This window comes from Paracoccus sediminicola (assembly GCF_027912835.1).
Taxonomy (GTDB): Bacteria; Pseudomonadota; Alphaproteobacteria; order Rhodobacterales; family Rhodobacteraceae; genus Paracoccus; species Paracoccus sediminicola.
This window is the reverse complement of sequence record NZ_CP115768.1, coordinates 166615-223809: the sequence shown is the minus strand read 5'-3', so window position 1 is coordinate 223809 and position 57195 is coordinate 166615. Positions and strand designations below refer to the sequence as shown.

General features: G+C 64.3%; 55 protein-coding genes (2 of these 55 cut by a window edge). 11 read left to right on the top strand and 44 right to left on the bottom strand.

The window, feature by feature from the left end; genetic code table 11:
- Positions 1-844: the beginning of a DNA topoisomerase IV subunit A gene (gene parC / locus PAF18_RS01125; protein ID WP_271116815.1), read on the bottom strand. The gene continues 1412 nt to the left of window position 1, outside the view; the window shows 844 of its 2256 coding nt (coding positions 1-844); its start codon is at positions 842-844; its stop codon lies off the left edge, out of view.
- A 154-nt stretch (positions 845-998) separates the two neighbouring features.
- On the opposite strand from parC, the gene PAF18_RS01120 reads away from it, so the two are divergent.
- Entirely contained in the window at positions 999-1502 is a 504-nt protein-coding gene (locus PAF18_RS01120) for an SH3 domain-containing protein (protein ID WP_271116814.1), read from the top strand.
- A 5-nt stretch (positions 1503-1507) separates the two neighbouring features.
- On the opposite strand, the gene murD is transcribed toward PAF18_RS01120, so the two are convergent.
- From murD to mraZ, 8 genes are all read right to left on the bottom strand, one after another.
- Entirely contained in the window at positions 1508-2902 is a 1395-nt protein-coding gene (gene murD, locus PAF18_RS01115; RefSeq protein WP_271116813.1) for a UDP-N-acetylmuramoyl-L-alanine--D-glutamate ligase, read from the bottom strand.
- An 87-nt stretch (positions 2903-2989) separates the two neighbouring features.
- Positions 2990-4072, bottom strand: coding sequence for a phospho-N-acetylmuramoyl-pentapeptide-transferase (gene mraY / locus PAF18_RS01110; protein WP_271116812.1), 1083 nt, complete (start codon positions 4070-4072; stop codon positions 2990-2992).
- A gap of 3 nt (positions 4073-4075) precedes the next feature.
- Positions 4076-5455, bottom strand: coding sequence for a UDP-N-acetylmuramoyl-tripeptide--D-alanyl-D-alanine ligase (locus tag PAF18_RS01105; RefSeq protein ID WP_271116811.1), 1380 nt, complete (start codon positions 5453-5455; stop codon positions 4076-4078).
- A complete protein-coding gene (locus PAF18_RS01100; protein ID WP_271116810.1) occupies positions 5455-6939 on the bottom strand; it encodes a UDP-N-acetylmuramoyl-L-alanyl-D-glutamate--2,6-diaminopimelate ligase in 1485 nt (494 codons plus the stop codon). The genes PAF18_RS01105 and PAF18_RS01100 overlap by 1 nt, the downstream gene beginning before the upstream one ends.
- Before the next feature lie 10 nt (positions 6940-6949).
- Positions 6950-8758, bottom strand: a complete 1809-nt coding sequence (locus PAF18_RS01095) for a peptidoglycan D,D-transpeptidase FtsI family protein (protein ID WP_271116809.1) — start codon at positions 8756-8758, stop codon at positions 6950-6952.
- A complete protein-coding gene (ftsL, locus tag PAF18_RS01090) occupies positions 8758-9147 on the bottom strand; it encodes a cell division protein FtsL (RefSeq protein WP_271116808.1) in 390 nt (129 codons plus the stop codon). Before ftsL ends, PAF18_RS01095 begins: the two co-directional genes overlap by 1 nt.
- A complete protein-coding gene (gene rsmH / locus PAF18_RS01085) occupies positions 9144-10136 on the bottom strand; it encodes a 16S rRNA (cytosine(1402)-N(4))-methyltransferase RsmH (RefSeq protein ID WP_271116807.1) in 993 nt (330 codons plus the stop codon). The genes ftsL and rsmH overlap by 4 nt, the downstream gene beginning before the upstream one ends.
- Before the next feature lie 3 nt (positions 10137-10139).
- Positions 10140-10655: a division/cell wall cluster transcriptional repressor MraZ gene (mraZ, locus tag PAF18_RS01080; RefSeq protein ID WP_271116806.1), complete on the bottom strand. Its 516-nt coding sequence runs from the start codon at positions 10653-10655 to the stop codon at positions 10140-10142.
- A gap of 1229 nt (positions 10656-11884) precedes the next feature.
- Between mraZ and PAF18_RS01075 the strand changes: the two genes are divergently transcribed.
- The 3 genes from PAF18_RS01075 to PAF18_RS01065 all read left to right on the top strand — a co-directional run bounded on the left by PAF18_RS01075 (position 11885) and on the right by PAF18_RS01065 (position 15097).
- Positions 11885-12046: a DUF1127 domain-containing protein gene (locus PAF18_RS01075; protein ID WP_434802266.1), complete on the top strand. Its 162-nt coding sequence runs from the start codon at positions 11885-11887 to the stop codon at positions 12044-12046.
- A 439-nt stretch (positions 12047-12485) separates the two neighbouring features.
- Entirely contained in the window at positions 12486-13259 is a 774-nt protein-coding gene (locus PAF18_RS01070) for a 23S rRNA (adenine(2030)-N(6))-methyltransferase RlmJ (protein ID WP_271116804.1), read from the top strand.
- A 221-nt stretch (positions 13260-13480) separates the two neighbouring features.
- Positions 13481-15097, top strand: coding sequence for an acyl-CoA dehydrogenase family protein (locus PAF18_RS01065; protein WP_271116803.1), 1617 nt, complete (start codon positions 13481-13483; stop codon positions 15095-15097).
- Positions 15098-15119: 22 nt separating this feature from the next.
- Here the strand turns inward: PAF18_RS01065 and PAF18_RS01060 are convergent, their stop codons facing one another.
- The 4 genes from PAF18_RS01060 to acnA form a co-directional block, all read right to left on the bottom strand.
- Positions 15120-16286 (bottom strand): MFS transporter, encoded by a 1167-nt coding sequence (locus PAF18_RS01060; RefSeq protein WP_271116802.1) that lies wholly within the window; start codon positions 16284-16286, stop codon positions 15120-15122.
- A 142-nt stretch (positions 16287-16428) separates the two neighbouring features.
- Positions 16429-17787, bottom strand: a complete 1359-nt coding sequence (locus PAF18_RS01055) for a cyclopropane fatty acid synthase (protein WP_271116801.1) — start codon at positions 17785-17787, stop codon at positions 16429-16431.
- Between the two features lie 168 nt (positions 17788-17955).
- Positions 17956-18378 carry an arsenate reductase (glutaredoxin) gene (gene arsC / locus PAF18_RS01050; protein WP_271116800.1) on the bottom strand — a complete coding sequence of 141 codons (423 nt, stop codon included), beginning with the start codon at positions 18376-18378 and terminating at the stop codon, positions 17956-17958.
- 160 nt (positions 18379-18538) lie between these two features.
- Entirely contained in the window at positions 18539-21307 is a 2769-nt protein-coding gene (gene acnA / locus PAF18_RS01045; protein ID WP_271116799.1) for an aconitate hydratase AcnA, read from the bottom strand.
- 229 nt (positions 21308-21536) lie between these two features.
- Here acnA and PAF18_RS01040 point away from each other — a divergent pair, with 229 nt between their 5' ends.
- Genes PAF18_RS01040 through PAF18_RS01030 form a run of 3 tightly spaced genes read left to right on the top strand, consistent with a single transcriptional unit; the run spans position 21537 to position 24164 of the window.
- Positions 21537-22580 (top strand): DUF1223 domain-containing protein, encoded by a 1044-nt coding sequence (locus tag PAF18_RS01040; RefSeq protein ID WP_271116798.1) that lies wholly within the window; start codon positions 21537-21539, stop codon positions 22578-22580.
- A gap of 48 nt (positions 22581-22628) precedes the next feature.
- Positions 22629-23531, top strand: coding sequence for an EamA family transporter (locus tag PAF18_RS01035; RefSeq protein WP_271116797.1), 903 nt, complete (start codon positions 22629-22631; stop codon positions 23529-23531).
- A 24-nt stretch (positions 23532-23555) separates the two neighbouring features.
- Complete coding sequence (locus PAF18_RS01030; RefSeq protein WP_271116796.1) at positions 23556-24164, top strand: inner membrane-spanning protein YciB; 609 nt, start codon at positions 23556-23558, stop codon at positions 24162-24164.
- Here PAF18_RS01030 and PAF18_RS01025 read toward each other — a convergent pair.
- Positions 24140-25042: a DUF726 domain-containing protein gene (locus PAF18_RS01025; protein ID WP_271116795.1), complete on the bottom strand. Its 903-nt coding sequence runs from the start codon at positions 25040-25042 to the stop codon at positions 24140-24142. The genes PAF18_RS01030 and PAF18_RS01025 overlap by 25 nt on opposite strands.
- Positions 25043-25297: 255 nt before the next feature.
- Between PAF18_RS01025 and metZ the strand changes: the two genes are divergently transcribed.
- The 3 genes from metZ (at position 25298) to PAF18_RS01010 (ending at position 30057) form a co-directional block, all read left to right on the top strand.
- Positions 25298-26473 carry an O-succinylhomoserine sulfhydrylase gene (metZ, locus tag PAF18_RS01020; RefSeq protein ID WP_271116794.1) on the top strand — a complete coding sequence of 392 codons (1176 nt, stop codon included), beginning with the start codon at positions 25298-25300 and terminating at the stop codon, positions 26471-26473.
- Between the two features lie 112 nt (positions 26474-26585).
- Positions 26586-27551 (top strand): GTP cyclohydrolase FolE2, encoded by a 966-nt coding sequence (folE2, locus tag PAF18_RS01015; protein ID WP_271116793.1) that lies wholly within the window; start codon positions 26586-26588, stop codon positions 27549-27551.
- Positions 27552-27672: 121 nt separating this feature from the next.
- A complete protein-coding gene (locus tag PAF18_RS01010; RefSeq protein WP_271116792.1) occupies positions 27673-30057 on the top strand; it encodes an ATP-dependent helicase in 2385 nt (794 codons plus the stop codon).
- Between the two features lie 75 nt (positions 30058-30132).
- Here PAF18_RS01010 and gnd read toward each other — a convergent pair whose 3' ends face one another.
- From gnd to yajC, 10 genes are all read right to left on the bottom strand, one after another.
- Complete coding sequence (gene gnd / locus PAF18_RS01005) at positions 30133-31557, bottom strand: NADP-dependent phosphogluconate dehydrogenase (protein WP_271116791.1); 1425 nt, start codon at positions 31555-31557, stop codon at positions 30133-30135.
- A 117-nt stretch (positions 31558-31674) separates the two neighbouring features.
- Entirely contained in the window at positions 31675-32214 is a 540-nt protein-coding gene (locus tag PAF18_RS01000) for a DsbE family thiol:disulfide interchange protein (RefSeq protein ID WP_271116790.1), read from the bottom strand.
- Positions 32204-32356, bottom strand: coding sequence for a heme exporter protein CcmD (ccmD, locus tag PAF18_RS00995; RefSeq protein ID WP_271116789.1), 153 nt, complete (start codon positions 32354-32356; stop codon positions 32204-32206). The genes PAF18_RS01000 and ccmD overlap by 11 nt, the downstream gene beginning before the upstream one ends.
- Entirely contained in the window at positions 32353-33078 is a 726-nt protein-coding gene (locus PAF18_RS00990; protein WP_271116788.1) for a heme ABC transporter permease, read from the bottom strand. The genes ccmD and PAF18_RS00990 overlap by 4 nt, the downstream gene beginning before the upstream one ends.
- A gap of 39 nt (positions 33079-33117) precedes the next feature.
- Positions 33118-33774: a heme exporter protein CcmB gene (gene ccmB / locus PAF18_RS00985; RefSeq protein WP_271116787.1), complete on the bottom strand. Its 657-nt coding sequence runs from the start codon at positions 33772-33774 to the stop codon at positions 33118-33120.
- The gene (gene ccmA, locus PAF18_RS00980) at positions 33771-34403 is read right to left on the bottom strand and encodes a heme ABC exporter ATP-binding protein CcmA (protein WP_271116786.1); all 633 of its coding nucleotides are present in this window, start codon (positions 34401-34403) and stop codon (positions 33771-33773) included. The genes ccmB and ccmA overlap by 4 nt, the downstream gene beginning before the upstream one ends.
- A complete protein-coding gene (locus PAF18_RS00975; RefSeq protein ID WP_271116785.1) occupies positions 34400-34759 on the bottom strand; it encodes an Mth938-like domain-containing protein in 360 nt (119 codons plus the stop codon). Before PAF18_RS00975 ends, ccmA begins: the two co-directional genes overlap by 4 nt.
- Positions 34759-35733, bottom strand: coding sequence for a protein translocase subunit SecF (gene secF, locus PAF18_RS00970; protein ID WP_271116784.1), 975 nt, complete (start codon positions 35731-35733; stop codon positions 34759-34761). The genes PAF18_RS00975 and secF overlap by 1 nt, the downstream gene beginning before the upstream one ends.
- 10 nt (positions 35734-35743) lie before the next feature.
- Complete coding sequence (gene secD, locus PAF18_RS00965) at positions 35744-37408, bottom strand: protein translocase subunit SecD (RefSeq protein ID WP_271116783.1); 1665 nt, start codon at positions 37406-37408, stop codon at positions 35744-35746.
- Positions 37409-37420: 12 nt separating this feature from the next.
- Positions 37421-37747, bottom strand: a complete 327-nt coding sequence (gene yajC, locus PAF18_RS00960) for a preprotein translocase subunit YajC (protein ID WP_271116782.1) — start codon at positions 37745-37747, stop codon at positions 37421-37423.
- A gap of 143 nt (positions 37748-37890) precedes the next feature.
- Here yajC and mazG point away from each other — a divergent pair, with 143 nt between their 5' ends.
- The gene (mazG, locus tag PAF18_RS00955) at positions 37891-38703 is read left to right on the top strand and encodes a nucleoside triphosphate pyrophosphohydrolase (RefSeq protein WP_271116781.1); all 813 of its coding nucleotides are present in this window, start codon (positions 37891-37893) and stop codon (positions 38701-38703) included.
- Between the two features lie 197 nt (positions 38704-38900).
- On the opposite strand, the gene trmB is transcribed toward mazG, so the two are convergent.
- The 20 genes from trmB to PAF18_RS00855 form a co-directional block, all read right to left on the bottom strand.
- Positions 38901-39605 carry a tRNA (guanine(46)-N(7))-methyltransferase TrmB gene (gene trmB, locus PAF18_RS00950; protein ID WP_271116780.1) on the bottom strand — a complete coding sequence of 235 codons (705 nt, stop codon included), beginning with the start codon at positions 39603-39605 and terminating at the stop codon, positions 38901-38903.
- Between the two features lie 41 nt (positions 39606-39646).
- Positions 39647-40417 (bottom strand): bile acid:sodium symporter family protein, encoded by a 771-nt coding sequence (locus PAF18_RS00945; RefSeq protein ID WP_271116779.1) that lies wholly within the window; start codon positions 40415-40417, stop codon positions 39647-39649.
- A gap of 58 nt (positions 40418-40475) precedes the next feature.
- Positions 40476-42149 carry a ribonuclease J gene (locus tag PAF18_RS00940; RefSeq protein WP_271116778.1) on the bottom strand — a complete coding sequence of 558 codons (1674 nt, stop codon included), beginning with the start codon at positions 42147-42149 and terminating at the stop codon, positions 40476-40478.
- A complete protein-coding gene (locus tag PAF18_RS00935; RefSeq protein WP_271116777.1) occupies positions 42142-42921 on the bottom strand; it encodes a type III pantothenate kinase in 780 nt (259 codons plus the stop codon). The genes PAF18_RS00940 and PAF18_RS00935 overlap by 8 nt, the downstream gene beginning before the upstream one ends.
- Positions 42921-43673 (bottom strand): biotin--[acetyl-CoA-carboxylase] ligase, encoded by a 753-nt coding sequence (locus tag PAF18_RS00930; RefSeq protein WP_271116776.1) that lies wholly within the window; start codon positions 43671-43673, stop codon positions 42921-42923. Before PAF18_RS00930 ends, PAF18_RS00935 begins: the two co-directional genes overlap by 1 nt.
- Positions 43666-45159, bottom strand: coding sequence for an NADH-quinone oxidoreductase subunit NuoN (gene nuoN, locus PAF18_RS00925; RefSeq protein ID WP_271116775.1), 1494 nt, complete (start codon positions 45157-45159; stop codon positions 43666-43668). The genes PAF18_RS00930 and nuoN overlap by 8 nt, the downstream gene beginning before the upstream one ends.
- A gap of 10 nt (positions 45160-45169) precedes the next feature.
- Positions 45170-46753, bottom strand: coding sequence for an NADH-quinone oxidoreductase subunit M (locus PAF18_RS00920; protein ID WP_271116774.1), 1584 nt, complete (start codon positions 46751-46753; stop codon positions 45170-45172).
- Position 46754: 1 nt separating this feature from the next.
- Complete coding sequence (gene nuoL, locus PAF18_RS00915; RefSeq protein WP_271116773.1) at positions 46755-48932, bottom strand: NADH-quinone oxidoreductase subunit L; 2178 nt, start codon at positions 48930-48932, stop codon at positions 46755-46757.
- Between the two features lie 3 nt (positions 48933-48935).
- Positions 48936-49241: an NADH-quinone oxidoreductase subunit NuoK gene (gene nuoK, locus PAF18_RS00910; protein WP_271116772.1), complete on the bottom strand. Its 306-nt coding sequence runs from the start codon at positions 49239-49241 to the stop codon at positions 48936-48938.
- A 103-nt stretch (positions 49242-49344) separates the two neighbouring features.
- On the bottom strand, positions 49345-49947 hold the full coding sequence (locus PAF18_RS00905; protein WP_271116771.1) for an NADH-quinone oxidoreductase subunit J: 603 nt from the start codon (positions 49945-49947) through the stop codon (positions 49345-49347).
- Positions 49944-50351, bottom strand: a complete 408-nt coding sequence (locus PAF18_RS00900) for a carboxymuconolactone decarboxylase family protein (RefSeq protein ID WP_271116770.1) — start codon at positions 50349-50351, stop codon at positions 49944-49946. Before PAF18_RS00900 ends, PAF18_RS00905 begins: the two co-directional genes overlap by 4 nt.
- Positions 50348-50839 carry an NADH-quinone oxidoreductase subunit NuoI gene (nuoI, locus tag PAF18_RS00895; protein ID WP_271116769.1) on the bottom strand — a complete coding sequence of 164 codons (492 nt, stop codon included), beginning with the start codon at positions 50837-50839 and terminating at the stop codon, positions 50348-50350. The genes PAF18_RS00900 and nuoI overlap by 4 nt, the downstream gene beginning before the upstream one ends.
- A gap of 2 nt (positions 50840-50841) precedes the next feature.
- Complete coding sequence (locus PAF18_RS00890) at positions 50842-51012, bottom strand: hypothetical protein (RefSeq protein WP_271116768.1); 171 nt, start codon at positions 51010-51012, stop codon at positions 50842-50844.
- Positions 51013-51017: 5 nt separating this feature from the next.
- The gene (nuoH, locus tag PAF18_RS00885; protein ID WP_271116767.1) at positions 51018-52079 is read right to left on the bottom strand and encodes an NADH-quinone oxidoreductase subunit NuoH; all 1062 of its coding nucleotides are present in this window, start codon (positions 52077-52079) and stop codon (positions 51018-51020) included.
- Positions 52072-52869, bottom strand: coding sequence for a YNQ4 family lipoprotein (locus PAF18_RS00880; RefSeq protein WP_271116766.1), 798 nt, complete (start codon positions 52867-52869; stop codon positions 52072-52074). The genes nuoH and PAF18_RS00880 overlap by 8 nt, the downstream gene beginning before the upstream one ends.
- Positions 52870-52878: 9 nt before the next feature.
- Positions 52879-54903, bottom strand: coding sequence for an NADH-quinone oxidoreductase subunit NuoG (nuoG, locus tag PAF18_RS00875; RefSeq protein ID WP_271116765.1), 2025 nt, complete (start codon positions 54901-54903; stop codon positions 52879-52881).
- A 10-nt stretch (positions 54904-54913) separates the two neighbouring features.
- A complete protein-coding gene (locus tag PAF18_RS00870) occupies positions 54914-55321 on the bottom strand; it encodes a DUF5333 domain-containing protein (protein ID WP_271116764.1) in 408 nt (135 codons plus the stop codon).
- Positions 55322-55445: 124 nt separating this feature from the next.
- Positions 55446-55859: an MAPEG family protein gene (locus PAF18_RS00865; RefSeq protein ID WP_271116763.1), complete on the bottom strand. Its 414-nt coding sequence runs from the start codon at positions 55857-55859 to the stop codon at positions 55446-55448.
- Positions 55859-57154 carry an NADH-quinone oxidoreductase subunit NuoF gene (gene nuoF, locus PAF18_RS00860; RefSeq protein ID WP_271116762.1) on the bottom strand — a complete coding sequence of 432 codons (1296 nt, stop codon included), beginning with the start codon at positions 57152-57154 and terminating at the stop codon, positions 55859-55861. The genes PAF18_RS00865 and nuoF overlap by 1 nt, the downstream gene beginning before the upstream one ends.
- A gap of 7 nt (positions 57155-57161) precedes the next feature.
- Positions 57162-57195, bottom strand: the end of a protein-coding gene (locus tag PAF18_RS00855) for a DUF5337 domain-containing protein (RefSeq protein WP_271116761.1). Its footprint extends 194 nt past the window's final position; 34 of the gene's 228 nt are visible here — the last part of the coding sequence; its start codon lies beyond the right edge, outside the window; its stop codon occupies positions 57162-57164.

Sequence of the window (57195 nt, the reverse complement as noted above, 5' to 3'; positions counted from 1 at the left end):
GACGCTCGATCAGCTTGGATTTCTGGACCTGATAAGGGATCTCGGTCACCACGATCTGCCAGGTGCCCCGGCCCAGATCCTCCTGCTCCCACCTCGCGCGCAGGCGCAGGCTGCCCCGGCCGGTGCGATAGGCCTCGCGGATCGTCTCGGCATCCTCGACCAGAACGCCACCGGTCGGGAAATCCGGCCCCTGGACGAAGTTCAGCAGCGTGTCGTCCCGCGCGTCGGGCGATTTGATGAGATGCAGGCAGGCGTCGACGACCTCATGCAGGTTGTGCGGCGGGATATTCGTGGCCATGCCGACCGCGATGCCGGACGCGCCGTTGCACAAAAGATTCGGATAGGCGGCGGGCAGGACGACCGGCTCGGTCAGCGTGCCGTCGTAATTGGGGCGGAACTCGACCGCATCCTCGGCCAGCCCTTCCATCAGCGCGCTGCCGGGTTCGGCCAGCCGCGCCTCGGTATAGCGCGATGCGGCCGGGCTGTCGCCGTCGATATTGCCGAAATTCCCCTGACCGTCGACAAGCGGGTAGCGCATGGCGAAATCCTGTGCCAGCCGCGCCATCGCGTCATAGATCGCAGCATCGCCATGCGGGTGGTAATTGCCCATCACGTCGCCGGCGATCTTGGCCGATTTGCGGAACGCCCCGTTCGGCGCCAGCCGCAGCTCGCGCATGGCATAGAGGATCCGGCGATGCACCGGCTTCAGCCCGTCCCGCGCATCGGGCAGCGCCCGGTTCATGATCGTGGACAGCGCATAGGTCAGATAGCGCTCGCCAATGGCCCGCGATAACGGTTCGGCGCTGAGATTTTCCGGCTCTTCGGGGATGAGATCGTCAGACATGGCACCGGATTTAGGCTGCGAAGCCGAACGGGTCCAGTCGGAAATTGCCCGGACGGCCCATCTTGGCGGGGAACGCCCCTGCCCCTAAAGGCGTTCGCAATGCATATCACGGCGCGCAAAGATGTCGTATAGTTGCATTGACGGGTGAGGGTGCATGTTCAAACTGATTTTCCTGACGCTTCTGGCGTTTGTGACGGTGCTTGTGGTGTTCGGTGACGGCGAGGGTCGCAGGGTCGAGGCACGCGCCCCGGAACCCGCCGCAGCCACTGCGGAGGAAGCCGAGAGCGAGGCCGAGGCCGAAGAGCGCGCGCAGGAAGAGGCCGAGGAAGCCGCCGAGGAAAGCGCCGCCGCCGTCGAGCAGACACCCGAACAACAACCGCAATTCGCCGGGCCCGATCTGCGCCCCTCGCCCGAATTCGCAGGGCAGGAGCCGGAAGAGGATCTGGCCAGCGCGCCCACCGACACGCTTTACGTCACCGGCAATTCAGTGAATTTCCGCGCCGGGCCGTCAACCTCGAACGAGGTCGTGGGACGGCTGACACGCGGGCAGATGGTGACAGCCATCGGCGACAGGACCGGTGACTGGATCGAGCTGCGTGACGGTCAGGGCCGCACCGGCTTCATGTCCGCGCAATTCCTTTCTGCCGAACGTCCCTGAAACCGCTACAGCGCGTTCACGAGCGCGGTGAAATGCTCGCCGCGTTTCTCGAAATTCGGGTATTGGTCGAAACTCGCCGCGGCGGGGGCGAGAAGTACGGTTTCTCCGCTTGTCGCCTCGGCATGGGCGCGGGAGACGGCCTCGTCCATCGTCTCGACCACCTCATGCGGGGTCGCGCCGAGTTGCAAGGCAAAGTCGCGTGCCGAATGGCCGATCAGATAGGCTTTCACGACATTGCCGAAATGCGGCTGCAAACCGGAGATCCCGCCATCCTTGCCGAGCCCGCCCGCAATCCATCGGATCCGCTTAAAGGCCTGCAATGCCTGCCCGGCGGCGTCGATATTCGTCGCCTTCGAATCGTTGACATAGCGCACCCCGTCCAGTTCGCGGATGGTCTGGCTGCGATGCGGAAGGCCGCCAAAGCTGTGAAACGCTGCTTCGATCTCGCGCGGGGCGAGGCCGACCGCGCGGCAGGCGGCATAGGCGGCGCAGGCGTTCTGATGGTTATGCGCGCCGGGCAACCCGGTGATCGCCCGCAGATCGACCGAGGCGACCTGCCGCCCCTTGCGGTATTCGCTGAGAAAGCCTTTGCGCGCAAAGACGCCCCAGGCGAAATTTTCCAGCTTCTGGCCGGATGACACCCGGATCACCCGGTCATCGCCCGGTCCCTGCCCCATCTGGTTGGCCAGATAGCGGCCCTCGACCTCGTCCACGCCGATCACGCAGCGATCCGGTCCGCCTTCGGCAAACAGCCGCCGCTTGGCCGCGAAATACCCGCCCGGGCCGCCATGCCGGTCCAGATGATCGGGCGAGAGATTGGTGAAGACCGCCACATCCGGTGTGAGCGCGCGGGCCAGATCGGTCTGATAGGATGACAGCTCCAGCACCACCACCTCGCAGTCATGCGCCGGTTCCAGCGAGAGCACTCCGGTCCCGATATTGCCGCCAATCTGACTCGGGCGGCCCGACGATGTCAGGATATGATGGATCAGCGCCGCAGTGGTGGATTTCCCGTTCGAGCCCGTCACGGTGACGATTTTTGGCGTGGTGGCAAAGCGATCCCAGTCCGGCGCGGCGAAGCTGCGAAAGAAAAGTCCAATATCGTTATCCACTGGGATCCCGAGCGCAAGCGCCTTGGCGATCACCGGATGCGGATCGGGATAGAGATGCGGGATACCGGGCGAGGTGATCAGCGCCGAAATACCGTTCCACTCCGCCTCGCGGGTCAGGTCGCGCAGCTCCAGCCCCTCGGCCTCGGCCTGCGCGCGTGCCTCTTGCCCGTCATCCCAAACCACGACCCGAGCCTCGCCGGCCGTGAGCGCAGCGGCGGTCGCCCTGCCCGAGCGGCCAAGCCCGAGAACGGCGATGGTCTGCCCTGAAACGCCTTTGACGGGGATCATGTTTCACCTCATGGATGATGCGCCGAAGCGCAGCTTACGATAACTCGGTGTCCGGATGTAGCACGCGCTTCGGCGCAGCTTGCCGCCCTATCGCAGCTTCAGCGTCGCCAGCCCGATCAGCGCCAGCACGAGCGCGATGATCCAGAAGCGGATCACGATCTGGCTTTCCTTCCAGCCCATCTTCTCGAAATGGTGGTGGATCGGAGCCATCAGAAAGACACGCTTGCCGGTTTTCTTGAAATACAGCACCTGGATGATGACCGAAAGCGCCTCGACGACGAACAGCCCGCCGACGATGGCCAGAACGATCTCGTGCTTGGTCACCACGGCAATCGCGCCCAAGGCACCTCCCAGCGCCAGCGATCCGGTGTCGCCCATGAAGACAGCCGCCGGCGGGGCGTTATACCACAGAAAGCCCAGCCCGCCGCCGATCAGCGCGGCGACGAAGATCACCAGATCGCCCGAGCCGGGCACGCCGTGCAGCCCCAGATAATCGGCGAAGTTCGCGTTGCCGACCATATAGGCGATGACCCCGAACGTGGCGGCGGCGATCATCACCGGCATAATGGCAAGCCCGTCCAGACCATCGGTGAGGTTTACTGCGTTGGCCGCACCGACGATCACGATCATGGCGAAAGGGATGAACAGGATCGACAGGTTCAGCAGCGCATCCTTGAAGAAGGGAAAGGCCAGCTGCCCGGTCAGACCTTCTGGATGCAGGAACATCGTCCAGACGGCGGCGAGAAATGCCAGCCCGAAGCCGAGCGCCATGCGGATGCGCCCCGGCACGCCGTGGGTGTTATGCTTGCTGACCTTGGCGAAATCATCGGCAAAGCCGATCGCGGCATAGCCATAGGTGACGATCAGCACGATCCAGATATAGCCATTGGACAGCCGCGCCCACATCAGCGTGCCGACAAGAAGCGCCGAAAGAATCAGGATCCCGCCCATGGTCGGGGTGCCCGCCTTCACGAAATGCCCCTCGGGGCCGTCATCGCGGATCGGCTGGCCCTTTTTCTGAACTCGGCGCAGATATTCGATCAGCGGCTTGCCGAACAGGAAGGCGAAGATCAGCGCCGTAAAGAACGCGCCGCCCGCGCGGAAGGTGATGTAGCGGAAAAGGTTGAAGATCCCCTCTCCGCCATTGAGTTCGGAAAGCCAGTACAGCATGCGTTATGTCCCCGTTGCGGTGGCCGTGTTCCCGGCCTTGCGCATCGCCTCGACGACGCGGCTGATATAAGAACCTTTCGAGCCCTTGACGATCACCGTATCGCCGGGCTGGATCAGCTCGTCCAGCCTCGCGGCGAGATCGTCGGCGCTTTCCGACCAGATGCCGCGCTTGGCCTCGGGCAGCGCATCGAAGAGATGGCGCATCAGCGGCCCGGCGGCGTGCACCAGATCGACGGCATTCATGGCGGGGTCGCTGGCCAGCGCGCGGTGCTGATCGGCCTCATCGGGGCCCAGTTCCAGCATGTCGCCCAATATTGCGACGCGCCGTTCGCCGGGCAGCCGGGCGAGCGTGCCAAGCCCGGCGCGCATCGAGCTGGGATTGGCGTTGAACGCATCATCGATGATGCGGAGCTGACCCAGCGCCTCGACCCGGCCCCGCCCCATGGGTGGCACCCAGTCGCCCAGGGATTTCGCCGCCTCGATCACATCCGCGCCGATTGCGCTGACCGTCGCCAGCACGCCGATGGCGTTGGCGGCGAAATGCGGACCGACCGATTTCAGGGTGAAACTGATCGGCTTGCCCGATAGCGCCGCGCGGATCTGGAGGCTCTCTCCCTCGGGGGTTGAGGAAATCAGCCGCGCCTCGCCCTCATCCCCAAAGGACAGGATCGGCGCGCCGGCCGCGTCGGCGGCATCGCGCAGGATATCGGTGGTCGACAGCCCCGTCGGGATGATCGCGGCGCCTGCGGGAACCAGCCCCTCGAAGATCGCCGCCTTTTCCCGCGCGATCCCGTCAAGGCTCCCGAAGGCCCCGATATGAGCAGCGGCGATGGTGGTAATCAGCGCCGCATGGGGCCGCGCCAGATGCGCCAGCGGCGCGATCTCGCCGGGATTGCTCATCCCGATCTCGATTATGGCGAAGTCGCTGTCTTCCGGCATCCGCGCCAGTGTCAGCGGCACGCCCCAATGATTATTATAGGAGGCCTCGGCAGCATGGACTTTGCCCTGCCCGGCCAGAGCGGCGCGCAGCATCTCTTTCGTGGAGGTCTTGCCGACCGATCCGGTCACGCCGATCACCTTGCCCCGCATCCGCGCGCGCCCTGCCCGGCCGAGATCTTCTAGCGCGCCCAGCACGTCATCCACGATCAGCAGCGGCGCGTCCCGTGCGACGCCGTCGGGGATTCGGCTGACAAGCGCAGCACCCGCCCCTTTTTCCAAAGCCTGCGCAACGTAATCGTGACCGTCCCGCTGATCCTTCAGCGCCACGAACAGATCGCCCGCCACGATGGAACGGGTGTCGATGCTGACCCCGTCCACCTGCCAGTCGCCGGAGATGCGGCCTCCGGTCGCCAGGGCGGCATCCTGCGCGTTCCACAACGCCATCAGATCTTCCCGTCCAGAGCCGCCACGGCGACCGAGGCCTGTTCGGCATCGTCGAAGGGAAACACGTCGCTTCCGACAATCTGACCGGTCTCGTGCCCCTTGCCCGCGATCAGCAGAGCATCGCCCGGTTGTAGCGCATCGACGCCGCGGAGAATCGCCTCGGCCCGATCGCCGACCTCGATGGCATCGGGTCCGGCGCCTGCCATCACCTCGGCCCGGATCGCCGACGGGTCCTCGCTGCGAGGGTTATCGTCGGTCACGATGACCAGATCGGCATGATCCCGCGCCGCCTCGCCCATCAGCGGGCGTTTACCGCGATCGCGGTCGCCACCGGCGCCGATCACCGCGATGATCCGGCCCATGACATGCGGGCGCAGAGATTGCAGCGCCGCGATCACCGCGCCTGGCTTATGCGCGTAATCGACAAATACCGCCGCCCCATTGCCCCGCTGTGCGACGAGCTGCATCCGCCCGCGCACCGTCTCCAGACCCGGCAGCGCCTCAAGCACCGATGCGGGTTCGTCGCCCGAGGCAATCGCCAGACCCGCCGCGGCAAGCACGTTCTCGGCCTGAAAGCCGCCGATCAGGTTGAGCCGGACCATATGCGGCTGCCCTTGCCAGGCAAAACGCAGCTCCTGCCCGGTGGCATCGTAGCGCTGGCCGAGGATCTGGAAATCGCAGCCCTCGGCGCGCCCGATGGTCAACGCCAGAAGCTCGTTATCGCGCGCTATGCCCAGCATCTGCTGGCCACGCTCGCCGTCGGTGTTGATGACCGCCGCCTCGCCGGCTTCGAGAATATGGTTGAACAGCAAGGCCTTGGCGGCGAAATACTCGTCGAACCCGGCATGATAGTCGAGATGGTCCTGGCTGAAATTCGTGAACGCCCCGGCCTTCAGACTGACCCCGTCAAGCCGCCGCTGATCCAGCCCATGCGAAGACGCCTCCATCGCGACATGGGTGACCCCGGCCGCCGCGGCCTCGGAGAGGACGCGGTGCAGCGTCACCGGCTCGGGCGTGGTATGGGCGAGCTTGGCCTCGTAATCGCCCTGCACGCCCATCGTGCCGAAGCTGACCGCCTTATATCCGAGAATCTGCCAGATCTGGCGAGTGAAATTCGCCACCGAGGTCTTGCCCGAAGTGCCGGTGACCGCGACCACATTGTCCGGCTGAGCGCCGAAATACAGCGCTGCCGCACCGGCCAGTGCGGCGCGCGGATCCTCTGCCACGACAAGCGCACCGTCCCAGCCCCGCAACTCCTGCGCCGCGAGCGCCGCGCCAGCCGCGTCGGTCAGCACCGCGGCGGCGTCCATACGGAGCGCATACTGGATGAATTCGCCGCCATGCAGCGTCGAGCCGGGCAGCGCCGCAAAAAGATGCCCTGGCTTTACCGTCCGGCTGTCCACCGAGATCCCGGTGATCTCGGGATCGCGCCCCCCGGTTGCGCTCAGCCCCAGCCGGGACAGCCGCTTGACGACCTCGGTCATGTTGTCTCCGTCACTCGTTCGCGGCGACCTTTAGCCCAGTTTCCGGTGGCGCTTCAATGTCGGGCAGCGTCCTGGTGCCGGCAGGACGCAGACCCAGCACCGGGGCCAGCCTGCGAATGACATCCGCAGCGACCGGCACGGCGGTCGCCCCGGCCACCCGGCTTTCGCCGCCGCCGAGCACGGTGCTCGGCTCGTCCAGCGTCACCACCAGAACATATTTGGGATCGTCATAGGGGAAGGCCGCGGCGAAGTTGGCCACCACGCGATTGTCGTAATAGCCACCGCCCGGGCGCGGCTTGTCGGCGGTGCCGGTCTTCCCGGCGACCTCATAGCCCTCGACATCGCCGCTGCGCGCCGTGCCGCGCTCGACCACCTGCCGCAGCAGGCCCAGCGACAGCTTCGCCGCCTGTTCCGACACCACCTGCGTCCCCGGCGCCCGCTTCTTGCCATGCACCAAGGTCGGCGTCACCTTGCGTCCGCCATTGGCCAGCGTGGCATAGGCCGAGGCGAGATGCAGGGGGCTCGCCGCCAGACCATGACCGAAGCTGACCGTGGCCGCCGTCACGGCGGGCCAGCGGCTCGGCACGATGGGCTTGCCGGTCGGCGCCTCGACCATCTCGAGCGATGTCGGCTCGAAAAAGCCGAGCTCGTCCAGAAACTCCTTCTGACGATCGACGCCGATCATCTGAGCGATGCGCACCGTGCCGACATTCGAGGATTTGACGATGATATCCGCGACCGAGAGGCTCGGGCCGTAATTGTGGTAATCGTCGATCTTGTATTTCCCGATCTTCATCGGGCTGCGCGAGTTGATATGCGTGTTCGGATTGACCAGCTTGAGATCCATCGCCTGCGCGACGGGGAAGATCTTGAAGGTCGATCCAAGCTCATACTGGCCCTGCACCGCGCGATTGAACAGCGGGCTGTCCGATGGATCGCCCTCAAGCGCCGGTCGGGGGCGGTCATTCGGGTTGAAGTCGGGCAGGCTCGCCATGGCCAGGATCTCGCCGGTCTCGACCTCCATCAGGATGCCCGCTGCGCCCTTTGCGTTCATCCGTCGCATCCCCGAATCGAGCACCTCCTCCATCGCCGACTGCGCGGTCAGGTCGATGGACAGCGTCAGCGGCGCGCCCTCATTGCCGGGATTGCGCAGCCAGCCGTCGAACGCCTTTTCGACGCCCGCAGTGCCGATCACCTCGGCGCTGTTCACCCCTTCCGCGCCGAAACCGGAACCGCCGAGGATATGGCTCGCGATCCGGCCGTTGGGGTAAAGCCGCATCTCGCGCGGACCGAACAACAGCCCCGGCTCGCCGATATCATGCACCGCCTGCATCTGCTCGGGGCTGATCTTCTTCTTGATCCACATGAATTTCCGCTTGGGATTGGTGAAATCCTTCGTCAGCCGCTCGGGGTCGAGATCGGGAAAGATTTTCGCCAACGCCGCCGCCGCGCGCTTGCCGTCGACCATGCTGTTGGGCTGCGCGTAAAGGCTGTGGGTCAGCATATTGGTCGCCAGCACACGGCCCTTCCGGTCGGTGATGTCCGCCCTCTGGCTGAGAATCTGCGTGCCGGTCGCCTGCGCCCGCGGCTCGGACGGATCAGAGGCGGCAAGCGCGCCCATCCGGAACCCCACCGTGCCGAAGGCCACCAGAAAACCGAGCGCCATCAGAACCAGCCGACCCTCGGCGCGCTTGCGGGCGCGATCCTGAATCTCGGCATGGCGGCGGGCACGGTTCTCGGCCTCGATGGCATCGGGGTCCTGCCCTGTCTCACGGGCGCGGAGAATGCGGGCCAGCGGGCGCAGCGGTATGCGGATCATCACTGAGGCTCCTGTTCGGACGGGGTTGGATCGGCATCGGTGATCGCGCCGTCGGTGGGCGGCACGAAATTCTCGGGACGGCGCGGCGGGTATTTCACCGGCGGGGGCGGCACGTCGATCTTGCTGGTATCGACGAACTGATCGGCAGTGATGGGCGCGAGGTCCAGCTTGCCTGCGTTCAGCGCAACCAGCTCGCGCAGCCGTTCCGGGCGGTTGAGATAGGCCCATTCCGCGCGGAGCACGACCAGCTGCTCGCGCAGCCCGGCGATGTCGCGCTGCACCGACTCCATCTCGTTCAGCGCATCCTGCGTACGGTAATTCTCGCGATACGCCCAGAAAGCCAGCGACATCACCACCATCGCCACCAGAAGATACAGAACCGGCCTCATTTCCGCCCCCGTCTTTCTGGCAGGCGCGGCAATGCGATGGCGGCCGCGTCCAGGTCGCGGGCGGGTGCATCGGTGCGGATTCCCACGCGCAGAAAGGCGCTGCGCGCGCGCGGATTGGCGGAAAGCTCTTGCGCATCGGCGCCGATGGCGCGGCGAGTCGGCAGGGTGAATGTCGGCGTGTCGAGCTGCTCGACCGGCGCATGGCGCGAACCGCCACCCGAGGTCGCCGCGCGCGACTGAAGGAAGCGCTTGACCACCCGGTCCTCCAGCGAGTGAAAGCTGACCACCGCGAGCGCCCCGCCGGGTTTCAGCGCCCTCTCGGCAGCAGCCAGCCCTTCCGCAAGCTGGCCGAATTCGTCATTCACCCAGATCCGAATGGCCTGAAAGCTGCGCGTTGCAGGATGGCTCTGGCCCGGCTTGGCGCGCGGCAGCTGACCGGCGACAATCTCGGAGAGCTGCGATGTCGTGCTGAGCGGACGCGCCGCCACGATGGCACGGGCGATGCGGCGCGAGGCGCGCTCTTCGCCGTAATGGTAAAGAACATCCGCGATTTCGGCCTCGTCGGCATCGTTTAGCAGATCGGCGGCGCTCGGCCCGTGGCCGCCCATGCGCATGTCCAGCGGACCGTCGCGCAGAAAGGAAAAGCCGCGCTCCGCCTGATCGAGCTGCATCGAGCTGACGCCGAGATCCAGCACCACCCCGTCGACGGCGCCGCCCGCCAGCCGGTCAAGATCAGAGAAAGTGCCCTCGACCAGCTTCAGCCTTTCGCCATACGCCCCAGCCCATTCTGACGCCATGTCGAAGACGCGCGGATCGCGGTCGATGCCGATCACCTGCTCCGCGCCGGCCTTTAGCAATTGCCGCGCATAGCCGCCCGCGCCGAAGGTTCCGTCCACCCAGACCCCGCGCACCGGCTCGACAGCGCGAATCAGCGGCTCGATCAACACAGGGATATGAGGATCTTTGCGGGCGGGATCGGGCGCGGGCATGGCCTAGGCCTCGCGCGGTTCTGCGGCCTGCGCGCCGTTCAGGAAGCTGCGCGGATCGAAATCGGCGGGATACTGCGCCATGAACTCCTGAAGCGTGCCGCTGGCTTCGGAATAATTCGCCGGGCTCCACACCTCGATGAAGTCGCCTTTCGAGGTGAAGAACGCCTCATTCTCCAGCCCGGCCTTGTCACGCAGCTTCTGCGGCAGGACGAGTCGTCCATCCGTATCGATCTCGGCCTCGGTGGCGGTGCCGTTCATCAACGTCTCCAGCCACAGCCGTTCCTGAGAGCCACGCGGGAGGGCATCGATTTCCTCGTCGATGCGGTCGGCGGCTTCGATGGTATAGAATTCCAGCTTTTTCCAGGTTTCGGGACCATAGACCACAATCAGTCGGGTCCGGTCCGAGGGCTTCCAGTCGGGATCGCCGGCTTCGAAGATACGGCGGAAACGGGCCGGGATCGACATGCGACCCTTGCCGTCCACCTTGACCTCTTCCGAGCCTCTGAACTTGCGCGCCACCGGCGAGCCTTTCCTTGCGATCCGTGATCCTTCCCGGCAGGCCGGAAAAGAAAGGCGGACCGGGCCGCTGCCACTGCCCGATCCGCCGCCCTCGTTCCCATCTCTGGGTCCCGCTCTTTGGCGGGTCGGTCCCTGGTGCCACCTTGGGGGAGGTGCTGCTCGCACGCTCGGGACCTGTCGTCGGAAGCGGGTGCCTGTATGAAGCCTGTTATCGCCTTCGGGGTCTTGATCGCCCCTTTAGCCCGTCTCCGTGAATTCGTGATGCCACGGGAATTCATGGGAAGCAATGGAAAATAACGGGCGGATATGGTGTGAGCGGATGTGAGGCCACGTGAACGAAAAGGTAACATCAGTGATGATTAAACACGCTCAGCGCAAGTTTAGACAAATTTTAGCGGACAGATACCATATATTGTGCTCGGGAAGACCCCTCCACAATATCCCTGAAATTCCCAAAAAATGCAGAGCGGGGTTGGTTTGGTGCGGAAATGAGCCCTGACCTGACCCGAATCGAGCCTAATCACACCGCCTCACGCCGTGGTGATTCGGATTTCCATACGCATTCCCATGCGTTCCCAGAAGCGAAGCTTATTGTCCGCGCCCATGAGCTCCCGCTCACCGGGCTTCAGGCGATGTGCAACTGTTGGATCGCGCGCGCCGAGGATACGACGCCGCTCAGGCGCATATAAAGAAGTGCGGCCTCCGCTTAGCGATCGGGTAGCTGCGGCGGCTCGACCCGTGATCGCGGCCACGCCTTCGGTGCCTTCGAAACCGACCCTGACACCGCCCACCCTCTCGCGAGAGGTTTCGAAGAAAGCAGCGCTCCGATTAGCCCCGGATAGACGCTTTTTCGCCGCCCCTCAGGGTCTGGTTTCGACGTAGCGTCACGAGGAACCTGTGACAGCAAACATGCACTCAGCGCGGCCAAGATGTTTCCACAAGGCGGAGGACCTGTCCAAATGGTCAGTTTCCGGCTCAGTCGGTAACGGAACTGTAAAAGATCTTGGCGATAAGAGCCTCAAATCGCAGAGAGGATCCGTGGCGGGTTGCACTTGCTGCATGGCAGCATTGAGTCTTTTTCCATTGTGCAAGCGCAGCATTGGGGCCATCTTCTTCCCAACGGCGCGGATAGGCCGAGCCGTCGAAAAGATACGAGCGATAGAACAATGGCTGCTACGAACACTCTGACCCACACTGCCCGCACCGAGCGCGCTGCCGGCGCCGGATTAATGGGCATGATTGCGCGTCTGCAAGAGGCCCGCGCACGTCGTGCCGTCTATCGTCAGACCGTTGCCGAGCTGAACAGTCTGTCCAATCGCGAGCTGGACGATCTGGGGCTGAACCGCAGCATGATCACCCGGATCGCCACCGAGGCGGCCTGGGGCAAGTAAGAATTCTCATACCCGACCCTTCCTCCTCCCTGGGTCCGGGTTGCGGCGGCACCTCCCCTCCTCCTCCCTGGAGGTGCCGCCAACCAGATACAACGGGACCTTACTCCTCCTCCCGAGGTTCTGTTGAAAGCGCGGCGGCCCTGCCTCCTCCTCCCTGTGGGGCCGCCGCGATCCGAGACAGGCCGACCCTCTCCTCCTCCCTTGGGTCTGGTCTTTGCGATGCGGGCGTCTCCTCCCTGTCCCGCGTCGCAGCTTTTAGCCGGCCTTTCTCCTCCTCCCGGGCCGGTGAATGCGATGCGGGCACTCTCCTCCCGGCCTGTATCGCAACCTATACGCGGCCCTCTCCTCCTCCCTGGGCCAGCGTTGATGCGGCGGCGCCCCTCCTCCTCCCTGGGCGCCGCCGCTTTTCATTTCCGGGCAGGCGCGGGATAACGGGCGGATGTTGTCATATCAGCACATCTATCATGCCGGGAACGCGGCGGATCTGCACAAGCATGCGCTGCTGGCGTGGATGCTGGACTACCTGACCGGCAAGGATAAACCGCTGAGCTATATCGAAACCCATGCCGGGCGCGGGCTGTATGATCTGGGCTCGGACGCGGCGCGACGCACGGGCGAGGCGCAAGCGGGAATCGGGCGGGCCGAGGCGGCGGGCTGGCTGGATACGGGTCACCCGCTGATGCAGGCGCTCGCCGCAATTCGCGCGCGGCACGGCGCCAGCTTCTATGCCGGATCGCCACTGATCGCCCGGCATTTCCTGCGCCCCGAAGACAGCGCCCATCTGGCCGAATTGCATCCAGCGGAATATGCCGCACTGGCCGAAGCCAAGCCCGGCGCGACGCTGCACCGGCGCGACGGGTTCGAGTTGGCGCGCGCGCTGACCCCGCCCACGCCACGACGCGGGCTGATGCTGGTCGATCCAAGCTATGAGGTGAAAGCCGACTATGCGGCGATTCCCGGTTTCCTGCGCGAGATTGCCCGCAAATGGAATGTCGGCGTGCTGGTGCTGTGGTATCCGAAGCTGGCAGACGGGCGTCAGGCCGGGATGATTGACAAGCTGACAAGTGATTTCGCCGATGCGCTCGTATCAGAGGTTGATTTCCCGCCTGCGCGGCCCGGTCACGGGATGGTTGGCTCGGGAATGTTCGTGATCAATCCGCCATGGGGACTGGCCGATGAGGCGGCGCGGCTGTCGGCGCTCTACGTGACCTGAAGCTGTCAAACCGGGGCGCGCAGCGCGAACACCGCTTGTCATGTCGAACGCGTGGGACAGGGCGGGTCAGCAATCCGATTCGACCGGCAGACCCCTTTCCCAGCGATGCGATACCGTCCGGTCGTCAGCGGCAGACCGTGCCCGACTCTGCGGAAAACCTGTCGCGAGCGCGGATTCCTGTCATAGTTGCGGAAGCCTGACTCATCCGCCCGGAGGGCAAGATGCAGAAGCCGCGAATCGCTCTGGACACGCATGAGGTGCTGAACCAGCCGCCAGAGGCCGGGGACCGCGACCTTTGGGCCGATGACCGGCTGCTAAGGCAGCTGATAGGAGAGGACATCGCGGCTCGGGCGCGGCTCTCCGATTATGGGCGCGAGTTGGGACAGGCGGATCTGCGCGCGGCGGCGCGTGACGCGAACCGGTTTCCGCCAGAGCTGCATCTGTTCGATGCGGGCGGGCGGCGCCTCGATGAGCTGCGCTTTCATCCCTCTTATCACCGCTTCATGCAGCTTTCGGTGGCGGCAGGCTATGTTGGGGCCGCGTGGGAGCCGGGCTGCGGCGGCCATGCCGGCCATGCCGCGATGGTCTATCTGGCGAGCCAGGTCGAGCCGGGCCATTGCTGCCCCCTGACCATGAGCTATGCCGCATCCGCCGTGCTGCGCGAGGCGGAGGGGTTCGACATCTGGCGCGACGGGCTGAAAAGCCGCGATTACGATCCGTCGATCCGGCCTGCGGGCGAGAAAACCGGGGTCACGCTGGGCATGGCGATGACCGAGAAACAGGGCGGATCGGATGTGCGGCGCAACACCACGCGGGCGGTGCGCGACGTCGATGGCTGGCGGCTGACCGGGCATAAATGGTTCTGCTCGGCGCCGATGTCGGACGGGTTTCTGACGCTGGCACAGGCGCCGGGCGGGTTAAGCTGTTTTCTGGTGCCGCGCTGGCTGGAGGGCGGGCGCAACACGCTGCGGATCATGCGGCTGAAGGACAAGCTGGGCAATCGCTCGAACGGCTCGGCCGAGATCGAATACGACCGGACCTTCGCCCATCTGATCGGCGGTGAGGGCGACGGCGTGCGGGTGATCCTGAGGATGGTGCATCACACACGGCTGGATACTTCTGTCGCGCCTGCCGGGCTGATGCGGGCGGCCCTGCGCGAGGCGCATCACTGGGCCACGCATCGGAACGTGTTCGGGAAGCCCTTGGCGGATCAGCCGCTGATGCGCGCGGTGCTGGGCGATCTGGCGCTGGACTGGGCGGGCGCGCTGGCGCTGTCGCTGCACGTGGCGCGGCATTTCGACGGCACGGAGCCCGAGCATCGCAGCTTTGCGCGGATCGGCGTGGCGATGGCGAAATATCTGGCGAACAAGCTGTGTCCTCTGGTCGTTGCCGAGGCGATGGAGGCGCTGGGCGGCATGGGCTATGTCGAAGACACGCTGCTGCCGATGCTGTATCGCGAGGCGCCTTTGAACGGGATCTGGGAAGGTTCGGGCAATGTGATCTGCCTCGACGCGCTGCGCAGTCTTGCGAAGGACCCGCTCAGCGCCGAAGTGCTCCGGGACGAGATCTTGGCAGCGCGGGGGCTGGACCGGCATTTCGACGCCGCTCTGCGCGCCTATGACCGGCGCTGGCGGGTCGCGCATTTGGCCGAGGCCGAAGCGCGCTGGTTCGTCGAGGACAGCGCGGTGATGCTGGCGGCCTCGGCCCTGCTCCGGGTCGGGGTCGAGGATGTGGCACCGGCCTATGCGGCGACGCGGCTTGGCGCGCCGCGCGGTCGGCTGGCCGGGGCACTGCCGCAGGGGGCGGCGGATGCGGTGCTGGCGCGTTGTTTCGGCTGAGGCAGGCGCGCGGATCTCCGGCCTAGCCAGAGGCGTCGCCGGCGGTGCTGCGCCCGGACTGCGCGAGGATCGGGGCGAGAGCCACCACCATCGCGGCAAAGACCGACAGCAGCGCGAAGGACAGCCTGAGCGAGAAGATCTCGGCAATGAAGCCGATGGCGGGCGGGCCGAGCAGCATGGCGCCGTAACCCAGCGTGGCAACGGCGGCGATGGCCTGGCCCGGCGGCACGTCGGGATCGGCGGCGGCGCGGCTGAAGGCGAGCGGGATCAGCGCCGCGCAGCCCAGCCCCATCAGCACAAAACCGATCAGCGCCGCGGTCATGGTGGCCGGGATCACCAGCAATGCCAGGCCGCACAGCACCGCCGCACCGCTGATCCGGGCCATGCGGACCGGGCCGAAGCGCAGCACCAGCCTGTCGACGCAAAGCCGCATCGCCACCATCGTGACCGAGAACACCGCATAGCCCAGCGTGGCGCGGGCCTCTCCGGCACCGATCACGTCGCGCAGATAGACCGCGCTCCAATCCGCCATGGCGCCCTCGCTGAGCCCGGCCGACAGGGCCAGCACGCCGACCAGCACCAGCTGGCCGCGCGGCAGGGCAAAGACCGGGCCGGGGGCGCCGCGGCCGCGGCGGCGTGATTCCCAGGGGATCAGGGTGAAGGGGCCGAGGATCAGCGCCGCCGCCAGCGCCGCCAGCAGAAAATGCAGCCCAACCGGCAGCCCGATGCTGGCCGCGACATAACCAGAGCCTGCGCCGAGCGCAGTGCCGAGGCTCCACATCGCGTGGAAGGACGACATGACCGGGCGGCCAAGTGTCTTTTCGACCTCGGTCGCCCAGCTGTTCATGGTCACATCCATCGCCCCGAAGCCCATGCCGAAGACCAGCAGCGCCGCGCCGAGCAGGATGGGCGTCGGGGCAAGCCCGATCATCACCAGCATCACGAGAGAGATCACCGCGAGCAGCCGCGTCAGCCGGACCGCGCCGAAATCATCGGACAGCCGTCCGGCGACCGGGAAGGACACCACCGCGCCAAGCCCGAGCACCAGAAGCAGGATGCCGAGCGTTGCCTCGCTGAGCGAATGCCGCTCCATGATGGCGGGAATGCGCGAGGCCCATGCGCCGAGCAGGAGACCGTTCAGCATGAAGGCGGCGGCGACGCCGCGCCATGGGGTTCGGAGCGAGGACATTTGCGGGATCCGTGGATGAAACTGTCGTGAATGCGGCACGACTAGCAAAGACTGCGGCGATGTCCAGACCATGCGGACGGCATTTCGCGCAACGGAATGCGCGATCCGGGTCCCGAGGCAGAGACCTGCCGGGCGGGGCGGCTCAGTTCGGATGCGGTGCCCCGCCTGGCGGAGAAGGCGGGAATGGTGGCGGGCGCGGGGCTGCATCGCGCGAGGTATGCGACAGCCAGTCCTGCGGCCAGTCTTCGGGCCATGCCGGGCCGGGGATGCCGCGTTGCCGTTCCAGCCGGGCCAGACGGTCTTCGGCCGCCGCGATATAGTCGCGGGTCACCGGCACCGCATCGACGCGATGGGCGAGCTGAAGCTGGAACACCACCATCCCGCCCTCGCGGAAAGCGGCCTCGCTTCCGGCGAGATAGAATTCCCACATCCGGCAGAAGGCGGCATCGTAAAGCGCCTCGGCCTCGTCGCGCCTTGCCATGAAGGCCATGCGCCACGCCCGCAAGGTCTCGGCGTAATGCAGGCGCAGCACCTCGATATCGGTGACCGTCAGCCCCGAGCGTTCGACCGATTGCATCACCTCCGAAAGCGCCGGGATATACCCGCCGGGGAAGATATATTTGCGCAGGAACGGGTTCGTCGCGCCGGGCGGATTGGCGCGGCCGATGGTGTGCAGCAGCATCGCGCCATCGGGGCGCAGAAGCGTCGCGCATTGGCCGAAAAATGCGTTGAAATGATTGATGCCGACATGCTCGAACATGCCGACCGAGACGATGCGGTCATAGCTGGCAGCGATCTCGCGGTAATCTTGCAGGCGGAAATCGACCCTGCCCGCCAGCCCCTCGCGCTCGGCCCGCCGCTGCGCCACGGCAAGCTGTTCGTCAGAGAGGGTGACACCATCGACACGCGCCCCGGCGACGCGAGCCAGATAAAGCCCCATCCCACCCCAGCCGCAGCCGATATCGAGCAGATCCATCCCCTCTTCGATCAGCAGCTTGGCGGCGATATGGCGCTTTTTCAGCAGCTGCGCCTGCGGCAGCGTCGTGTCAGGCCCGGGAAACCAGCCGCAGGAATATTGCATGTCCGGGTCGAGAAACAGCCTGTAAAGATCCGCCGAAAGATCGTAATGGCGCTGGACATTGCCGCGCGATTGCAGCCGCGTGTTGATCTGATGCAGGCGGCGCGAGGCGATGCGCATCTTCTCGAAAGCCTTCATCCAGAAAGCGGGCATCAATTCGCGCCCCGCATTGGCATAGCCGAGCATGATGAAATCATAAATGCCGCCGCGGACGATCTCGATCTCGCCCTCCATATAAGCCTCTCCGATCCCAAGAGCGGGGTTGGTCACGGCGCGGCGCTCGGCGGCGGCGCTGTGGAAGCGGATCACGAGACGCGGGCCGCTGCCATCGCCGACGCGCCGCATCTGCCCGGCGCTGTCGATCACGGTCAGATCGCCGGTGGTGATGTAATTCTCAAGAAAGGCGCGCAGCAGCGTGTTCATCTTCTCTTCCTTGGCCGGACGAGCGGATCTGTCACGCAACTGTCACTGACCAACCCGGTTCCGGGCAAGTGGGCACGCAGGGTCCGGGGCCGGAAAGACAGTGAACGCGATGGATTTGGGCAAAGATTGCACGGGAATCGGCAGATTTCAGCGCATAGCGGGCCGCGATCAGGCGGGCGGCTGGCCGCTGTCGTCGAGGATCAGCTCGCCATCTTCCTTGTAGACCGCGCCCTCGGGGCGGCGGTCGAGCAGCGGCAGAACGGTTTCCGAGGGGCGGCACAGACGGACGCCTTTCGGGCTGCACACGATGGGGCGGTTGACGAGGATCGGATGGGCGATCATCGCATCCAGCAGAGCGTCGTCGCTGGTCGCGGGATCGGTGAGGCCGAGCTTTTCCGCCGGGGATTTCGAGACGCGCAGCGCCTCGCGCGGGGTCAGACCGGCGGCGGCGAAGAGCGCCAGAAGCTGCGGGCGCGTCCAGCCGGTTTGCAGATATTCGATCACCACCGGCTCGATCCCCGCAGCGCGGATGACGGTCAGCACATTGCGCGAGGTTCCGCAATCGGGATTGTGATGGATGACGACGGTCATGCGGGTCTCCGTTCGGTGGCGGGTGACGATATTTCTATATATCGCGATTAGTTGATTTATATAGCCCAGTAAAGATATAGCCCAGTAAAGATCGCGCCACGGCGCATGAAAAAACCCCCGGCGCGGTGGCCGGGGGTGTCGTCATGCAATGCCGGGACGATCAGGCCGCGGCGAGGTTGCGCAGCACGTAATGCAGCACGCCGCCATTCTTGAGATACTCGATCTCGACCTCGGTATCGATCCGGGCCTTGATCTTGATCGTTTTCCCGGTGCCGTCGGCATATTTCACCTGCGCATCCACCACTTCGAGCGGCTTCACATCGCCGAGACCTTCGATGGTGATTTCTTCTTCGCCGGTGAGGTTAAGCGATTTGCGGGTGTCGCCCTCGGTGAACTCGAACGGGATAACGCCCATGCCGATCAGGTTCGAGCGGTGAATACGTTCGAAGCTTTCGGCGATGACGGCCTTGACGCCCAGCAGGTTGGTGCCCTTGGCCGCCCAGTCGCGGGACGAACCGGCGCCGTATTGCTCGCCGCCGATCACGACCAGAGGGGTGCCCTGCTTTTCATATTGCATGGCCGCATCGTAGATCGCCGCCTGCTCGCCATCGGGGCCCTTGGTATAGCCACCCTCAACGCCGTCCAGCATCTCGTTCTTGATGCGGATATTGGCGAATGTGCCGCGCATCATCACCTCGTGATTGCCGCGGCGCGAGCCGTAGGAGTTGAACTCACGCGGGGGGACCTGACGCTCGGTCAGATACTGGCCGGCAGGGGTGGATTCCTTGAAGGAACCGGCGGGCGAGATGTGGTCGGTTGTGATCATGTCGCCCAGCAGGGCGAGAACGCGGGCGCCCTTGATGTCCTCGATCTCGCCCGGTTCCTGTGACATGCCCTGGAAATAGGGCGGGTTCTGGATATAGGTCGAGGTCGAGGGCCAGTCATAGGTTTCGCTGTCGGTGACCTCGACGCCCTGCCAGCGCTCGTCGCCCTTGAAGACGTCGGCATACTTTTCCTGGAACATCTCACGCGTGACGACGCTGTGGACCATGTCGGCAACCTCTTTCGAGGAGGGCCAGATGTCTTTCAGATAGACGTCATTGCCGTTCTTGTCCTGGGCGATGGGATCGCGGGTCAGGTCGATATTCATGTCGCCGGCCAGCGCATAGGCCACCACCAGCGGCGGCGAGGCCAGATAGTTGGCGCGCACATCCGGCGAGATCCGGCCTTCGAAGTTGCGGTTGCCCGACAGGACCGAGACGGCGATCAGATCGTTATCGTTGATCGACTTCGAGATCTGCGGCTCGAGCGGGCCCGAGTTGCCGATGCAGGTGGTGCAGCCATAGCCGACCAGATTGAAGCCAATCGCGTCCAGATCGTCCTGAAGCCCGGCGGCCTCCAGATACTCGGACACGACCTGCGACCCCGGAGCCAGCGAGGTCTTGACCCAGGGCTTGCGGTCCAGTCCCAGCTCGCGCGCCTTGCGGGCCACGAGACCGGCGGCGATCAGCACATAGGGGTTCGAGGTGTTGGTGCAGGAAGTGATCGAGGCGATCACGATCGAGCCGTCATGCAGCGTGTAATCCTCGCCCTCGACCTCGCCTTCGGAGAAGCCCTTATGGCGGCCGCCGGGGACATAGCCGGGTTCGTCCGCGCCGCCTTCCATGTCCCAGCGGATCTCGGAGCGCTGCGATTCCTCGGGATAGCGCTCGCCCATCACGAGATCCCAGAACGCCTTGGCGGATTCGTCGAGCGGGGTGTGGTCCTGCGGACGCTTGGGGCCCGAGATCGCAGGCACGACGGTGCCGAGATCGAGATCCAGCGTCGAGCTGTAGACCGGCGCATAGCCTTCGTCGCGCCACAGGCCGTTTTCCTTGGCATAAGCCTCGACCAGCGCGATGCGGTCCTTGTCGCGGCCGGTCTGTTCCAGATAGCGCAGTGTTTCGTCGTCAATCGGGAAGAAGCCGCAGGTGGCGCCATATTCCGGGGCCATGTTCGCGATGGTGGCACGATCGGCCAGCGGCATGTTCGCCAGACCGTCGCCGTAGAATTCGACGAATTTGCCGACCACGCCATGTTCGCGCAGCATCGCCACGACCTTCAGCACCAGGTCGGTGGCGGTCACGCCTTCCTTCAGCGCGCCCGAGATGTTGAAGCCGACCACTTCCGGGATCAGCATCGAGATCGGCTGACCCAGCATCGCGGCCTCGGCCTCGATCCCGCCGACGCCCCAGCCGAGCACCGAAAGCCCGTTCACCATCGTGGTGTGGCTGTCAGTGCCGACCAGCGTGTCGGGATAGGCGACTTCCTTGCCGTCCTGATCGGTGTCGGTCCAGACGGTCTGGGCCAGATATTCGAGATTCACCTGGTGGCAGATACCGGTGCCGGGCGGCACCACGCGGAAATTGTTGAACGCCTTCTGACCCCATTTGAGGAAGGTATAACGCTCCATATTGCGCTCATATTCCCGTTCCACGTTGAACTGGAAGGCGCGGGGCGTGCCGAATTCGTCGATCATCACCGAATGGTCGATGACCAGATCGACCGGGTTCAGCGGATTGATCTTCTGCGCATCGCCGCCAAGCGCGACAATCCCGTCGCGCATCGCCGCCAGATCGACCACGGCGGGGACGCCGGTGAAGTCCTGCATCAGCACGCGGGCCGGGCGATAGGCGATCTCACGCGGGTTCTTGCCGCCCTTTTCCGCCCATTCGGCAAAGGCCTTGATGTCATCGGTCGAGACGGTCTTGCCGCCATCCTCGAAGCGCAGCATGTTTTCCAGCACGACTTTCAGCGCGGCGGGAAGCTTCGAAAAATCGCCCAGACCCGCTTCGGTGGCGGCGGGGATGGAATAGTAATCGACGCTCTGCCCGCCTGCTTCGAGCGTGCGGCGCGTCTTGGAGGTATCGGTTCCGGTGACGATGGGCATAGGGGCCTCCCTGTCGGTTTGATGGGTACGGCGTTCGGTTCGGAATTGAGATGCCCCATTCAGGGGGCCGATTCAAGAGGCCGGGACGCAATTGGTATGCGATGGTATACCATGACAGGCGCTGTTGCACAAGGGCAACGGCATGTTGCATCCTCTGCCGTAACAGAGCCTTGATTTGGGTTTCTGGCCGCAATGCCCTATTCCCGCAGCGTCTTTCCGGAAGGCGATGATGGCGGCAGCAGGCTTTATCAGGGCAATATGTCTGGCAGGATTGCTCGGCGCATTGGCGGGCATTTCGGTCGGCACGGTCAGCGCACAGGGCTGGACCGAGGGCGCAAGCGCAGGCGCGGCGCAGAACGGCGCTGGCACCGCGTTCGGGCGGGCCGGGGCCGCGCTGTCGCAGGAGGCGCCCGAGCTTGGCGGCGATTACGGCGACATCATGGACGATGTGAACGCGGTGATCGACGCGATGGATGACAGCACCCGCGGTGTCGCGCCCGCATCCGAGCCGACAGCGGCCCCGGTTCCGTCACCGACCCTGGACCGCAGCAAGGATGCCACGCTCTCCACCGACGACGCGCAGGGCGCGGCACCGGGTCCGCATCGCCGCTCGCCGGTGGTCGTCGAGCTGTTCACCGCCGAGGGCTGCGCGGCCTGCCCGCCGGCGCAGGATCTGCTGGCCGATCTTTCGGGGCGCGGCGATGTGCTGGTGCTGAGCTGGCACGTCGATTACTGGGACTATCTCGGCTGGTCGGACAGCTTCGCCCGGCCCGAATTCAGCGCCCGTCAAAAAGCCTATAACCTGTCCCGCGGCGCACGGTCACTTTTCACGCCGCAAATCATCGTCGGCGGCGAGATGGCGATCGACATGCCCCGCCCGGCCGATCTGATGAGCGCGATCCGGCAGCAGCGCGACGAGGGCGATCACGTGACGGTCGCCTATGAACAGGAAGGCGCGCGCCGCCGGGTCGAGCTGACGCCGCGCGGCAGCCTGCCCTCCGACAATGCGGTGCAGCTCATCCGCTATCTTCCGCGCCGCTCGGTCGAGGTCGACAGCGGCGAGAATAGCGGCCGGCTGCTGGAACTGCGCAATGTCGTCGCCGCCGCGGAAATTCTGGCAGAATGGGACGGCGCGGCCCCGATCCGGCTGACCGTGACGCTGGGCGCGGGACGCTCGACCAATTTGCCGCAGGATACGCGCCATGCGCTGATCGTGCAGGATATGCGCGGAGGCATGCCCGGCGAGATCTTCGCGGCAGTGCCTCTGGACTGAGCGCGGCGGTCTCTGGACCTCGGGCGGTTTCGGGCGCATGAAGCGCGCATGACCGAGTGGATCGACCAGATCTCTGGCACGCCGGAGGGCGCGCGGATCGCGACTGTTCTGGCGGTGTCGGCGGCGATGCTGCACGCGATTTTCGGGGCGCTTCAGAAGGGGCGCCACGATCCCTGGGTCAGCCGTGCCGCCATAGATCTATGGGTGTTCCTGATAGCTCTGCCGGTGGCACTGTTCGTGGTTCCCTGGCCCGAGCCGCATCTGTGGCCGATCTTTCTCGGCGTGCTGGTGATCCATATCGGCTATAAGCTCGCGCAGGCGATGACCTATCAGCGCGGCGCCTATACGGTGGTCTATCCGGTGGTGCGCGGCACCGGCCCGCTGGTCACGGTGATCGCGGCGGGGATCGTGTTCCAGGAACATTACAACCTGACGCAATGGGCGGGGATCGGCATTCTCGTCGCGGGCATCCTCGGGCTCGGCTATTACAATTACCGAAAGCTGGATGTCGGGCGCGAGACGCTGATCCCGGCGCTGAGTTGGGCGGTGCTGACCGGAGTCTTTGTCGCTGCCTATACGACATTTGATGCCTGGGGCATCAGGCAGTCGGCTGATCCCTTCACCTTCCTCGCCTGGTTCTTTCTGCTGGACGGGCTGTTCATGCCGGTCTTCGCGCGCCGCAGGCTGGCCGCGCTGCCACGCGAAGAATGGGCGCGGCTCGGGCTGCGGGGCGTGGTCGGGGCGCTGGTGGCTTTTGCAAGCTTCGGCTCGATCATGCTTGCCACCCGCATCGACGAGGTTGGCCGCGCGGCGGTGCTGCGCGAGACCTCGACGGTCTTCGCGGCCCTTGTCGGCTGGCTCGTCCTGGGCGAAAAGGTGGGGCCGCGCCGCGCCGCGCTGATGGCGATGATCGCCGCGGGGGCGGTCATCATGGAATATGGCGCGCATTAGGCCGCGCCCCGAGAGGACAGGACGATGAGTGACACCCAGCCGAAACAGGTCAGCCCCGGTCTGAAGATCGCGCTTGAATACGGGCCGCTGATCGTCTTTTTCGCGGTGTTCATGCTGACCCGCGACCGCGTGTTTACCCTGTGGGGCGAAGAATATGGCGGCTTCGTGCTGGCGACGATGGTGTTCGTGCCTGTCCTGGTCGCCTCGATCCTGGCGCTGTGGCGGCTGACCGGCAAGCTGTCGGCGATGCAGGTGATGACGCTGGTGCTGGTGGTGGTGTTCGGCGGGCTGACCATCTGGCTGAACGATGACCGGTTCTTCAAGATGAAACCGACGATCATCTATGCGATCTTTGCCGGGCTTCTGGGGCTGGGGCTGGCACTGAAGAAGAACTGGTTGCAGCTGGTTCTGGGCGAGGCTCTGCCGATGGAGCATGAAGGCTGGATCAAGCTGACCTTCCGCATGGCGCTGCTGTTTGCCGGTCTCGCGCTGGCCAATGAGTTCGTCTGGCGGACCATGTCGGACACCGCCTGGGTCAATTTCAAGACATTCGGGATGCCGCTGATCACCTTCCTGTTCCTGATCGCGAATGCCGGGCTGTTCCGGCGCTATGCGCTCGACAAGGAGGACTGACGCCGCCCCGGCGGCTCCAGCAGGCGTGACCATCGCGGGGCCTGGCGCAGCGGCAGATGCGCGCGCAGAAGCGGCAGCGGAAGCGCCCAGGGCTGCAAGAGCGCGACGCGGTACAGCTCGAACAGCCCGTCGCGCAGATAGGGCGACCAGTGACAGGCGCGGGCCGTGTCGGCGCCGATGGGGAAGCCGAGTGCGGACAGGCTGTCGCGCACATCCGGCGCGTCGATCTGAAGATCCAGCCAATTGCGGCGCGGTTGCGAAAGACCCTGTCCGAGCGCGCGGTAACGGGCGCGCCCAACCAGTAGCTCAAGCCCGAGATCGAAGGGATCGTTTTCTCGCGAGGTGACATTGATGATCTCGGCCCGGCGACCCGCTGGGCTGTCGCAGGCGGCCTCGGCTGCCGGGCGCAGCTCTGCCGCGGCCATCAGGATCAGCCTTCCGACACTGCCGGGCCGCGCCGCGCCAAGCGCCTGTAACGCCACGCGCGCGCCGAGCGAATGCCCGATGAGATGCACCGGACGACCCGCGCTGTCCGAGAGCGCGGCGATGCGGTCTGCCAGCCCCTGCCCGACCTCGCCGGCCCGGCGATAGGCCGCCGCCAGACGCCCGCGCGCAGGCCAGCCAAAGGGGATGCCGAGCGCTTCATCGCCCTCGGCGCTCAGCCCGAGGGCCCTGGGCCATGAGCGCTGCCGCCTCGCGCCGGGCTTCATCGGGCCGAGCCCGAGGATATGGCGATGCGGGTCATGTTCGGGCTGCGAGGGACAGAAGCGATAGCCGTGGATCATGACGATGACCGGCGCGCCTGCGGGCAGGCTTGCCGCCCGGCGCAGAAGCTGCGGCGGGAGTGGCTGATCGGCGTTGATCGGCAGGATCGCCATGGCAAGAGATCACACGCGGTTTCCGTCACCTGCGGGATAGTCCTGCTACGCGACACTGGGGTGACCGGCTTGTGACGCCGCGGTGACACTCTACAAGATGTTGTAGCCGGGACACAGGCGCGTCAGTTCGAAAGGGGCCCGGACAATGCGCGAAACAGCCGACCGCGACATTGCAATGCCGCCCGCGCGATCCGGCAATCCTTGCCAAGAATGCCGCGTCGGCGTATCGCAAGGGCGCAACCAGTGAGGCCCAACATGACCCGCAGCAAACTGCACAAGCGCAGCCTTGCCGTCCACGCCGGCACCCGTCGCAGCCAGTATGGCGAGATGGCCGAGGCGATGTTCATGACCCAGGGCTTCGTCTATGAGGACGCCGCCCAGGCCGAGGCGCGGTTCCAGAAGGTCGGCGATGACGAGTTCATCTATGCCCGCTATGGCAACCCGACCAACCGTATGTTCGAGGACCGGATCGCGGCGCTTGAAGGCACCGAGGACGCGTTTGCCACCACGTCAGGCATGGCCGCGGTGAATGGCGCGCTGATGTCGGTCTGCCGCTCGGGCAGCCATATCGTCGCCGCGCGGGCGCTGTTCGGGTCGAACCTGTATCTGCTCGATGTGTTGCAGCGTTTCGGAGTCGAGGTGACGCTGGTAGACGGCACCGATCTGGACCAGTGGCGCGCGGCGGTGCGCGACGGTACTACGGCGGTGTTCTTTGAATCCGTTTCAAACCCGACGCTGGAGGTGATCGACATCGCCGCCGTATCAGACATCGCCCATGCCCATGGTGCGATGGTCATGGTCGATAATGTTTTCGCCACGCCGGTCTTTTCGCGCGCGGTGGAACAGGGTGCCGATGTGGTGATCTATTCCACGACCAAGCATATCGACGGCGCCGGCCGCGCTCTGGGCGGGGTGATCTGCGGCAGCAAGCAATATGTGCGCGAGGTGGCCGAGCCTTATGTGAAGCATTCCGGCGGCGCGATCAGCCCGTTCAACGCCTGGCTGATGCTGACCGGGCTGACCACGATGGAACTGCGCGTGCGCAGCATGGCCGACAGCGCCGCTGCGATCGCCGGGGCGCTGAGCGGGCATCCGAAACTGTCGAAGCTGATCTATCCCGGACTGGCCGACCATCCGCAGCACGATCTGGCCATGGCGCAGATGGGCTCGGGCGGGACCATGCTGGCGCTGGAAATCGTCGGCGGCAAGGACGAGGCCTTCAAGGTGCTGGACAGGCTGGAGCTGGTGCTGATCTCGAACAATCTCGGCGATGCGAAATCCATCATCACCCATCCCGCCACGACCACGCATCAGCGGCTGAGCGAGGAAGAGCGCGCCCGGCTTGGGATCTCGCCGGGGCTGGTGCGGTTGTCGGTGGGGCTGGAGCATCCCGACGACCTGATCGCCGATCTGACACAGGCTTTGGAATGACGTGACGTGTTCCAGCCCTGCGTAGGGATTTTGTCCCGATCTGGGCACGGAACTCTTTGGCTGCCGGAAGATTGTCATATATCCGAGGCGCGACCATGAAGGAGCCAGCCCCTTGAATACGCCTCGCCCGCCCGCCCTCTACCCTGCGCTGTCGCGGGAATATGACGCCGAATTCACGGTCGATCCGCAATACAAGGCCAGCCTGCCCGATCTGCAGAACGGTCCGTCCAGCCTGATCGTGGGCGCCAATGTTCTGATCCAGCATGTCGGGATCTCGAATTTTCGGCTGCCGATCCATTTCCGCACCCGCGAGGGCGGCGAGATCGTGCTGGAGACAAGCGTTACCGGCACGGTCAGCCTCGAGGCGGATCGCAAGGGCATCAACATGTCGCGGATCATGCGCAGCTTCTACGCCCATGCTGAAAAAGAGTTCAGCATGGCGGTGATGGAGACCGCGCTGGATGACTACAAGGGCGATCTCGACAGCATGGATGCGCGGATCCAGATGCGGCTGAGCTATCCGATGCGGGTCGATTCGCTGCGTTCGGGGCTCGCGGGTTGGCAATATTACGACATCGCGCTGGAACTGATCGAGCATGAGGGGCAGCGGCGCCGGATCATGCATCTGGATTATGTCTATAGCTCGACCTGCCCCTGTTCGCTGGAACTGTCCGAACATGCCCGCGAAAGCCGCGGCCGGCTGGCGACGCCGCATTCGCAGCGCTCGGTCGCGCGGCTGTCGGTTGTGATGAGCGACGAAGAGCGGCTGTGGTTCGAAGACATGATCGAGCTGTGCCGCCGCGCCGTGCCGACCGAGACTCAGGTGATGGTGAAGCGTGAGGATGAGCAGGCATTTGCCGAGCTGAACGCCTCCAGCCCGATCTTTGTCGAGGACGCGGTGCGCAGCTTTGCCGAACAGCTCATCGCCGAGCCGCGGGTCAGCGATTTCCGCGTCATCGCCAGCCACCAGGAATCGCTGCACAGCCATGATGCTGTGTCGATGCTGGTCAACGGAGAAACCTTCGCGCAGGACAGCCTCGACCCGACCACCTTCGCCAGCCTGCTGCATCGGGGGTGAGCGGCGCGTTGCCGCCGGGGCGCGGGTCGCGGCTCTCCCCCGGATCTCTGAGTGAAGGCGAGGGCCGAACAATTCAAGAACACCACTTTTCTGCGGCGCGCTACGTCGCTATGGTGGCGCCATGATGGATGACGATCCCTTCGAGGCCGCCGAAACCCGGCTGAGCCTGTCGCAGCGCGCCATGGGAATGCCCTCCGGCCCGCCGCCCTATCTGGACGGGCTGAACGAGGCGCAGCGACGGGCGGTTGAAATGCTGGACGGGCCGGTGCTGATGCTGGCAGGCGCGGGCACCGGCAAGACGCGGGCGCTGACCACCCGGATCGCGCATCTGATTTCGACCGGGCGGGCCTACCCGCGCGAGATCCTGGCAGTGACCTTCACCAACAAGGCCGCGCGCGAGATGCGCGACCGGATCGGGCGGCTTCTGGGTGAGGCGGTCGAGGGGATGCCGTGGCTGGGAACGTTCCACAGCGTCAGCGTCAAGATCCTGCGCCGCCATGCCGAGTTGATCGGGCGCGGCGATCTGCATCTGAAGAGCAGCTTCACCATTCTGGACACCGACGATCAGCTTCGCCTGCTGAAGCAATTGATCGCGGCCGAGAATATCGACGAAAAGCGTTGGCCGGCACGGCAGCTGGCCGGGATGATCGATGGCTGGAAGAACCGTGCGCTGACCCCGGACAAGGTGTCCCGCAACGAGGGTGCCGGGTTCGACGGCAAGGGGGTGCAGCTTTACCGCGCCTATCAGGACCGGCTGCTGGCGCTGAACGCGGTGGATTTCGGCGATCTGCTGCTGCATTGCGTGACGCTGTTCCAGGCGCATCCCGATCTGCTGGAACAGTGGCAGAAGCGGTTCCGCTATATTCTCGTGGACGAGTATCAGGACACCAATGTCGCGCAATATCTGTGGCTGCGGCTGCTGGCGCAGGCGCATCGCAATATCTGCTGCGTCGGCGATGACGACCAGTCCATCTATGGCTGGCGCGGGGCCGAGGTGGGCAATATCCTGCGATTCGAGCAGGATTTTCCCGGCGCGCAGGTGATCCGGCTTGAACAGAATTACCGCTCGACCCAGCATATTCTCAGCGCCGCCTCGGGGCTGATTACCGCAAACAAGGGTCGCTTGGGCAAGACGCTGTGGACCGAGGCCGAGGGCGGGCATCAGGTCCGGCTGATCGGGCATTGGGACAGCGAGGCTGAAGCCCGCTGGATCGGCGAAGAGATCGAGGATTTCCATTCCGGCACGCGGCACAGCGTCGGCAAGCACGATCTGAACGATATGGCGATCCTCGTGCGGGCCTCGCACCAGATGCGCGCCTTCGAGGACCGGTTCATGACCATCGGCCTGCCCTATCGTGTGATCGGCGGGCCGCGCTTCTATGAACGGGCCGAGATCCGCGATGCGATGGCCTATTTCCGGCTGGCGGTCTCGCCCGCCGACGATCTGGCCTTCGAGCGGGTCGTGAACACGCCCAAGCGCGGGCTTGGCGACAAGGCGGTCAAGACGATCCAGGCCGAGGCGCGGGATCTGGGCCAGCCCTTGCTGATCGGCGCTCAATCGGTGGTGGCGAACGGTTTGCTGGGCGGCAAGGGTCTGGCCAATCTGCGCGAATTCGTCGAGGCGATGGGGCGCTTCCATGCTGATACGCTCGATGAGACCGCCAACCATGTCGAGCTGGCCGAGCGGATTCTGGATGAAACCGGCTATACCGCCATGTGGCAGAACGACAAATCCCCCGACGCGCCGGGCCGGCTGGAGAACCTCAAAGAGCTGGTGAAGGCTCTGGAGGAGTTCGACAATCTGCAGGGCTTTCTGGAACATGTCGCGCTTGTGATGGACCGCGACAACGATGAGGCGCAGGACGCGGTCTCGATCATGACGCTGCATGCGGCGAAGGGGCTGGAATATCCGATCGTCTTCCTGCCCGGCTGGGAGGATGGGCTTTTTCCGTCTCAGCGCAGCATGGATGAAAGCGGGATGAAGGGGCTCGAGGAGGAACGTCGGCTGGCCTATGTCGGGATCACCCGCGCCGAGAAGCTGGCCACGATCAGCTTTGCGGGGAACCGGCGGATGTATGGGCAGTGGCAAAGCTCTCTGCCCTCGCGCTTCATCGACGAATTGCCCGAGGATCATGTCGAGGTGCTGACCGCGCCGGGGCTGTACGGCCAGGGCTATGGCGGCGCGGCGGTGGCGGCGGGAACCGATTTCGGTGCCGGGATGCATCAGCGTGCCGCTCATGCGGATGTGTATAACTCACCCGGCTGGAAGCGCATGGCGGCGCGCGGGGATATGCGCGCCAAGCCGCGCGCCCCGGCCGCGACGGTGATCGATGCCGAGGCGGTGGGGTTCAGCGTGGGCGACAGGGTGAGCCATCCGAAATTTGGCGAAGGCACGGTGATGGGCATCGCCGAGGACACGCTGACCATCCAGTTCGAGGCAGGGTTCAAGAATGTAAAGGCGGGTTACGTGCAGCCGGTGGGCGCCGGTGACGACGTGCCGTTCTGACGCGCTGCATGGTCGAGACGCGACCGTGGCCTTCGGGGCCGGGCCGAGCCGCGCATTGCGACCAGCCCCGCACTTTCAGTGCTGCGCGCCGTCTTCGCCCCACGGGCCATGCGGCGAATCCTTGCCGTCCAACCGCTTGAAGCCATGCGCGCCGAAGAAATCGCGCTGCGCCTGGATCATGTTCGCCGGACCGCGCGGACTGCGCATCGTATCGAACCAGGATAGCCCCGCCGACAGCGCCGGCACCGCGATGCCTGAGCCTGTGGCAGCAATGACGGTTTGGCGCAGCGCCGCCTCATGCTCGCGCAGCAATCCGGTGAAGGGCGCGGCGAAGATCAGATTGCCATCCGGCGCAGTTTCAAAGGCCGTGGCCATGTCATTGAGCATGTCCGAGCGAATGATGCAGCCCTCTCGCCAGATCCGGGCGATCACGGCCATTGGCAGATCCCAGCCGAATTCCGACGAGGCGCGGGCAAGCATCTCGAAACCCTGCGCATAGCAGAGGATCTTGCCCGCGATCAGCGCCGCCTCGAGCGTATCGGTGTCGAGCGCGCCATCCGGCAGCGATTGCGGCAGGGCGCCGAAGGTCTCTGCCCCCTTCGCCCGGTCCTCGACCCGCGCCGAAAGATTGCGCCCGACCACCGCCGCTTCGATGACCGGGACAGCGACCGCCAGTTTCTGCGCTTCGATCACGGTCCAGCGGCCGGTCCCCTTCTGCCCCGCCGCATCCAGGATCGCATCCAGCATGGGCCCGCCCGAGATCGGGTCCTGTGCCCGCGCCACTATGCCCGAGACCTCGATCAGGAACGAGGCGAGCGGACCGCGGTTCCACGTCTCGAACGTCTCGGCGATCCGGTCGGTGTCGCGGCTCATCCCGTCGCGCATCAGCGCATAGGCTTCCGCGATCATCTGCATATCGGCGTATTCGATGCCGTTATGTACCATCTTCACGAAATGACCGGCCCCGCCCGGCCCCATGAGCGCGGCGCAGGGCTCGCCCTCGTATTTGGCCGAGATTGCTTCCAGCATGCCGCCCATGCGATCCCACTGCGCCGCATCTCCGCCGGCCATGATCGAGGGGCCGTGCCGCGCGCCTTCCTCGCCGCCCGAGACGCCGATGCCCATGAAGTCCCAGGGCTGGTCCCGGCTGGCGGTCGCGCGACGTTCGGTATCAGCGTAATTCGCATTACCGGCGTCGATGATGAGATCGCCCTCGCCGAGCAGCGGGGAGAGCGCCGCGATTTGCTGATCGACGATCTCGCCCGCCGGAACCATCAGGATGATCGTGCGGGGCGGCCTGATCGCGTGCACCAGCTCCTCGAAAGACTTCGCCGGGGTCAGCCGAGCCGAAAGATCGCCGGCCCCGAAAACGAAGTCGTCGGTCACGCTGGCGGTGCGGTTATAGACGGCGATGGGATAGCCCTTCTCGGCGATGTTCAGCGCCAGAGCGGCGCCCATCGTGCCCAACCCGATCAGCCCGGTCCTCGGGGCGTTGTCCATGTCGCTCACCTGCCTGTCCCTCCGCCTGTGCTTCCGCTGCGTCCCGCGATGGCGCCGGGACGGTCTGTGGCAATGGTTAACAAATCGCCCGCCAAGGGCCAGTTCAAACGGTGGCGCTCAGCCCTCATCCGCCAGCGCCTTCTCCAGCTCGGGCAGGAAGCGGTTGGTGTAATCATCGCGGATCAGCGGGCCGGCATGGCGGTAGAGCACCCTGCCTTCCCCGTCGAGGATGAAGGTCTCGGGCGGGGCCGTGACCCCCCAGTCGATGGCGGCGCGGCCGCGCGGATCGGTGGCGATGGCGGCAAAAGGATTGCCGTCTTCATCCAGAAAGCGCAAAGCGTCGGCCTCGTCATCCTTCAGATCGACGCCATAGACGGGCATCCGCTCTGAAAGCTCCATCAGCGTCGGGTGCTCGGCACGGCAGGGCGGACACCAGCTCGCCCAGAAATTCACCAGCTTCACACCGGGCTTTGCCAGCATCTCGTCGGTGAGCTGGGTGTTGCCGGGCAAGGTCGTCTCTGGCAGTGGCGGGGCCGCTCGACCGATCATGGTGGAGGGCAATGTGTTCGGATCGTCCCGCCCCATGCCCCAGAGAAACACAAGAGCCAGCGATAGGAACAGCACCGGCGGCAGCAGCATCAGGGGTTTAACGCGCATTGCGGCGGCCCTCCTGCCGATCCAGATCGCGCCGGGCGCGGGCATTGCGGGCGACGCTCTGCCAGATGATCGCCACGAGCAGCGCAAGGCTGATCCCATAGGCGGACAGCACGGTGCCGGCATATTTCCCGAGTTCGATCATGAGCGGGCCTCGCGGGCTTGCAGGGCAGCGGTGCGGCGAATGCGGATCTCGGTCCGGGTGCGGATCAGCAGCAGCGCCAGGAACAGAAGGAAGAACCCCAGCATGGTGAGATAGAGCGGATAGCGATAGACGGCGCTCATCCGCTCGCCCTCGGCGACGGAAAGTGAGGCGCCCTGATGCAGCCCCTGGTTCCAGAAATTCACCGCATAGCGCGACAGCAGCGCGAAGACCGAGCCGACAAGGCACAGCACCCCGGTCAGATCGGCGGCGCTGTCCGGGTCCTCGACCGCCGACCAAAGCGCAATATAGCCGATATAAAAAAAAAGCAGGATCAGGAAACTGGTCAATCTCGGGTCCCACTCCCACCATGTCCCCCACATCGGCTGACCCCAGATCGCACCGGTCACAAGCGCGATGACTGTCATTACCGCACCGATCGGCGCGGCGGCCTTGGCGGCAAGCGCGCTGACATGGTGGCGGCGGATGATCCAGATCAGCGAGGCGACCAGCATCATGAGCCAGCAATTGATCGCCATCAGCGCAGCGGGGACATGCAGGAACACGATCTTCACCGTGGCGCCCTGACGGTAATCCTCGGGGGTCAGGAACCCCCAGACCAGCCCCCCCAAAGTGCAGACAGCCGCGCCGCCCGCGACATAGGGCAGCATTGCGCCGGACACGCGCATGAATTTGACGGGGTTGGCATATTCCCAGATCGACATGAGGCTGTCCTAGCTTTTCGCGGCCATGCGGTGAAGGGGCTAGCGCAAATTGATACGTAATGCCGCAGCGCCCGCAAAGGGGATAAGCGCCAGCGCCAGCAAGGTGATCGCGGCGAGGAAGATCAGTGGCTGCGTGGCCTCAACCCCTTCGACATGGCGGCGCAGCGTCTCTGCCCCGAAGATCAGGGTCGGCACGTAAAGCGGCAGCACCAGCAATGACAGCAGCAGCCCGCCCCGGCGCAGGCCGACGGTCAGCGCAGCGCCGAATGCGCCAAGCATCGAGAGGGCGGGCGTTCCGGTCAGCAGCGTCAGGACCAGCACCCCCATCGCCTCGCCCGGCAGGTGCAGCAGCAGCCCCAGCACCGGCGCGGCAACGACCAGAGGCAGCCCGGTGGTGAGCCAATGCGCCGCAGCCTTCACCGCGATGGCAGCTTCGAGCGGCAAGGGCGAGGTCGCCAGCAGCTCCAGCGTCCCGTCCTCGTGGTCGAGCGCAAATATCCGGTCGAGCGACAGCAGGCAGGACAGAAGCGCCCCCACCCAGAGGATGCCGGGCGCGATGGGCGCCAGCGTCGCCGCGTCGGGGCCGACGCCAAGGGGAACCAGCGTGCAGAGGATCAGGAAGAACGCCACGCCAAGTCCGAAGCCGCCCCCGGCGCGCATTGCAAGGCGCAGGTCACGCAGCAGCAGCGCGATCACGCGAAAGCCTCGTTGAAGCCGGCGGGCCGGGCCTCTCCTTTGCCCGGCCTTGCGCGATAGGGTGTCAGATCCAGCAACCGCGCCTCGGGCAGGCCGAGATCGATGTGGGTCGCCATCAAGGCAGCACCGCCCGCAGCCAGATGGGCGCGAATCATCCCGGAAAACAGCGCGACCGATTCCGCGTCAAGCGACACGGTGGGCTCGTCCAGCACCCAGAGCGGTCGGCCCGTCACCAGAAGCCGCGCGAGGCCGAGGCGGCGCTTCTGCCCCGCAGAGAGCGTGGCTGCCAGACGCTCGGTAAGATCGGTCAGCCGCATGGTCTCGACGGCGTGGTTAATGTGGCTTCGCCCGAAGACACGCGCCCAGAACTCCAGGTTCTCACGCAGGGTCAGCGCCGGTTTCAGCCCGTCCGCATGGGCAGCATAGGCCACGCTGTCGGCGTCCATCTCGATCCGACCCGCCGCCGGATGCTGAAGACCTGCAACACTGCGCAGCACGGTGGTCTTGCCGATGCCGTTCGGCCCGCGCAGGATCAGCGCCTCGCCCTTGCCCAGACGAAAGCTCAGACCCTCCACCGCACGCATCCCGCCGCGAGAAACGGCGAGATCGTGGACGGCCAGCAGGCTCATATCGGGATCAGCGCACAGCCGACACGCCGCCCTTCCGCGAGCAGCACGTTATAGCTGCGCGCCGCCGAAGCCGACGTCATCGGCTCGGCCATGATGCCCTTCGCATCGAGCGCCTCGATCAGCTCGCGTGAGGGTATCGCGATATCCGCGCCCATGCCCAGAAACAGCACGTCGATCTTGCCTTCCAGCGCCAGCAGCGCCGCGCGATCGTCAAGACCGCCCCAGGGGACAACGCCAAGATCCGACGCCACGATGACTGGCCCCTCGTGAAGCGCGCCGCCGACCCGGAAGAACCCGGTGCCATAGCCGTCTACGGGCAGCGCGCCGTTCGGGTATCTGGCATCGGTGAGCTGCATCAGGGTTGCTCGGTGAACTGGTCGGGCAGTTTGTCAGGGTCGGGCTTCGACCAGTCGCGCTTGACGCCGAGCCAGAGCACGATGTTCTTCGCGACATAGATCGAGGAATAGGTCCCGACCAGCACGCCCCACAGCATCGCAAAGACAAAGCCGCGGATCACGTCGCCGCCGAGTGCGAACAGCGCGAACAGCGCGATCGAGGTCGTCACCGCGGTCATGATCGTCCGCGACAGAGTCTCGTTGACCGAGAGATTCATCACCTCGACCAGAGGCATGTTCTTGAACTTGATGAGATTCTCGCGCAGCCGGTCGAACACCACGACGGTATCGTTGATCGAATAGCCGAGAATGGTCAGCAGTGCCGCGATCGTGGACAGATCGAAGCGCAACTGAAGCGCCGCGAAAATCCCCATGGTCAACAGCACGTCATGCACGATGGCAACCACGCCGCCCACAGCGAACTGCCATTCGAAGCGGATCCAGATATAGAACAGGATCCCCAGCGACGCGGCCAGCACGGCATAGACCGCGGTGCGGATCAACTCGCTCGACACTTTTGGGCCGACAGATTCGACGGCGACGAAGCTGACATTCGGGTCCACCTCGGTCAGCGCCGCCTCGACGGTCTGGATCTGGTCGGGCGTCATCGCCTCGGTGCCCTCGCTGGCGCCGATTCGCACTTGGGCGACATGGCGATCCTCGCCAAAGCTCGGGTCGAACACCTCGGTGATCGACACATCGCCGATCTCGAGCCCGGTCAGCGCATCGCGATAATCCGAAACGACGAAATCGGTCGTGCTCTCGGTGCGGATGGTCGTGCCGCCGCGGAAGTCGATGCCGAAATTCAGCCCCATGGTCAGCAGCAGGATCACCGACAGAACCATCAGCACGGCCGACAGGCCGAACGTGTATTTTTGCAGCCGGAAGAAGTTGATGCTGGTCTGATCGGGAACGAGTTTCAGACGAAATGCCATAATATGCCCCTTACAGAACCAGTTGCTTCGGACGGCGGCGCGACAGCCACGCAACGATCATCAGCCGGGTCAGATAGATCGCCGTGAAGACCGAGGTCACCAGACCGATGGTCAGCGTGACCGCGAAGCCCTTGACCGGACCGGAGCCCAGGAAGAACATCACCAGCCCTGCGATGAAGGTGGTCACATTGGCGTCGATGATGGCCGACATCGCCTCGCGGAAGCCGGTGTCGATCGAGGTGGCAACGCGCTTGCCACGGCGCAGTTCTTCTCGGATACGCTCGTAGATGATGACGTTCGCGTCGACCGCCGTGCCCACTGTCAGCACGATCCCGGCGATGCCCGGCAATGTCAGAGTCGCTCCGATGCCGGACATGAAGGCGAGGATCAGGATCACGTTGGTGATGACCGCGATCGAGGCAAAGACGCCGAAGATCCCATAGCTCGCCACGACATAGGCGACGACGCCGATAATCGCGACGATCGAGGCGATCTTGCCGGCATCGATGCTGTCCTGACCCAGCTCGGGGCCGATGGTGCGTTCCTCAAGGAAGGTCAGCTCGGCCGGCAGGGCACCAGCGCGCAGCAGCACGGCAAGCTGGGTCGATTCATCGACATTCATCGAGCCGGAGATGATCCCGGTGCCGGTGGTGATCGCATCGCGGATGGTCGGGGCCGAGATCACCTCGCTGTCCAGAACAATTGCGAAAGGCTGACCGATATTCGCCGAGGTGTAGGCGCCGAATTTGCGCGCGCCCGACGGGTTGAAGCGGAATTCCACCGCTGGCTGGCCGTTCTGGTCAAAGCTGGGGCTGGCGTCGGTCAGCTCTTCCCCGGTGACGACCGGCGCTTCTTCGAGGGTATAGTAGAAGTCGGGATCTTCCTGCGAGGGCAGCACGACATTTCCAAGCCCCGCAGGCGCATCGGGATTCGAGCCGGTGCCGACAACCGGGTTGAAGGTCAGCTGCGCGGTGGTCCCGATCAGCTCTTTCAACTCGGCGGCCGATCCGATGCCCGGCACCTGGATCAGGATACGGTCGGCCCCCTGACGCTGGATGGTCGGCTCGCGGGTGCCCACCTCATCGACACGGCGGCGCACGATCTCCAGCGATTGCTGGATGGTGCGATCATCGGTCGCAGCTTTCTCGGCATCGGAAAGCTGAACCGTGAGCACATCGCCCGAGGCCGTGAATTCCAGATCCGACTGCCCGGCACCGCTGATCGATACGACGGGCGAGGATAATTCGCGCGCCACCTCGACGGCGCGGGCCATCTGGTCGGCATTCTCGATCTGAACCTGAAGCTGGTCCTGAGGGCTTTCGACACGGCGCACGGCACCGATCACGTCGCGCTCCTCTGCGAGCGTGCGGCGCAGCTCGGGCCAGAGCGAATCCATCCGGGATTTATAGACATCCTCGACATGCACCTCGGCCAGAAGATGCGCCCCGCCACGCAGATCGAGGCCAAGATTGACCAAACCGCTCGGCAGCCAGCTCGGCCAGCCGTCAATGGCGGCCTGCTGTTCCTCGGTGGCGAAACCGGCCTGCTCGGCGGCGGCGAGGGCATCGTTATGGGCCTCGACCCGTCCATAGAACAGATTCGGCATGGCCCAGATCAGGCCGATGACCACCACGCCCAGAATCAGGACGCGTTTCCAGAGCGGGATGTCCAGCATGTCGGTGGTGCCTTAGGAGTTGGCAGCGACTGGCGCGGTCTTGTTCACCACCTGCGCGATGGTCGCCCGCACGACGCGGACCTTGACGCCCTGGGCCAGTTCGACGGTGACCTCATCGTCCTTCACATCGGTCACCTTGCCGATCAGCCCGCCCTGAGTGATGACCTGATCGCCACGCTTGAGCGCCTCGACCATGGCGCGATGCTCCTTCATGCGCTTCTGCTGCGGGCGCAGGATGAGGAAATACATGATCACGAAGATCAGGATCAGCGGGATGAACTGGGCGATGGCGCCCGCGCCTCCGCCGGCGGCCTGTGCATAAGCTGGGGTGACAAACATGATCGGACCTCTCGGATAAGCGGGACGCGGCGGTCCCGGAATTGCGGCGCAACCTAATCTTCGCGGGCGCGGATGGCAAGGAAGCGCGCGATGGACTCGCGCGCGGCACTGTGGCACGGCTGAGGCGCCTCAAGGAGATGCAGATGACTAACAGCGCACCCGACCGCAACCAGCAAGAAATCGCCCGGCTGATCGGCATCATGGCTGCTTTGCGCGACCCGGAAAAAGGCTGCCCCTGGGACATCGAACAGGATTTCGCCTCGATCGCACCTTACACGATAGAGGAAGCCTATGAAGTCGCCGACGCCATCACCCGCGAGGCCTGGGACGAGTTTCCGGGCGAGCTGGGCGATCTGCTGCTGCAGGTGGTGTTCCACGCCCAGATGGCCGACGAGAAGGGTATGTTCGACTTTGCCGATGTCGCGGCACGGATCTCAGACAAGCTGATCGACCGGCATCCGCATGTTTTCGGGGACGAATCCCGAGACAAATCCGCCGCTCAGCAGGTCAAGGACTGGGAGGCAATCAAGGCGGCGGAACGCGCGGCCAAGAAGGAAAAAGGCGTGCTCGACGGCGTCGCGCTCGGTCTGCCGGCGCTGACACGTGCGGTGAAGCTGCAAAACCGCGCTGCCCGGGTCGGCTTCGACTGGCCGGGCGCTGCCGATGTGCTCGACAAGATCACCGAGGAAACCGCCGAGCTTGTCGAGGCTCGGGACCGCGCGGATCACCAACATCTGACCGAAGAATTCGGCGATCTGATGTTCGTCATGGCCAATCTTGCCCGCCATCTGGACATCGACCCCGAAGATGCTCTCCGCGCTGCGAATGACAAATTCACCCGCCGCTTCCGCGCCATCGAGGCCGCGCTGCACCGGGAAGGCCGCCGCCCCGAGGATTCGGATCTCGCGGAAATGGACGCGCTCTGGAACGCCGCCAAGCGCGCCGAGCGGGAATAACGCCTCCGGCGGGGATATTTTAGTCAGGATGAAAGCATTTCGCGCTATGCCGTTGCGGCGGTACAGGCGGGTACGCCGATGACCGCTCAGGGTGAAAGCGTCCTGCCGGGCCGCCTTCGACAGGCCGTCGCGGCAGGGCGCCGCCTTTCATCCTGACAGAAATATCCCGGGGTCCGGGGCAGCGCCCCGGTCCGGCATCAGATGCGGCGAAAGGAGAGATAGCTCGGGGTGCGGCGCTCTCGCAGGGCCTTCTGCTCGTACCGCGTCGAGATCCAGTCGGGCCATGCCACGGCACGCAGGCTTTCGAGCAGAAAGCCGGCTTTCGGAACTTCGCTCAGCGTCTGGCGGACATAGGAGGGAATGTCGGTCGCCACGCGGAACTCCGCGCCCGGCGCCATGACGCGGTGCAACGGGATCAGATGCTCGGGCGTGACGAAACGGCGGCGGTGATGGCGCTTCTTCGGCCAGGGGTCTGGATAGTTCAGGAAGGCGCGCGAGATGGAGCCTTCGGGCAGAACATCCATCATGTCCCGCGCATCGCCGGGATGGACGCTGACATTGCCGACCCCGGCCTTGCGGATCTTGCCCACCAGCATCGCGACGCCGTTGATATAGGGCTCGCAGCCGATCATCCCTATCTCGGGGTAGCGGGCGGCCATGTGAACCATATGCTCACCGCCGCCAAAACCGATCTCAAGCCAGACCGGGCGGTCATCGCCGAAGATCGCGCCAGGGTCGATTGGCTCACGGGCGGGGTTTTCATCGACCGTTATGTTGGTCGGCTGTAAGGCTCCGAGATCCTCATCCAGATAGCCGCGCTGGCTGCGGCGAAGCGTCTTGCCGCTGCGGCGACCGTAGAAATTGCGGTGGGTCGGGTTGGGATCGAACTGCTTCTGAGACATGGGGGCAGCATGTGGCAAGCCGCATCGCGCCCGTCAAGCGCTCAGCGCATCCGGCTGGCGATGGCGACCAGGGCGATGGCGGGAACATACATGGCAATCGCATAGAGCGCGGCGGGGGTCGCGAGTTCCGGCGTCGCGCCGAGGGCGCCGATCACCAGCGGCACGGCGACATTCTGCATTCCCGTGCTGATCGCAAGGGTCGGTCCGCTGCCGGCAAGCGCCAGCCGCGCAGCGAGCAGCCCCAGCCCGGTCGCAGCAAGGCACAAAGCCCCCACGGCAAGCAGCATCGCCGTGTCGATGCCTCCCCAGCCGAGATAAAGCGCGCGCAGCACCAGCAACCCGATCAGCACCGAGCTGAGCGCCGGCGCGAATCGACCGATCCGTGTGGCGCGACTGCGGAAGCGGGCAGCGAGAACGATGCCGAGCAGCAATGGCAGCACCACGGCGAATATCGCGATCATCATCGCCGCTGGCCCGGTCATCCTCGACCACAGGAGCACCAGAACCGAAGACCAGGCCGTCATGCTGCGGGCCAGACCGATATGGCCCCCGGCCAGCCCGACCAGCACATGGCTTGCAAGCGTGGCTGGGGCGAGAGCAGCCAGCATCAGCCCGCTTCGCACATCGCCCGACAATCCTGAAACGGCGCCGATCCCAAGAGCAGCAAGCGGCAGCATCACCATCTGAAGCGCCAGCCCGATCACCACGGCGCGCGGCATGACGGTGATACGCAGAAAATCTCCGGCGCGCAGGCTGAGGCCGGTGGTGAACATCACCACGGCCAGAGCCGAGATAAGAGAGAATTGCGTCATGCCCGCCCCGTTTTCATGTCAGGGCCAACGGCGCCGCGGCGCGGCAGGTTCCGCCGCCTCAGGGTGCGAGGCGGCTGATGATGACCGTCACTTCGGGCTTCTTGCCGACCTCTTCCATGGTCACCTGACGGGTAATCTTGCGCACTGCATCTTCCAGCTTCTGATCGTCCGCAACGGTCTTGGCATCGGCGCGTTCAAGGAACTCGGACAGCTCGGCTTCCACCTGCTGAGCGACCGGCTGGTTCGAGCGGCCGCGCTCGGGCAGGCCCATCGGCTCGACCCAGGCATCGGGGAAGGGATTGTCGTTTTCGTCGACGATCACGCTGACCATCGCATGACCGTTCAGCGCCATGCGGATCCGGTCGCGGATCACGCCGTCCATCGCACCGATCAGCACATTGCCGTCCAGATAGATGCGCCCGGTCTCGACCTCATCGACAAGCTGCGGCTGCGCGCCGGTCAGGTCCACCACGCTGCCATTCGTCGCAATGACCGAGGCGATGCCTTTGTCGCGCGCGATTTCGGCATGTTCGCGCAGATGCATGTGCTCGCCATGCATCGGAATGAGCATCTGCGGTTTCAGCAGGTCATGAACCGCCTCGAGATCGGGGCGGTTGGCGTGACCCGAGACGTGATAGGTGCCGTCATCGGCATCATAGACATCCACGCCGATTTCCGAGAACTGGTTCATGTTGCGGATCACGCCGCGCTCATTGCCGGGAATGACGCGCGAGCTGAACAGGAAGCTGTCGCCTTCCTTCAACCGGATGCCCAGATAAGAGCCACGCGCCAGCTGCGCCGTGGCGGCTCGGCGCTCGCCCTGGCTGCCAGTGACGATCAGCATCACCTTTTCGCGTGGCAGGTCGGCTGCCTCTTCCGGGCTGATCGTGTTCGGGAAATCGCCGAGCACCCCGGTTTCCTGCGAGACCTGAACCATGCGCCGCATCGAACGGCCGAGCAGGCAGATCTTGCGCCCTGCCGCGACACCGGCATCGGCCAGCGTCTTCACCCGCGCCACGTTCGAGGCAAAGGTCGTGGCGACGACCATGTTCGGCTGGGCCATGACGAAATCCAGAAGAGGATTGGCCAGCAATGCCTCGGAACGGCCTGGATGCGGGCTGAACACGTTGGTCGAATCGCAGGTCAGCACCTTCACCCCGCCCTCTTCATGGGCGATGTCGTGCCACAGCTTGGGATCGAAGGGTTCGCCCACGCCGGGCGTGCCGTCCAGCTTGAAATCGCCGGTATGCACGATGCGGCCTGCCGGGGTGTCGATCAGCAGCGCGGAGCTTTCCGGGATTGAATGGCTGATCGGCACGAATTGGACCTTGAACGGCCCGGCGTCGATCACGTTGGGGCGCGGCTCGTGGATCTTCACCGCATCGGTGGGCAGGCCGCGCTCTTCCATCTTCATCCGGGCCAGCGTGCCGGTGAATTTTCGGCAATGCACCGGCACTTCCAGCCGATCCCACAGCAGGCCAAGCGCGCCGACATGATCCTCATGCGCGTGGGTGATGAAGATCGCCTCGATCCGCTTGCGATTGGCTTGCAGCCACGCGGTGTCGGCCATGATCAGATCGACGCCGGGCGTCGTGTCCATGTCCCCGAAGGTGACGCCAAGATCGACGACGATCAGGCGCTCTTTGCCTTTCGGTCCGTAGCCGTAGACATAGGCGTTCATGCCGATTTCGCCCGCGCCGCCAAGCGGCAGATAGATAAGCCGGTCAGACATTGCCCGCCTCCGTGTTGTAATCATAGATGAGCCGCAGCCCGTGTACCGTCAGATCGTCCTCGATCCCGTCGAAGACCGTTGTGCCCTGCTCGAACAGAGGGGCAAGCCCGCCCGTTGCCACAACTTTCATCTCCAGCCCGCGTTCCTCGCGAATTTGGCGGATGATGCCTTCGACAAGGCCGATATAGCCCCAGAAAATGCCGGACTGGATGCAGGCGATGGTGTTGGTGCCGATGGCGCGGGCCGGTTTCGTGACATCGACATGAGGCAGCGATGCTGCCCCCATATGCAGCGCTTCGAGGCTGAGATTGACGCCGGGCGCGATCACGCCTCCGATATAGGCGCCGCTGCTATCGGCCACGTCAAAGGTCGTCGCGGTGCCGAAATCAACGACTATCAGCTCGCCGCCGTGGCGGTCATGCGCGGCCCAGGCATTGACGATGCGATCAGGCCCGACCGTCGCACCGGCATCGACGCGCGGCTCGGCGGGCAGCAGGCAGTCGGGCTTGCCGACCACCAGCGGGCGCGTATTGAAATAGCGATTGCACAGAACCCGCAGATTGAACACCACGCGCGGCACAGTGGACGAGATGATACAACGGTCGATATCCAGCTCGAAATGGGTGAGCGAGATCAGCGTCTCCAGCCAGACGTAATACTCATCCGCCGTGCGCGTGTGATCGGTGGCGATCCGCCAATGCGACAGGAACTGTTCCCCGTCCCAGATCGAGAAGACCGTATTCGTATTGCCGGAGTCGATACAGAGCAGCATCAGAAAAACACATCTGCGGCCGGGACCGATTTGCGGCCCCCGGCGGTGGTGAGGATCAGCGCGCCGCAGGCATCGATGCCGTCGAAGCGTCCGGTGAATTCGGCATTTCCGGTGCGTGCGGTGATGGTCTCGCCCAGCCGGGCGGCGCGGGACAGGAACGCATCGCGGATCGGTGCGAAGCCCTCTCGGAGCAGGCGTGATTCCCAATGCGCAAAGGCCGGGGCGAGCAGGTCCAGAAAATCCTCCGGCGAAATCGTCATCCCGGTTTCCTCCCTGACGCTGACCGGGGCAAAGGCGGCCTCGGGGTCGCGCGGCGGCGCGGCGGCAAGGTTGACGCCGATCCCGACGGCCAGCGCCGAGACCTCGCCGCCCTGCCCTGCGCTTTCCAGCAGGATCCCGGCGACCTTGCCGCCATTCAGAAGGACGTCATTGGGCCATTTCAGCGACAGCCGCGCGGAAGGCCCGCCCGCCGCCGACAGCGCATCATAAAGCGCCAGCGCAGCCACGAAGCTGTAAAGCGCCGCTTCCGTAGCTGTGCCCTGCGGTTTCAGCGCCAGCGATCCGGCGAAATTGCCCGGCGGCATCGCCCAACCCCGGCCCCGTCGGCCGCGGCCCTGATACTGGTCCAGTGTCACGATCCAGGCTTTTCCGCTGATCTTCGGTGCAAGCTTCAGCGCCTCGGCGTTGGTCGACGGGCTGCGCGGCAGGATATGCCGCGCAACGCCCTCGGGCCACTCCCCGAGATCAGTCAATTTGGACGTTCACGGCCTGAACCGTGTCGCCCGCCGGGCGGCCGTCTATGAGCATCAGCGATTCCGCCGCGCGGCCGGCCGCATCGTCAATCCCGAACATGGTGATCGAACCCAGCACCACTGCCACCGCCGAAGCGACCAGCATGGCATAGGCGGCACCGCTTATACGGCTGTGCACGGGTTCAATCTCGTTGCCGAAATACATGTAATAGACGATGCGCAGATAATAATAGGCCGCCGGCACAGACGCGATGACACCGAGCAGCGCCAGCCACGCCATCCCGGCATCGACCGCCGCCATCAGGACGCCGAACTTGGCGAAGAAGCCCAGCATCGGCGGCACACCGGCCAGGCTGAACATCAGCACCAGCACCGCCATTGCCTTGATCGGCTCGCCCCGCGCGAATTGATGCAGCGAGGCCAGGTCGGTCATCGGCACCCCGTCACGTTCCAGCGACAGGATCCAGGCAAAGACGCCGACATTCATCACCGCATAGATCGCCATGTAGAGCAGCATCGCCTGCACGCCGAGCGCGGTCCCTGCCGACAGTCCGACCAGAGCGAAGCCCATATGCGCAATCGAGGAATAAGCCATCAGCCGCTTGATATTGGTCTGCCCGATCCCGGCGATCGAGCCGAGGAACATTGACAGCACCGCCAGCACGGCAAGGATCTGTCCCCAGTCGCCCGGAACCCGGCCGAAGGCATCGGTCAGCACGCGGGCCAGCAGCGCCATCGCCGCGATTTTCGGCGCGGAGGCGAAAAATGCCGTGACCGGCGTGGGCGAGCCCTCATAGACATCCGGCGTCCACATATGGAACGGCACCGCGCTGACCTTGAAGGCGAGCCCCACGATGACGAAGACCATCCCGAACAACAGCCCGACCGGCAATTCGCCGCCCTGAACCACGTCGATGATGCCGACGAAGCTGGTCGTGCCGGCAAAGCCATAGACCAGCGACGTGCCGTAAAGCAGAAGTCCCGAGCTTAGCGATCCGAGAACGAAATACTTCAGCCCGGCCTCCGAAGACTTCACGGAGTCCCGGCGCATCGCCGCAACCACATAGAGCGACAGCGATTGCAGTTCGAGCCCCAGATAAAGCGTCAGCAGGTCTCCGGCAGAGACCATGACCATCATGCCCGTCACCGCGAGCGCGATGAGGATGGGAAACTCGAAGCGCAGCATGCCGCGACGGTCGAGATATTCCGCGCTCATCGCCAGCACCGCGGCGGCGGACAGCAGGATCAGCATTTTGCTGAAGCGGGCGAAGCCGTCAGAGATGAACATGTCGAAGAACGCCATGCCGTCGACGGGCCGGGCGATCCCGACATAGAAGGACAGCGCCAGAAATGCCGCGACGGTAGCCCAAAGCAGACCCGCCGCGAGCCGGTCCTTGCCGAAATAGGCCCCGGCCAGCAAGGCCAGCAGGGCGAACCCGGCCAGCAGGATTTCCGGCATGATGATCGTGAAATCAAGCGAAGTCATGTCGGTCCTCTCAGTGCTCGGCTTCGGCCGGATCGGCCTCGGCTGTGGCTTCCGCCACGCGATAGGCGGCCGGATCGTCATGCATTCCGGCGATGGCGGCCTCGTGGTCGTTCAGCAGCGCCTCGACGCTCGGGCCGGTGATGTCGGTAACGGCGCGCGGGTACACGCCGAGCCACAGCGTCATGACGATCAGCGGCACGAAGATCCACCGCTCGCGCGGGGTCATGTCGGTGATCGATTTGAGACTTTCCTTCAGCAGCGCCCCCAGCGTCACCCGACGATACAGCCACAGCGCATAAGCCGCCGAGAAGATCACCCCGGTCGCAGCGACGAGCGCCACCCAGGTATTCTCGCGGAAGGTGCCGAGCAGGGTCAGAAACTCGCCCACGAAGCCCGAAGTGCCGGGGAGGCCGACATTCGCCATGGTGAAGAACATGAACACCAGCGCATATTTCGGCATCCGGTTCACGAGCCCGCCATAAGCGTCGATCTCTCGGGTGTGCATGCGGTCATAGATCACCCCGACCAGCAGGAACAGCGCGCCCGAGATGAAGCCGTGGCTCAGCATCTGGAAGATCGCGCCATCGACGCCGACCTGGTTGGCCGCGAAGATGCCCATGGTCACATAGCCCATATGCGCGACCGAGCTGTAGGCGATCAGCTTCTTCATGTCGGACTGCGCAAGCGCCACCAGCGAGGTATAGACGATGGCGATAGCCGACATCCAGAACACCACCGGCTGGAAGATCTCGGACGCGACCGGGAACATGGGCAGCGAGAAGCGCAGGAAGCCATAGCCGCCCATCTTCAGCAGCACGGCTGCCAGAACCACAGATCCGGCGGTCGGCGCCTGAACGTGCGCATCCGGCAGCCAGGTATGCACCGGCCACATCGGCATCTTCACCGCGAAGCTGGCGAAGAAGGCGAGGAACAGCAGCGTCTGCAACCCGCCAAACACGGTCCAGCCCATGAAGCTCATCGGCGAGGACGAGAAATCATACTCGAGCAGCTGCACGATATCGGTCGTGCCCGCCGCGCGATACATGGTGATCATCGCGACCAGCATGAGGACCGAGCCGAGGAAGGTGTAAAGGAAGAACTTGAACGCGGCATAGATCCGGTTCTGCCCGCCCCAGATCCCGATGATCAGGAACATCGGAATCAGACCGCCCTCGAAGAACAGGTAGAACAGCACCAGATCCAGAGCGACGAACACACCGATCATCAGCCCTTCCAGAACGAGGAAGGCGATCATGTATTCCTTGACGCGGGTTTCGATCTCCCATGTCGACAGGATCGTCAACGGCATCAGGAATGTCGTCAGCATCACGAACAGGATCGAGATCCCGTCCACACCCAGCTTATAGCGCAACCCAAGGATCCAGGCCCGGTTTTCGACGAACTGAAAGCCGGTATTCGCCGGATCGAATCCGAAGAGAACGTAAAGCGAGATCACGAAGGTCGCTGTCGTGGCGATCAGCGCCAGCCATTTTGCGTTGCGGCGCGAGGCAGCGTCATCGCCGCGCAGGAACACGGCGAGGATCAGCGCGGCGATCAGCGGCAGAAAGGTGATGATCGAGAGGATATTGGTCATCTTACATGCTCCCGCGCATCATCACCCAGATCAGCAATCCGAGGATCCCGACCACCATCGCCAGCGCATAGTGGAAGAGATAGCCGGACTGCACCCGCCCCGAGAACCGCGTCAGCCTCGGGATCAGACCCATGGCGACGCCGTTGATCGCTCCGTCGATCACCCTGCCGTCTCCGCCCTGCCAGAGCGAACGTCCCAGCCAGCGCGCGGGGCGCACGAAAGCGCGGTCGTAGAGTTCGTCGAAATACCATTTGTTCAGCAGGAATTCGTAAAGCGGACGCTGCGTGGCTGCCAGCCGGGCCGGTGCCTCGGGATGGCGGATATACATCATCCAGGCCGTGAACAAGCCGATCAGCATAGCAATGAAGGGCGAGACCTTCACCCAGCTCGGCACGTAATGCGCATCATGCATGACGTGGTTGTCCGGATGCATATAGATCGCCCCGCCGACCGGCGGCGGCACATCGGTGTTCAGCCCTTCGGCATGGTCTCCCTCGGCGGCGGCCTCTTCGCCTTCGGCAGCAGCAGGGTCGGCCTCGACGGCAGGTTCAGCAGGGTCGGCCTCGGTGGTCTCGGCGACGGCAGTCTCTGACGCCGTCTCTGCGCTCTCGGCGGGGGCCGCGCTGTCGACGGCTTCGGCCTCAGCTTCGGTCGCCTCTGTGCTGGCGATATGGAAGAACTGGTTCACCCGGTCGCCGAAGAAATCGCCATACCAGACTATCCCGGAAAAGATCGCGCCAACCGCCAGCACACCGAGCGGCACGGTCATCACCGCGGGAGATTCATGCGCGTGGTCATGGGTATGGTGATCGCCGCGCGGCTTTCCCCAGAACGTCATGAACATCAGCCGCCAGCTATAAAAGCTGGTAAAGCCCGCCGCGATCACCAGCGCCCAGAAGGCGAATTGGTTGCCCACGAAGGCACTTTCGATCACCGCATCCTTCGACAGGAAGCCCGCGAAGCCAAGATGGGTCAGCGGGATGCCCACGCCGGTAATCGCAAGCGTCCCGATCAGCATCGCCCAGAACGTATAAGGCAGCTTCTTCCGGAGCCCGCCGTATTGGCGCATATCCTGTTCGTGGTGCATGCCGTGGATGACAGAGCCGGCACCGAGGAACAGCATCGCCTTGAAGAAGGCATGGGTCAGCAGGTGGAACATCGCCACCGAATAGACGCCCACCCCGGCGGCCACGAACATATAGCCGAGCTGAGAACAGGTCGAATAGGCAATCACGCGCTTGATGTCATTCTGAACCAGACCCACCGTCGCTGCGAAGAATGCCGTGCAGGCGCCGATGATGGTGATGAACAGCTTTGCCTCGGGCGCGAATTCGAACAGCGGCGACATGCGGCAGACAAGGAACACGCCCGCCGTCACCATGGTTGCCGCGTGGATCAGCGCCGAGACCGGCGTCGGGCCTTCCATCGCGTCAGGCAGCCATGTGTGCAGGAAAAGCTGCGCGGATTTGCCCATCGCACCAATGAAAAGCAGCACGCCAAGCAGGTTTGCCGCATTCCAGTCAGCCCACAGGAAACGAACATTCGTCTCGGCAATCTGCGGCACCTGGGCAAAGATCTCGTCGAACATAATCGTGCCGGTCAGCCACCAAAGACCGAAGATCCCGAGCAGGAAGCCGAAATCGCCGACCCGGTTGACGATGAACGCCTTCATCGCCGCCGCGCCCGCCGAGGGCTTCTTGTAATAGAAGCCGATGAGCAGGTAGGAGGCGACGCCAACCCCTTCCCAGCCGAAGAACATCTGGAGAAGATTGTCGGCCGTCACCAGCATCAGCATGGCGAAGGTGAAGAAGGAAAGATAGGCGAAGAAGCGCGCCTTGTAGTTCTCTGTCTCGGTGAAATTCTCGTCATGGGCCATGTAGCCCATCGAATAAAGATGGACGAGCGCCGAGACCGTCGTCACCACGATCAGCATGATCGCCGTCAGCCGGTCCAGCCGGATCGACCAGGCCGAGACGAAATCGCCCGAGACGATCCAGTCCATCACCGGGATGTGGCGCGGTTCGCCATCAAATCCCAGAAAAACGACCCATGAAAGCAGGCAGCACAGAAACAGGATGCCGGTCGTCAGGTATTGCGCCGCCTTCTCTCCGATGAAGCGCCAGCCGAACCCTGCGATCAGCGACCCGATCAGCGGTGCGAAGAGGATGATCTTTTCCATGCCTCAGCCCTTCATCACGTTGACGTCTTCGACGGCGATGGTGCCGCGATTGCGGAAGAACACGACGAGGATCGCCAGACCGATCGCCGCCTCTGCGGCGGCAACGGTCAGCACGAACAGCGTAAAGACCTGGCCGCCGAGATCGTTGAGATGGGCCGAAAAGGCGACGAAGTTCATGTTCACCGCCAGCAACATCAATTCGATCGACATGAGGATGACGATGACGTTCTTCCGATTCACGAAGATGCCAAAGATGCCGGTGACAAAGAGGATCGCCCCCACCACCAGATAATGCGTCGTTCCGATCATCTCTCGTCGTCCCTCGCTTCGTGTTCTGGGGCACTTTGGCCCCGGTCTTGTTCTTGGCCGAAGGGCGCGTCCCGCGCGCCTTCTGCATCATCGCCGGGGCGGCTTAAAGCCCCCGCCCCGATTCGACGTCCTTCAGTTCGAGCTGTTTCTGCGGATCGGTCCACATCTGCTTCAGCACGTTCTGACGCTTGATGTCGCGACGGTGGCGCAGCGTCAGCACGATGGCGCCGATCATCGCGACCAGCAGGATCAGCCCGGCAAGCTGGAAGGCCAGGAAATAGCGGTCATAAAGCACCAGCCCGATGGAATTCGTGTTGGCCGTGTTTTCCGAAATCGGGACCGCCAGGCGGTCGATGCTGCCCTCGGCACTTTCCCAGCCGGCAAAGCTCATCGCGAGAACGGTCAGCAGGACCAAGGCGATGACCAGCCCAAGCGGCAGGAACTTGGCCAGTTCCCCGCGCAGCTCGGCGAAGTCCACATCGAGCATCATCACCACGAAAAGGAACAGCACCGCCACCGCGCCGACATAGACGATGATCAGCAGCATGGCGACGAATTCCGCCCCCTGTATCACGAACAGACCCGCCGCACAGAGGAAGGTGAGGATCAGCCACAGCACCGAATGCACCGGGTTTTTCGACATTACGACCATGAACCCGCCGAGACAGGCGACAGTGGCAAAGAGATAGAATGCAAAGGCGATCATGCCCCGTCCTCCTCGTCGTCATAGCTGCTGGCGGCGATTTCCAGCGCCTTCTGCATGGCGGGCAGTCCCGCGAACATGCTCATCTGATAGATCGTCTCGGCGATCTCGCGCTTCGTTGCCCCCGCCTCGATGGCCTGGCGGATGGTCATGCGAAGCTGTGGCTCGGCCATGGCGCCCTGCACGGTAATTGCCCCGATGGTCAGCAGAAGACGGGTCTTGGCGTCCAGCCCCTCGCGGTTGAAGGTCTTGCCAAACCACATTTCCATCACATCGGCCGGCATGGTCGGGATCAGCTTCTCGAACGCCTTGGTGTCGACCTGCTCCAGCGCCGGATTGAACGAGCGCGCCATCTCCTGCCCCTGCTGGAGCATCTGCTGGAACATGCGGTTGAAAGCGTCGTTCATCGGTAGGGCGCGTCCAGGGCGAGGTTGCGGGCGATCTCGGCTTCCCAACGGGCGCCGTTTTCAAGAAGCTTTTCCTTATCGTAGAAAAGCTCTTCACGAGTTTCGGTGGCGAATTCGAAATTCGGTCCTTCGACGATAGCGTCGACAGGGCATGCTTCCTGACAGAAACCGCAATAGATGCACTTGGTCATATCGATGTCATAGCGCGTGGTGCGGCGGCTGCCATCGGCGCGCGGCTCGGCGTCGATGGTGATGGCCTGCGCCGGGCAGATCGCCTCGCACAGCTTGCAGGCGATGCAGCGCTCTTCGCCATTGGGATAGCGGCGGAGCGCGTGTTCGCCGCGGAAGCGGGGCGACAGCGGCCCCTTTTCATGCGGGTAATTGATGGTTTCCTTCGGCGCGAAGAAATAGCGCATCCCGAGCCCGAACCCCTTGATGAAGTCCCAGAGCAGGAAATATTTTGTCGCGCGGGCGAGATCGAATGCCATGCTCAACGCTCCTTCAGTCGTTCGGCCACGAAACGGTCAAACGCGGCGACAATGGCGCGGATCTGCGAAGCATCGTTGATGTCTAGCGCATGATCCGCCAGGTAATGGGCGAATTCAGCCTTATCGGTCTCGCTGGCATTCGCAAGCGCGGTTGCGATGGTTTGGTCCGACATCTGTATCAGCCTCCGGTTACTGCGGCACCGACCGGGCCGAGCACGTCCCAACGCGCCCAGAAGCCGCCGAGGATTTCATAGCGGGCCAGGATCGCGACCAGCACCACCCAGCCGAGCGACAGCGGCAAGAACACCTTCCAGCCGATCCGCATGAGCTGGTCATAGCGATAGCGCGGCACGATCGCCTTCATCATGCCGAACATGAAGAACCAGAACCACATCTTGAGCACCATCCACAGCACGCCGTCAGGCAGGCCAGGGATCGGCGACAGCCAGCCGCCGAAGAACAGCAGCGAAAGCAGCGCGCACATCAGATAGATGGCGATATATTCACCGGCCATGAACAGCAGATAGGGCGTCGAGCCGTATTCGACCATATGCCCGGCGACCAGCTCGGATTCCGCCTCCGCCAGATCGAAGGGCGGGCGGTTGGTTTCGGCCAGCGCCGAGACGAAGAACAGCACCACCATCGGCAGATGCGGCAGCCAATACCAGCTGAGCAGCCCGGCGCCGCGTTGCGCCTCGACGATCGCGGTCAGGTTCATCGAACCGGTCGAGATGATCACCCCGATGATGATCAGCCCCATGCTGACCTCGTAAGAGATCATCTGCGAAGCCGAACGCAGCGAGGCAAGGAACGGGTATTTCGAGTTCGACGCCCATCCGCCCATGATCGTGCCATATACCTCGAGCGAGGACACAGCGAAGATGAAGAGGATGCCGACATTGATGTTGGCCATCACCCAGCCCGGCCCGAAGGGCACGGCGACAAAGGCGACGAGCGCCAATGTCATGGACAGGAACGGGGCGAGGAAAAAGACGAATTTATCGGCGCCGGCCGGAACGACGACTTCCTTGACGACATATTTCAGCGCGTCAGCGAAGGTCTGCAACAATCCCCAGGGACCGACCACGTTCGGGCCGCGGCGCAGTTGGACGGCCGCCCATATCTTGCGGTCGCCATAGACCATGAAGATCAGCGAGCCCATAACGAAGGCGATGATCGCGAGGCCCTGCGCCAGCATGATAATGGCGTAGCCCAACGGAGATGCCCAGAATTCAGCCATTCTTTTCCGTCCCTTCCACAGGCCCCGCCACCACTCTGGCGGGAATGCCGTTCGCCCTGCAATCCTGCAAGGTTTCGTCTCGTTCCATCACCCGCAAACCCAATGGCAGGGATTCTGACATGGTGAAGATCGATTCCACCGTCAGCACTCCGCCCCGTTCACTGGACAGCGTCCGGATATGGCGCGCATAGGGCGTGTCGGTGGTCGTCGACCACGCAGCCAGCGTGCAGGTGGCATAGGCAAAGGCGGCGCTGCCGTCCACCCCCTGCCTGAGCTTCACATAGACCGCGACCAGCTCCGAAATCGACTGACCCGCCCTGCTCTGCACCGGCCTGACCGATGCGCCGAGAAACGCCTCAGCCGGAGCGGGAACGATCCGCGCGGGCAGTGCCGAGCCGCGGCGCGCCGCAAATGCTTCCAGCGCAAGATCCTGCGCGCTCGGCGGCTTCGGCAGATCCTCCAGGGCAATCGTTTCATCTGTGACCAGCACATCGGTCAGGCTGAACATTTCCTGATCCGCCTGGCGGATGGTCTGGCGGCCGCGAGGGGAATCGACGGCGGTGCGCGACACCGATCCGTCATTTTCCAGAATCAGCAACTCGCCGCTGCGGGTCGAGACTCCTGCCAAAATCGACGTGTCCTCGGTCGGCCCTTCCAGCCGGACCGGCAGCGTCGCCGGCTTGGCGCGCGGCGGCGACGACAGCCCGCCATTCGAGGACGCCTCGCCACCGCAACCGGCGAGAGAAACCAGCAGCCCCGCTACCGCACCGATGATGAGAACACGCCGCACTGCGCTATCCTATTCCGCAGCCAGCATGTCGCCCGAAGCACGCGACGCGGCCATGGCAGACAGCTGGCCCATTAGCGGCGAGGCACGGGCAATCGGGTTGGTCAGATAGAAATCAGCGATCGCATAGCGGAAATCGGCTTTGCCGAGATCGAAACCATCCAGCGCCGCCCCTTCGTTTTCGCTGACCTCGCCGATGCGGCCCAGATGCGGCACTTCGGCGACCAGCGCCTGACGCAGCTGCGCAAGGCTGTTCCAGGGCAGAGCCGCGTCGAGTTCGGCCGACAGCGCGCGCAGGATCGCCCAGTTCTCCTTGGCGACGCCGGGCGCGAAATTGGCGCGCATCGCAAGCTGGGGACGGCCCTCGGTGTTCACGAAAAGCCCGTTTTCCTCGGTGTAGCACGCGCCCGGCAGGATGATGTCGGCACGATGCGCGCCGCGGTCGCCATGACTTCCCTGATAGATCACGAAGGCGCCCGGATCGATATCCACCTCATCCGCGCCGAGATTGTAAATCACCTCGGCCCCGTCGATGGCGGCATCCAGCCCCCCGTCGGTGACGGCACCCACATCCATCGCGCCGACGCGGCTTGCGGCGGTGTGCAGCACCATCAACCGGGAGTTGCTGTTCCCGGCCAGCCGCATCGCATGCGCCAGCACCGCCTCTCCGTCGGCTTCACGCAAGGCGCCCTGCCCCACGATCACCAGGGTTGGCTTGTCCTTCGTTTCATCGCTGATCTCGCGGGAGGAAAGATCTTCAAGCGCCGCGCGGTCATTGCCGAGATGGGCGTAGTCATAGGTCAGATCCACCGGTTCGCCGACCAGCCCGATCTGTGCGCCGCGCGCCCAGGCGGCGCGGATGCGGGCATTGAGCACCGGCGCCTCGGTGCGGGGATTGGTGCCGATGAGTTGGATCATCTGCGCATCGTCGATATCCTCGATTGTCGCGGTGCCGACATAGGCGGCGCGGTTGCCCGCCGGAAGCCTTGCACCATCCACCCGGCACTCGACATGGCCGCCCTGCCCCTCGATCAGCTGCTTGAGGCTGAACGCCGCCTCGACCGGGACCAGCTCGCCGATCAGCCCGGCGAGCTTCCTGCCCTTCATCGCATTCGCGGCAGCGGCCAGCGCCTCGCCCCATTCCGCGGCGCGCAGCTTGCCGTTTTCTCGGATATAGGGCCGGTCCAGACGCTGACGGCGCAGCCCGTCCCAGACGAAACGGGTCTTGTCGTTGATCCATTCCTCGTTCACTGCATCATTGTTGCGCGGCAGGATGCGCATCACCTCGCGCCCCTTGGTATCGACGCGGATATTGCTGCCCAGCGCATCCATCACGTCAATGGATTCGGTCTTGGTCAGCTCCCACGGGCGGGCGGTGAAGGCATAGGGCTTGCTGACCAGCGCGCCCACCGGGCACAGATCGATGATGTTGCCTTGCAGATTCGAGTTCAGCGTCTCGTTGAGATACGAGGTGATCTCGCTGTCCTCGCCGCGCCCGGTCTGGCCCATCTGGGTGATGCCTGCGACCTCGGTCGTGAAGCGGACGCAGCGCGTACACGAAATGCAGCGGGTCATGTGCGTCTCGACCAGCGGACCAAGATTCAGCTCTTCCGCCGCCCGCTTCGGTTCGCGGTAGCGGCTGAAATCGACGCCATAGGCCATGGCCTGATCCTGCAGATCGCACTCGCCGCCCTGATCGCAGATCGGGCAGTCGAGCGGATGGTTGATGAGCAGGAACTCCATCACCCCCTCGCGGGCCTTCTTGACCATCGGCGAATTGGTGCGGATCTCGGATGGCTCCCCATCCTTGCCGGGCCGCAGATCCTTGACCTGCATCGCGCAAGAGGCGGCGGGCTTGGGCGGCCCGCCGACCACTTCGACCAGACACATGCGGCAATTGCCGGCAATGGACAGGCGTTCATGGTAACAGAAACGCGGCACCTCGACGCCGGCCAGTTCGCAGGCCTGGATCAGGGTCAGGTTCGGATCGACCTCGATTTCCTTGCCGTCGATCTTGATGGTGCGCAGATCTGCCATGTCGTTGTCCTTACTTGGCCACCAGAAGAGATCCGGCGACCGACTTGCTTGCAATTTCATTCCGCCCGACCCGGCAGAAGGATTCGGCATCCCCCTTGGCCGCGCCATTGCGAGTCAGATATTCCTCGGCCGCGGCATAGATCCGGGCCTTATCGGTGTCGCTGTCGAGAAACGCGTCGATCTGGGCGCTGCTATAGCCCTGGTTCTCGGCGTAGCGTTTCAACGCGCGCGCCTGGCTCCAGGCATAGACGATCCGCGCATCGATGGACGGGCATTCGCGGCGGACGCGGTCGGCTATCCGCGCGGCGATCAGCCGGTCGTTGATGTATTTTTCCTGGCTCAGCGGCGCCTGCGCCATCGCGGGCGCGGCGGCGGCAAAAATGCTGGCGGTCAGGGCGGTTGCGATCAGTTTCTTCATGGCTCGTGCCTCCATTTGCTTATGGAGGAGGTCATATCACGGCCAGCACCCGACAGCCCGACACGGTGGGGTGAGCGTGATGTGAGCGACATACCAACCTGGCAACTATGTTTTGCGCACCTCATCAGAGCACCACGCCAGCCAGAGCCATTATCGCAAGCGCACCGATACAGGCAACGCCCGCTGCAAAAAGAGCGGACCGCAGACCCTGACGGGTGCTGCGGATATGGACCACCGCCATTGCTACCCGCAGAACGATGAACAGGGCGCTGACCAGATTTACAAAGAATGGAGGCGCACCAGCCAGAATAGCGGCGACCGTAGCGCCAACAAACGGACCCGAGACCTCGACCGCGTTCATGAATGCGCGTTCGCGTCTAAATAGCACATTGATATAGTCCGCCTTGGGCTTGCCGCAGTCGGACAAAAGTTCAGCATTCCGCCCATTGGATGAAACATTTGCCAAGACAAGCACAATCAATGGCCAAATGGCCAATGACGCGATTGCCTGAGCATATATTTCGGCGAAATGCTCCATCACTCCGCCGCCATGGCGCCCATGCGCCCGGTTTTCTTCGCCTTGAGCCGATCCTCGATCTCACCTCGGAAATTGCGGATCAGGCCCTGGATGGGCCAGGCCGCGGCATCGCCGAGGGCGCAGATTGTGTGGCCTTCGACCTGCTTGGTCACGTCCAGCAGCATGTCGATTTCCTCGACCTCCGCCTCGCCGGTGACCAGACGCTCCATCACCCGCATCATCCAGCCGGTGCCCTCGCGGCAGGGCGTGCACTGGCCGCAGCTTTCATGCTTGAAGAATTTCGACAGCCGCCAGACCGCCTTGATGACATCTGTGTCCTGGTCCATCACGATCATGCAGGCGGTGCCAAAGCTGGATTTCAGCTCTTTCATGCCGTCATAATCCATGATCGCGGTTTCGCATTGCTCAGCCGTCAGGATCGGACACGAGGCGCCGCCGGGGATGATCGCCTTGAGATTTTTCCAGCCACCCCGGATGCCGCCGCCATGCTTATCGATGAGTTCCTTCATCGGGATCGACATCGCCTCTTCTACGACGCAAGGCGTGTTCACATGGCCGGTCAGCCCGAACAGCTTTGTGCCCGCATTGTTGGGGCGTCCGAAGCCTGCGAACCATTCCGGCCCGCGCCGCAGGATCTCTGGCACAACGGCAATGGATTCGACATTGTTCACCGTTGTCGGGCAGCCATAAAGCCCCGCCCCCGCCGGGAAGGGGGGCTTCATCCGGGGCATACCCTTCTTGCCTTCCAGGCTTTCAAGCAACGCGGTTTCCTCGCCGCAGATATAGGCGCCGGCACCGTGGGCCAGATAAATGTCGAAATCCCAGCCCGAGCTGCTGGCATTCTTGCCGACCAGCCCGGCATCATAGCATTCGTTGATGGCGTGCTGGAGCGCCTCACGCTCGCGGATATATTCGCCGCGGATATAGATATAGCAGGCATGGGCATTCATCGCGAAGCTCGCGATCAGGCAACCCTCGATCAGCGTATGCGGATCGTGACGCATGATCTCGCGGTCCTTGCAGGTCGCGGGCTCGGATTCGTCGGCATTCACCACAAGATAGGCAGGGCGCCCATCGGATTCCTTCGGCATGAAGGACCATTTCAGCCCGGTCGGAAAGCCCGCGCCGCCACGGCCGCGCAGGCCCGAGGCTTTCATCTCTTCGATGATCTTGTCGCGCCCCCTGCCGATGATGTCGGCAGTGCCGTCCCAGCAGCCGCGCGATTGCGCCGCCTTCAAGCTGCGCTCTCCCATCCCGTAGAGGTTCTGGAAAATGCGATCCTGATCCTTCAGCATTGCGTCGTCATCCTTCCTTGCCTGGCCGCGCCCCGCGCCGC

Coding starts and splice junctions, on each gene's coding strand:
- PAF18_RS01120 (WP_271116814.1), top strand. CDS start 999: ATGTTCAAACTGATTTTCCTGACGCTTCTGGCGTTTGTGACGGTGCTT.
- murD (WP_271116813.1), bottom strand. CDS start 2,902: ATGATCCCCGTCAAAGGCGTTTCAGGGCAGACCATCGCCGTTCTCGGG.
- mraY (WP_271116812.1), bottom strand. CDS start 4,072: ATGCTGTACTGGCTTTCCGAACTCAATGGCGGAGAGGGGATCTTCAAC.
- PAF18_RS01105 (WP_271116811.1), bottom strand. CDS start 5,455: ATGGCGTTGTGGAACGCGCAGGATGCCGCCCTGGCGACCGGAGGCCGC.
- PAF18_RS01100 (WP_271116810.1), bottom strand. CDS start 6,939: ATGACCGAGGTCGTCAAGCGGCTGTCCCGGCTGGGGCTGAGCGCAACC.
- PAF18_RS01095 (WP_271116809.1), bottom strand. CDS start 8,758: ATGATCCGCATACCGCTGCGCCCGCTGGCCCGCATTCTCCGCGCCCGT.
- ftsL (WP_271116808.1), bottom strand. CDS start 9,147: ATGAGGCCGGTTCTGTATCTTCTGGTGGCGATGGTGGTGATGTCGCTG.
- rsmH (WP_271116807.1), bottom strand. CDS start 10,136: ATGCCCGCGCCCGATCCCGCCCGCAAAGATCCTCATATCCCTGTGTTG.
- PAF18_RS01075 (WP_434802266.1), top strand. CDS start 11,885: ATGGGCATGATTGCGCGTCTGCAAGAGGCCCGCGCACGTCGTGCCGTC.
- PAF18_RS01070 (WP_271116804.1), top strand. CDS start 12,486: ATGTTGTCATATCAGCACATCTATCATGCCGGGAACGCGGCGGATCTG.
- PAF18_RS01065 (WP_271116803.1), top strand. CDS start 13,481: ATGCAGAAGCCGCGAATCGCTCTGGACACGCATGAGGTGCTGAACCAG.
- PAF18_RS01060 (WP_271116802.1), bottom strand. CDS start 16,286: ATGTCCTCGCTCCGAACCCCATGGCGCGGCGTCGCCGCCGCCTTCATG.
- PAF18_RS01055 (WP_271116801.1), bottom strand. CDS start 17,787: ATGAACACGCTGCTGCGCGCCTTTCTTGAGAATTACATCACCACCGGC.
- arsC (WP_271116800.1), bottom strand. CDS start 18,378: ATGACCGTCGTCATCCATCACAATCCCGATTGCGGAACCTCGCGCAAT.
- acnA (WP_271116799.1), bottom strand. CDS start 21,307: ATGCCCATCGTCACCGGAACCGATACCTCCAAGACGCGCCGCACGCTC.
- PAF18_RS01040 (WP_271116798.1), top strand. CDS start 21,537: ATGGCGGCAGCAGGCTTTATCAGGGCAATATGTCTGGCAGGATTGCTC.
- PAF18_RS01035 (WP_271116797.1), top strand. CDS start 22,629: ATGACCGAGTGGATCGACCAGATCTCTGGCACGCCGGAGGGCGCGCGG.
- PAF18_RS01030 (WP_271116796.1), top strand. CDS start 23,556: ATGAGTGACACCCAGCCGAAACAGGTCAGCCCCGGTCTGAAGATCGCG.
- PAF18_RS01025 (WP_271116795.1), bottom strand. CDS start 25,042: ATGGCGATCCTGCCGATCAACGCCGATCAGCCACTCCCGCCGCAGCTT.
- metZ (WP_271116794.1), top strand. CDS start 25,298: ATGACCCGCAGCAAACTGCACAAGCGCAGCCTTGCCGTCCACGCCGGC.
- PAF18_RS01010 (WP_271116792.1), top strand. CDS start 27,673: ATGATGGATGACGATCCCTTCGAGGCCGCCGAAACCCGGCTGAGCCTG.
- gnd (WP_271116791.1), bottom strand. CDS start 31,557: ATGGACAACGCCCCGAGGACCGGGCTGATCGGGTTGGGCACGATGGGC.
- PAF18_RS01000 (WP_271116790.1), bottom strand. CDS start 32,214: ATGCGCGTTAAACCCCTGATGCTGCTGCCGCCGGTGCTGTTCCTATCG.
- ccmD (WP_271116789.1), bottom strand. CDS start 32,356: ATGATCGAACTCGGGAAATATGCCGGCACCGTGCTGTCCGCCTATGGG.
- PAF18_RS00990 (WP_271116788.1), bottom strand. CDS start 33,078: ATGTCGATCTGGGAATATGCCAACCCCGTCAAATTCATGCGCGTGTCC.
- ccmA (WP_271116786.1), bottom strand. CDS start 34,403: ATGAGCCTGCTGGCCGTCCACGATCTCGCCGTTTCTCGCGGCGGGATG.
- PAF18_RS00975 (WP_271116785.1), bottom strand. CDS start 34,759: ATGCAGCTCACCGATGCCAGATACCCGAACGGCGCGCTGCCCGTAGAC.
- secF (WP_271116784.1), bottom strand. CDS start 35,733: ATGGCATTTCGTCTGAAACTCGTTCCCGATCAGACCAGCATCAACTTC.
- secD (WP_271116783.1), bottom strand. CDS start 37,408: ATGCTGGACATCCCGCTCTGGAAACGCGTCCTGATTCTGGGCGTGGTG.
- yajC (WP_271116782.1), bottom strand. CDS start 37,747: ATGTTTGTCACCCCAGCTTATGCACAGGCCGCCGGCGGAGGCGCGGGC.
- mazG (WP_271116781.1), top strand. CDS start 37,891: ATGACTAACAGCGCACCCGACCGCAACCAGCAAGAAATCGCCCGGCTG.
- trmB (WP_271116780.1), bottom strand. CDS start 39,605: ATGTCTCAGAAGCAGTTCGATCCCAACCCGACCCACCGCAATTTCTAC.
- PAF18_RS00945 (WP_271116779.1), bottom strand. CDS start 40,417: ATGACGCAATTCTCTCTTATCTCGGCTCTGGCCGTGGTGATGTTCACC.
- PAF18_RS00940 (WP_271116778.1), bottom strand. CDS start 42,149: ATGTCTGACCGGCTTATCTATCTGCCGCTTGGCGGCGCGGGCGAAATC.
- PAF18_RS00935 (WP_271116777.1), bottom strand. CDS start 42,921: ATGCTGCTCTGTATCGACTCCGGCAATACGAATACGGTCTTCTCGATC.
- nuoN (WP_271116775.1), bottom strand. CDS start 45,159: ATGACTTCGCTTGATTTCACGATCATCATGCCGGAAATCCTGCTGGCC.
- PAF18_RS00920 (WP_271116774.1), bottom strand. CDS start 46,753: ATGACCAATATCCTCTCGATCATCACCTTTCTGCCGCTGATCGCCGCG.
- nuoL (WP_271116773.1), bottom strand. CDS start 48,932: ATGGAAAAGATCATCCTCTTCGCACCGCTGATCGGGTCGCTGATCGCA.
- nuoK (WP_271116772.1), bottom strand. CDS start 49,241: ATGATCGGAACGACGCATTATCTGGTGGTGGGGGCGATCCTCTTTGTC.
- PAF18_RS00905 (WP_271116771.1), bottom strand. CDS start 49,947: ATGATCGCCTTTGCATTCTATCTCTTTGCCACTGTCGCCTGTCTCGGC.
- PAF18_RS00900 (WP_271116770.1), bottom strand. CDS start 50,351: ATGAACGACGCTTTCAACCGCATGTTCCAGCAGATGCTCCAGCAGGGG.
- nuoI (WP_271116769.1), bottom strand. CDS start 50,839: ATGGCATTCGATCTCGCCCGCGCGACAAAATATTTCCTGCTCTGGGAC.
- PAF18_RS00890 (WP_271116768.1), bottom strand. CDS start 51,012: ATGTCGGACCAAACCATCGCAACCGCGCTTGCGAATGCCAGCGAGACC.
- nuoH (WP_271116767.1), bottom strand. CDS start 52,079: ATGGCTGAATTCTGGGCATCTCCGTTGGGCTACGCCATTATCATGCTG.
- nuoG (WP_271116765.1), bottom strand. CDS start 54,903: ATGGCAGATCTGCGCACCATCAAGATCGACGGCAAGGAAATCGAGGTC.
- PAF18_RS00870 (WP_271116764.1), bottom strand. CDS start 55,321: ATGAAGAAACTGATCGCAACCGCCCTGACCGCCAGCATTTTTGCCGCC.
- PAF18_RS00865 (WP_271116763.1), bottom strand. CDS start 55,859: ATGGAGCATTTCGCCGAAATATATGCTCAGGCAATCGCGTCATTGGCC.
- nuoF (WP_271116762.1), bottom strand. CDS start 57,154: ATGCTGAAGGATCAGGATCGCATTTTCCAGAACCTCTACGGGATGGGA.